General features: G+C 68.4%; 47 protein-coding genes and 1 pseudogene (1 of these 48 running past the window's edge). 32 read left to right on the top strand and 16 right to left on the bottom strand.

What is annotated here, in order from left to right; all coding sequences use genetic code 11:
* Positions 1-354, top strand: partial view of a c-type cytochrome gene (locus MMG85_RS05850; RefSeq protein ID WP_241045178.1) — the 3' portion only. Its footprint begins 165 nt before the window's first position; only the last 354 of its 519 coding nucleotides appear in the window; its start codon lies off the left edge, out of view; its stop codon occupies positions 352-354.
* 328 nt (positions 355-682) lie between these two features.
* The gene (locus tag MMG85_RS05845; RefSeq protein ID WP_241045177.1) at positions 683-2,407 is read left to right on the top strand and encodes an ExeM/NucH family extracellular endonuclease; all 1,725 of its coding nucleotides are present in this window, start codon (positions 683-685) and stop codon (positions 2,405-2,407) included.
* A 132-nt stretch (positions 2,408-2,539) separates the two neighbouring features.
* Here MMG85_RS05845 and MMG85_RS05840 read toward each other — a convergent pair whose 3' ends face one another.
* The 6 genes from MMG85_RS05840 to MMG85_RS05815 all read right to left on the bottom strand — a co-directional run bounded on the left by MMG85_RS05840 (position 2,540) and on the right by MMG85_RS05815 (position 6,752).
* On the bottom strand, positions 2,540-3,085 hold the full coding sequence (locus MMG85_RS05840; protein ID WP_241045176.1) for a DUF1697 domain-containing protein: 546 nt from the start codon (positions 3,083-3,085) through the stop codon (positions 2,540-2,542).
* A gap of 41 nt (positions 3,086-3,126) precedes the next feature.
* Complete coding sequence (locus MMG85_RS05835; RefSeq protein ID WP_241045175.1) at positions 3,127-3,372, bottom strand: hypothetical protein; 246 nt, start codon at positions 3,370-3,372, stop codon at positions 3,127-3,129.
* A gap of 5 nt (positions 3,373-3,377) precedes the next feature.
* Positions 3,378-3,620, bottom strand: coding sequence for a DUF1653 domain-containing protein (locus tag MMG85_RS05830; RefSeq protein WP_241045174.1), 243 nt, complete (start codon positions 3,618-3,620; stop codon positions 3,378-3,380).
* 188 nt (positions 3,621-3,808) lie between these two features.
* Positions 3,809-4,207 (bottom strand): hypothetical protein, encoded by a 399-nt coding sequence (locus tag MMG85_RS05825; protein WP_241045173.1) that lies wholly within the window; start codon positions 4,205-4,207, stop codon positions 3,809-3,811.
* 147 nt (positions 4,208-4,354) lie between these two features.
* The gene (ggt, locus tag MMG85_RS05820) at positions 4,355-6,085 is read right to left on the bottom strand and encodes a gamma-glutamyltransferase (RefSeq protein WP_241045172.1); all 1,731 of its coding nucleotides are present in this window, start codon (positions 6,083-6,085) and stop codon (positions 4,355-4,357) included.
* A gap of 52 nt (positions 6,086-6,137) precedes the next feature.
* Positions 6,138-6,752, bottom strand: a complete 615-nt coding sequence (locus MMG85_RS05815) for a tetratricopeptide repeat protein (protein ID WP_241045171.1) — start codon at positions 6,750-6,752, stop codon at positions 6,138-6,140.
* Between the two features lie 174 nt (positions 6,753-6,926).
* Between MMG85_RS05815 and MMG85_RS05810 the strand changes: the two genes are divergently transcribed.
* Positions 6,927-10,637: an indolepyruvate ferredoxin oxidoreductase family protein gene (locus tag MMG85_RS05810; protein WP_241045170.1), complete on the top strand. Its 3,711-nt coding sequence runs from the start codon at positions 6,927-6,929 to the stop codon at positions 10,635-10,637.
* A 605-nt stretch (positions 10,638-11,242) separates the two neighbouring features.
* Here MMG85_RS05810 and MMG85_RS05805 read toward each other — a convergent pair.
* Both MMG85_RS05805 and MMG85_RS05800 read right to left on the bottom strand, forming a co-directional pair.
* Positions 11,243-11,872, bottom strand: coding sequence for a DUF938 domain-containing protein (locus MMG85_RS05805; RefSeq protein ID WP_241045169.1), 630 nt, complete (start codon positions 11,870-11,872; stop codon positions 11,243-11,245).
* 72 nt (positions 11,873-11,944) lie between these two features.
* Positions 11,945-12,778, bottom strand: coding sequence for an NYN domain-containing protein (locus MMG85_RS05800; protein ID WP_241045168.1), 834 nt, complete (start codon positions 12,776-12,778; stop codon positions 11,945-11,947).
* 124 nt (positions 12,779-12,902) lie between these two features.
* On the opposite strand from MMG85_RS05800, the gene MMG85_RS05795 reads away from it, so the two are divergent.
* From MMG85_RS05795 to MMG85_RS05725, 15 genes are all read left to right on the top strand, one after another.
* A complete protein-coding gene (locus tag MMG85_RS05795; RefSeq protein ID WP_241045167.1) occupies positions 12,903-14,531 on the top strand; it encodes a TldD/PmbA family protein in 1,629 nt (542 codons plus the stop codon).
* Positions 14,532-14,834: 303 nt separating this feature from the next.
* Positions 14,835-16,469, top strand: coding sequence for a TldD/PmbA family protein (locus MMG85_RS05790; RefSeq protein ID WP_241045166.1), 1,635 nt, complete (start codon positions 14,835-14,837; stop codon positions 16,467-16,469).
* A 26-nt stretch (positions 16,470-16,495) separates the two neighbouring features.
* Positions 16,496-17,830, top strand: a complete 1,335-nt coding sequence (locus MMG85_RS05785; protein WP_241045165.1) for a TldD/PmbA family protein — start codon at positions 16,496-16,498, stop codon at positions 17,828-17,830.
* Positions 17,831-18,020: 190 nt separating this feature from the next.
* Positions 18,021-18,725, top strand: coding sequence for a DUF4159 domain-containing protein (locus MMG85_RS05780; protein WP_241045246.1), 705 nt, complete (start codon positions 18,021-18,023; stop codon positions 18,723-18,725).
* Between the two features lie 118 nt (positions 18,726-18,843).
* The gene (locus MMG85_RS05775) at positions 18,844-19,839 is read left to right on the top strand and encodes a MoxR family ATPase (RefSeq protein ID WP_241045164.1); all 996 of its coding nucleotides are present in this window, start codon (positions 18,844-18,846) and stop codon (positions 19,837-19,839) included.
* 10 nt (positions 19,840-19,849) lie between these two features.
* The gene (locus tag MMG85_RS05770) at positions 19,850-20,740 is read left to right on the top strand and encodes a DUF58 domain-containing protein (RefSeq protein WP_241045163.1); all 891 of its coding nucleotides are present in this window, start codon (positions 19,850-19,852) and stop codon (positions 20,738-20,740) included.
* Positions 20,737-21,900, top strand: coding sequence for a BatA domain-containing protein (locus MMG85_RS05765; RefSeq protein ID WP_241045162.1), 1,164 nt, complete (start codon positions 20,737-20,739; stop codon positions 21,898-21,900). Before MMG85_RS05770 ends, MMG85_RS05765 begins: the two co-directional genes overlap by 4 nt.
* Complete coding sequence (locus MMG85_RS05760; RefSeq protein WP_241045161.1) at positions 21,897-24,071, top strand: DUF4175 domain-containing protein; 2,175 nt, start codon at positions 21,897-21,899, stop codon at positions 24,069-24,071. The genes MMG85_RS05765 and MMG85_RS05760 overlap by 4 nt, the downstream gene beginning before the upstream one ends.
* Positions 24,068-25,894 (top strand): carboxypeptidase regulatory-like domain-containing protein, encoded by a 1,827-nt coding sequence (locus MMG85_RS05755; protein WP_241045160.1) that lies wholly within the window; start codon positions 24,068-24,070, stop codon positions 25,892-25,894. Before MMG85_RS05760 ends, MMG85_RS05755 begins: the two co-directional genes overlap by 4 nt.
* 233 nt (positions 25,895-26,127) lie before the next feature.
* Entirely contained in the window at positions 26,128-26,493 is a 366-nt protein-coding gene (locus MMG85_RS05750; protein WP_241045159.1) for an I78 family peptidase inhibitor, read from the top strand.
* Between the two features lie 240 nt (positions 26,494-26,733).
* Positions 26,734-31,206 carry a glutamate synthase large subunit gene (gene gltB / locus MMG85_RS05745; RefSeq protein WP_241045158.1) on the top strand — a complete coding sequence of 1,491 codons (4,473 nt, stop codon included), beginning with the start codon at positions 26,734-26,736 and terminating at the stop codon, positions 31,204-31,206.
* 136 nt (positions 31,207-31,342) lie between these two features.
* Positions 31,343-32,788 (top strand): FAD-dependent oxidoreductase, encoded by a 1,446-nt coding sequence (locus MMG85_RS05740; protein WP_241045157.1) that lies wholly within the window; start codon positions 31,343-31,345, stop codon positions 32,786-32,788.
* 122 nt (positions 32,789-32,910) lie between these two features.
* Complete coding sequence (locus tag MMG85_RS05735; protein WP_241045156.1) at positions 32,911-33,825, top strand: methylglyoxal synthase; 915 nt, start codon at positions 32,911-32,913, stop codon at positions 33,823-33,825.
* A gap of 80 nt (positions 33,826-33,905) precedes the next feature.
* Positions 33,906-35,081, top strand: a complete 1,176-nt coding sequence (locus MMG85_RS05730) for a benzoate/H(+) symporter BenE family transporter (protein WP_241045155.1) — start codon at positions 33,906-33,908, stop codon at positions 35,079-35,081.
* A 126-nt stretch (positions 35,082-35,207) separates the two neighbouring features.
* Positions 35,208-35,666 (top strand): PepSY domain-containing protein, encoded by a 459-nt coding sequence (locus MMG85_RS05725; protein WP_241045154.1) that lies wholly within the window; start codon positions 35,208-35,210, stop codon positions 35,664-35,666.
* A gap of 52 nt (positions 35,667-35,718) precedes the next feature.
* On the opposite strand, the gene MMG85_RS05720 is transcribed toward MMG85_RS05725, so the two are convergent.
* The 4 genes and pseudogenes from MMG85_RS05720 to MMG85_RS05705 all read right to left on the bottom strand — a co-directional run bounded on the left by MMG85_RS05720 (position 35,719) and on the right by MMG85_RS05705 (position 40,506).
* A complete protein-coding gene (locus MMG85_RS05720; RefSeq protein WP_241045153.1) occupies positions 35,719-36,972 on the bottom strand; it encodes a TCR/Tet family MFS transporter in 1,254 nt (417 codons plus the stop codon).
* A gap of 189 nt (positions 36,973-37,161) precedes the next feature.
* Positions 37,162-39,167: pseudogene (locus MMG85_RS05715) on the bottom strand (lytic murein transglycosylase).
* A 242-nt stretch (positions 39,168-39,409) separates the two neighbouring features.
* Positions 39,410-40,072: a DUF6624 domain-containing protein gene (locus MMG85_RS05710; protein ID WP_241045152.1), complete on the bottom strand. Its 663-nt coding sequence runs from the start codon at positions 40,070-40,072 to the stop codon at positions 39,410-39,412.
* 11 nt (positions 40,073-40,083) lie between these two features.
* On the bottom strand, positions 40,084-40,506 hold the full coding sequence (locus tag MMG85_RS05705; RefSeq protein WP_241045151.1) for a protease inhibitor I42 family protein: 423 nt from the start codon (positions 40,504-40,506) through the stop codon (positions 40,084-40,086).
* A 69-nt stretch (positions 40,507-40,575) separates the two neighbouring features.
* Between MMG85_RS05705 and queF the strand changes: the two genes are divergently transcribed.
* From queF to MMG85_RS05660, 9 genes are all read left to right on the top strand, one after another.
* Positions 40,576-41,394: an NADPH-dependent 7-cyano-7-deazaguanine reductase QueF gene (gene queF, locus MMG85_RS05700; RefSeq protein WP_241045150.1), complete on the top strand. Its 819-nt coding sequence runs from the start codon at positions 40,576-40,578 to the stop codon at positions 41,392-41,394.
* 107 nt (positions 41,395-41,501) lie between these two features.
* The gene (locus MMG85_RS05695) at positions 41,502-41,807 is read left to right on the top strand and encodes a LysM peptidoglycan-binding domain-containing protein (protein ID WP_241045149.1); all 306 of its coding nucleotides are present in this window, start codon (positions 41,502-41,504) and stop codon (positions 41,805-41,807) included.
* A gap of 34 nt (positions 41,808-41,841) precedes the next feature.
* Positions 41,842-42,324 carry a FimD/PapC N-terminal domain-containing protein gene (locus tag MMG85_RS05690; protein ID WP_241045148.1) on the top strand — a complete coding sequence of 161 codons (483 nt, stop codon included), beginning with the start codon at positions 41,842-41,844 and terminating at the stop codon, positions 42,322-42,324.
* Positions 42,325-42,578: 254 nt separating this feature from the next.
* Entirely contained in the window at positions 42,579-44,804 is a 2,226-nt protein-coding gene (locus tag MMG85_RS05685) for an NADP-dependent isocitrate dehydrogenase (protein ID WP_241045147.1), read from the top strand.
* A 235-nt stretch (positions 44,805-45,039) separates the two neighbouring features.
* Positions 45,040-45,756 (top strand): hypothetical protein, encoded by a 717-nt coding sequence (locus MMG85_RS05680; protein ID WP_241045146.1) that lies wholly within the window; start codon positions 45,040-45,042, stop codon positions 45,754-45,756.
* Entirely contained in the window at positions 45,753-46,304 is a 552-nt protein-coding gene (locus tag MMG85_RS05675; RefSeq protein WP_241045145.1) for an ATP/GTP-binding protein, read from the top strand. Before MMG85_RS05680 ends, MMG85_RS05675 begins: the two co-directional genes overlap by 4 nt.
* Positions 46,297-46,713 carry a roadblock/LC7 domain-containing protein gene (locus tag MMG85_RS05670; protein ID WP_241045144.1) on the top strand — a complete coding sequence of 139 codons (417 nt, stop codon included), beginning with the start codon at positions 46,297-46,299 and terminating at the stop codon, positions 46,711-46,713. Before MMG85_RS05675 ends, MMG85_RS05670 begins: the two co-directional genes overlap by 8 nt.
* Positions 46,714-46,767: 54 nt before the next feature.
* Positions 46,768-47,127: a hypothetical protein gene (locus MMG85_RS05665; RefSeq protein WP_241045143.1), complete on the top strand. Its 360-nt coding sequence runs from the start codon at positions 46,768-46,770 to the stop codon at positions 47,125-47,127.
* 95 nt (positions 47,128-47,222) lie between these two features.
* A complete protein-coding gene (locus MMG85_RS05660) occupies positions 47,223-47,567 on the top strand; it encodes a gamma-glutamylcyclotransferase family protein (RefSeq protein ID WP_241045142.1) in 345 nt (114 codons plus the stop codon).
* Between the two features lie 141 nt (positions 47,568-47,708).
* Here MMG85_RS05660 and MMG85_RS05655 read toward each other — a convergent pair whose 3' ends face one another.
* Positions 47,709-47,936 carry a hypothetical protein gene (locus MMG85_RS05655; RefSeq protein ID WP_241045141.1) on the bottom strand — a complete coding sequence of 76 codons (228 nt, stop codon included), beginning with the start codon at positions 47,934-47,936 and terminating at the stop codon, positions 47,709-47,711.
* A gap of 109 nt (positions 47,937-48,045) precedes the next feature.
* Between MMG85_RS05655 and MMG85_RS05650 the strand changes: the two genes are divergently transcribed.
* The 4 genes from MMG85_RS05650 (at position 48,046) to MMG85_RS05635 (ending at position 54,345) form a co-directional block, all read left to right on the top strand.
* Positions 48,046-48,924 carry a LysR substrate-binding domain-containing protein gene (locus MMG85_RS05650; RefSeq protein WP_241045140.1) on the top strand — a complete coding sequence of 293 codons (879 nt, stop codon included), beginning with the start codon at positions 48,046-48,048 and terminating at the stop codon, positions 48,922-48,924.
* A 30-nt stretch (positions 48,925-48,954) separates the two neighbouring features.
* The gene (gene aceK / locus MMG85_RS05645; RefSeq protein WP_241045139.1) at positions 48,955-50,664 is read left to right on the top strand and encodes a bifunctional isocitrate dehydrogenase kinase/phosphatase; all 1,710 of its coding nucleotides are present in this window, start codon (positions 48,955-48,957) and stop codon (positions 50,662-50,664) included.
* A gap of 67 nt (positions 50,665-50,731) precedes the next feature.
* Positions 50,732-53,431: a bifunctional acetate--CoA ligase family protein/GNAT family N-acetyltransferase gene (locus tag MMG85_RS05640; RefSeq protein WP_241045138.1), complete on the top strand. Its 2,700-nt coding sequence runs from the start codon at positions 50,732-50,734 to the stop codon at positions 53,429-53,431.
* Positions 53,428-54,345, top strand: coding sequence for a hypothetical protein (locus MMG85_RS05635; RefSeq protein ID WP_241045137.1), 918 nt, complete (start codon positions 53,428-53,430; stop codon positions 54,343-54,345). The genes MMG85_RS05640 and MMG85_RS05635 overlap by 4 nt, the downstream gene beginning before the upstream one ends.
* Before the next feature lie 11 nt (positions 54,346-54,356).
* Here the strand turns inward: MMG85_RS05635 and MMG85_RS05630 are convergent, their stop codons facing one another.
* A complete protein-coding gene (locus MMG85_RS05630; protein WP_241045136.1) occupies positions 54,357-55,385 on the bottom strand; it encodes an NADP-dependent oxidoreductase in 1,029 nt (342 codons plus the stop codon).
* 143 nt (positions 55,386-55,528) lie between these two features.
* Between MMG85_RS05630 and MMG85_RS05625 the strand changes: the two genes are divergently transcribed.
* A complete protein-coding gene (locus MMG85_RS05625; RefSeq protein WP_241045135.1) occupies positions 55,529-56,392 on the top strand; it encodes a methyltransferase in 864 nt (287 codons plus the stop codon).
* 39 nt (positions 56,393-56,431) lie between these two features.
* Here MMG85_RS05625 and MMG85_RS05620 read toward each other — a convergent pair whose 3' ends face one another.
* Both MMG85_RS05620 and MMG85_RS05615 read right to left on the bottom strand, forming a co-directional pair.
* Positions 56,432-57,175: an anti-sigma factor gene (locus tag MMG85_RS05620; protein ID WP_241045245.1), complete on the bottom strand. Its 744-nt coding sequence runs from the start codon at positions 57,173-57,175 to the stop codon at positions 56,432-56,434.
* A gap of 11 nt (positions 57,176-57,186) precedes the next feature.
* Positions 57,187-57,671: sigma-70 family RNA polymerase sigma factor (locus MMG85_RS05615; RefSeq protein WP_241045134.1), on the bottom strand; the 485-nt coding region annotated here is incomplete at its 5' end.

The raw sequence follows: 57,671 nt of genomic DNA, 5'->3' as shown, positions 1-57,671 counted from the left end.
GCCGGCGCCGTCTACGCCGGTGAAACCGGTGCCGCCGCCCAGGCGGCCGCGGCCGCCGCGGCCGCCGCCGCTGCTTCGTCCCAAGTCGCCTACGGCGGCACCCTGGACGGCGGCGAGATCTACCAGAACCTCTGCGGCGCCTGCCACACCAACGGCGTGGGCAAGGCCCCGATGCTGACGGCCGCCGGCATGGGCGCGCGCGCCAGCAAGGGTGTCGAGACGCTGTACAAACACGCCATCGAAGGCTTCACCGGTCCGGACGGCGGCATCATGCCTCCGAAGGGCGGCAACCCGGCGCTCACCGACGAACAGGTGCAGGTCACCGTCGACTGGATGCTGGCCAACAGCAAGTAAGGCTTCCGGCCTTCGACGAAACGCCGCCTCCGGGCGGCGTTTTTGTTTGTAGAGCGCCCAGCATCGACGCGAATGTCCTTCTCCCCGCCTGCGGGGAGAAGGTGCCGAAGGCGGATGAGGGGCGAACGAAGACCTATTCCCGTGGTCGAAGGCTGCTCCGCAACATTCGAGGCACCGCGGTCGCCGATGCCGCCGCGGCGCCGTCGCCCCTCACCCGCCCTTCGGGCACCCTCTCCCCGCACGCGGGGCGAGGGGGACGTGCTGGCATCGCATCTACCGTCACCCAATCCGTTTACCCTTGCCGCCTCGCTTTTCCGGTTGCCTCCCGATGACGTCTCCCCGTTCGCTGCTCACCCTCGCCCTGCTCGCCTCGTTGACCCTGCCCGCCTGCGCGGCGACGCCCAAGCAGCGCGTCATGCCCATCGGCCAGGTACAGGGCGAAGGCGCGCGCAGCGCCCTCGATGGCCAGACGGTCAGCGTCGAAGGCGTGGTCACCGGCGCCTTCCTTGAAGGCCTCGGCGGTTTCTTCATGCAGGACAGCGGTGATCGCAATCCGAAGACCTCCGACGCGCTGTTCATCGCCCTGGAAGAAGGTGCAACCCCGCCCACCCTCACCGCAGGCGACCGCGTCCGCGTGCGCGGCATCGTCGGCGAACGCAAGGCCGGCGGTGACGACACATTGACCGCGCTGCACGCCCCGGTCATCCAGCTGCGCGGCAAGGGCAGCGTCGCACCGACCGTGCTGACCGCACCGCCCGCCGACTGGGAAGCGCTTGAAGGCATGCACGTGCGCATCGACGCCCCGCTGACGCTCAGCGGCACGCACACACTGGAGCGCTTCGGCGAACTGATCGCCAGCTTCGATGGCCGCCTGTGGCAGCCGAGCGAACTCGCCGCGCCCGGCAGCACGGAAGCCAAACGCCTCGCCGCCGACAATGCGCGCCGCACCCTGCTGCTGGACGACGGCAGCGCGAAGCGCGACCCCGCCACCGTCTGGTACATGAAGAATGGCCAACCGCTGCGCACCGGCACCGTACTGAGCGGCGTGCAGGGCATCGTCGACCAGCGCCCCGGCGGCTGGCGGCTACAGCTCACCGCCGCCCCGACTATCACCGCGCCGCAACGCCCGGCCGCGCCACAGGTCGCCGGCAACGTGCGCGTGGCAGCGTTCAACCTGGAAAACCTGTTCAACGGCGACGGCAAGGGTGGCGGGTTTCCCACCGAGCGCGGCGCGAAGACACCCGAGCAGTTGAGAGCGCAGCTGGCGAAGCTCACCGCCACCATCCGCGGCCTCGATCCCGACATCGCCGCGCTGATGGAACTGGAGAACGACGGCTACGGCGCCGACTCCAGCCTGGCGCAGCTGGTCGCCGCCCTCAATGCTGGCGGCGGCACCTGGCGCTTCGTCGATGCGAAGCGGGGTCCGGGCCCGGACAGCATCCGCGTCGGCATCATCTACCGCAGCGACAAGGTGAAGCCGACCGGGAAGCCCGCCACGTTGGAGGAAGGTCCGTTCGGCGAACGCAGCCGCAGTCCGCTGGCGCAGGCGTTCGTGCGCGGCAATGGCAAGCCCTTTGTCGTGATCGCCAATCATCTGAAGTCGAAAGGCTGCTCGGAAGCCACGGGCCTGGATGCCGACCAGAAGGACGGCGCCGGCTGCTGGAATGCGCTGCGGCTGGATTCGGCCAGGCGCCTGGATGCATGGCTGAAGACCGACCCCACCCGCACGCGCAGCGACCGCGTGGTGATGCTGGGCGACTTCAACGCCTATGCGATGGAAGACCCGATGCGCTGGCTGCGCCTGGATGCCGGCTGGGTCGATGCGTTCAAGCAGGCCGGTGTCGAGCAACCCTACAGCTACGTCTACAATGGCCTGACCGGCCGCCTCGACCACGCCCTGCTCAGCACGTCGCTGGCGAAGCAGCTGCGCGGTGCGGCCGAGTGGCACATCAATGCCGACGAACAGGATGCGCAGGGCTACGCCGACGGCGATGCATCCGTGCCCTATCGCAGTTCCGACCATGATCCGCTGCTGCTGGGATTCGATCTGTAGGCGGGGCGGCAGCCGGCCCTCTTTCCTGTGGGAGCGACGTCAGTCGCGATGAACCACCGCGGAGGTGTCTTCGCGACTGACGTCGCTCCCTCAAGGCTGCAAAGGTGGGCCGAGGCCCACGCTGCGCATGCACTAGCGCTCGACCTTCTCCACCAGCGCCTGCAGCTTCTGCACGGTGGCCCAGTTGCGCGTGGTCGCCGCCTTCCCCGCCTTGCCCAGCAATGCCTCCGCCGCCTTGCTTTCCAGGATGCCGCTGGCGCAATGCAGGTAGGCGGCTCGTGTTCCGATATGGAACTGTTCCGGCGCCACGACGTGCGGCGCGATCGCCGACATCGCCGCAAGGACGTTAGCGTCCGCCACGAAGGCGACCAGCAGGCGCGAGGGATCATCCGCGGTGTTCGCGAACGGATTTTCCCCTGCAATCAACGCCAGCTCCCTGGCCGACACCACGATGACGGGCACTTCGATACCGAGTCGCGTCGCGATGGCGGCCGAGATGTCGGCGGCCAACTTCTTAGGTGTGCCCTTGCTTGCCTTGAAGACCACGTTGCCGCTGTTGAGCAGGGTGGCGACGTCGGTGTAGCCGAGATCGCCAAGCAGCGCGCGCAGGTCCGCCATCGCGATGCGCTTGGCCTTACCGACATTGATGCCGCGAAGCAGGGCGACGTAGGCGGACATGTCGATGCCGGGGTTAGGGAGGTGTGGAAACGCCGACGCGGTCAGGTCCCGTCGCGACGATCATCGGCGACGCCGCCGAGACACCACGACACAAGACCGACAATTCCCACGCCGATCGGCCAGCCCACATGCAGATCGACATGCCGGTGCAGCTGCGACAGGATCAACGAGGTGACGAAGGCGAGTCCGCCGATGATGCTCAAGGGACCGATCGCGGTATTCCCCGCCCGGTAGAACCGCCCGTCGTCGCGGTTGATCCAGGCGCGAAGTCTCGACAGCCTGCCCATGCCGCTCACTCCTCTGCAGGCTCGACCGGGGCGAACCGCCGTACGGTGCGCTCATCCACCACCACCTCCTCGCAGAACATGGCGTACGGCCGCACCCACAACCCGCCTTCGCCATACAGCGCGCGATACACCACCACCGGCTCCAGCGTCTCGCTGTGCCGCGCCACCGCGACCACTTCGTAGTCGTTGCCCTTGTAGTGGCGGTAGAGGCCTGGGCTGAGTTCGGGAAGTACAGGGAGTGTGGCCATGATGATCTCATCGATCCGTAGGGTAGGCCTTGGCCCACCGATGCGGGCATTGTCCACGAACTGATCCGTAGGATGGGTTGAGCGAAGCGGTTTCCAACGGCAGAGCCGGTCTACCCATCGCCGTATGCTTGTAGATCTGATCCGTAGGATGGGTATCGCTTCGCTCAACCCATCCTAGGCGCGCTTTATCAAGGTTGAGCGAGTGTGATCTCGAACCCTTCATGAAAAGGCGCGACCGGCGGTACAGGGTATTGCTTACCGACCATCTCCTCGACAAAGCAGTTCAGTGCCTTGTCTTTCGAAAAGACCACGAACTCGGATACGTTGCCTTTCGCATCGATCACGGCCACCGCCTTGAAAGCCTCAATCCCGGCCCTCCTCGCGACGCCGGCGCACTTGGCATACAGACCGCGCCAGAACCTGTTGTGGCTGGCGATCAGGCGCTGTTCGTAAGAAGCGCCCGACCAAGTGGCCGTTTCCGCCGCCTGCTTTTCCCAGAGGCTCTCCCATCGTTCGCTTTGGTCATTGCTTCCGGATGCCGGAAAAGCGAACGGCAAGAAAATGCCTGCGATCAACGTGGTGCGCATCGAATAGTCCCCTGTCTCTAAGGTTCAATGGATTCAGATGCCATAGGTTGGCGAGAGCTTGTTAACCCCGACACACGGACCTTTGGCCGCAGCGATGTTGGGGTTCACCCCGTTCACCCCACCCTATGACAGCCTCCGCGCGCCCCCTCAATACCCCGCCGCCTGCCCATCCTTGCGGCTCTCGCTGGCGCCGTAATACACGCCCGTCTTCGGGTCGCGCATGATCGCCTGGTAGCCGCCGTACGGACCGAGCGCCCATTCGACGTGGTGGCCCTTGTCCATCAGCGCGCGCACGGTTTCATAAGGGAACCCGGACTCCAGCTGCACCACGCCGCCGTCGGTCATCGCCTTCGCGCTGCCGACCGGTTCGGTGGAGCCGTCGTGCTGCACGCGCGGGGCGTCGCCGGCTTCCTGCAGTGTCATGCCGAAGTCGACCAGGTTCATCACGATCTGCACGTGGCCCTGCGGCTGCATGGCGCCGCCCATCACACCGAAGCTGACCCACGGCTTGCCGTCCTTGGTGATGAAGGCCGGGATGATGGTCTGGAACGGGCGCTTGCCCGGCGCGTAGCAGTTGGGATGCGGCGTGGCACCGTCGCAACCGTTGAGCACGAACATCTCGCCGCGGTCCTGCAGGATGAAGCCCAGGCCGGTTGGCGCCATGCCGCTGCCCATGCCACGGTAGTTCGACTGGATCAGCGAGACCATCATGCCGTCCTTGTCGGCGACGGTCATGTAGATGGTGTCGCCCTCGTCCAGTTCCTTCGGCGTGCCGGGCTGCACCTCGCGCAGCACCTTGTCCGGCGAGATCAGTTTCGCGCGGTCGCGTGCGTACGGCTTGGAGATCAGCCGCGCGACCGGCGCCGGCTGGAAGGCGGGATCGGCATACCAGCGTGCGCGGTCGGCGAAGGCGAGCTTCTTGGCTTCCACCAGCAGGTGTACATGCTCGGGGCTGCCGAAGGGAATCTTGCTGAAGTCGTAGCCTTCCAGCACGTTGAGCATCTGCAGCGCCGCGATGCCCTGTCCGTTCGGCGGCAGTTCCCACACGTCGACGCCGCGGTAGTTGGTGCTGACGGGCGTGACCCACTCGCCCTGGTGCGCGGCCATGTCCTCGTACGCCAGGAAGCCGCTGTTGGCCTTGAAGTACGCGTCGATCGTGCGCGCGATATCGCCCTTGTAGAACGCGTCGCGGCCGCCATCGGCGATCTTCTGCAATGTGTCGGCGAGGTACGGGTTCTTCCACATCTCGCCGGTGCGCGGCGCGCGGCCATCGATGGTGAACTGCTCGGTGAAGCCGGGGAACTTCGACAGCCTCGGCACCGAGCGCTCCCAGTAGTAGGCGATGGTCTGGTGGACCGGGTGGCCTTCGCGCGCGTAGCGGATGGTCGGCGCCAGCACCTCGCGCATCGGCAGCTTGCCGAAGCGACCGTGCAGCGCGAACCAGCCATCGACCGTGCCCGGCACGCTGACCGGCAGCGGGCCGTGCGCGGGAATGTCGGTGATGCCCTGCTGCCTGAAATGATCCAGCGTCAGCGATTTCGGCGATCGGCCGGAGCCGTTGTAGCCGTGCAGCTGCTTCGTCTTCGGGTCCCAGACGATCGCGAACAGGTCGCCGCCGATGCCGTTGCCGGTGGGTTCCATCAGCCCGAGCGCGGCATTGGCGGCGATGGCGGCGTCCATCGCGGTGCCGCCCTGCTTCATCACGTCCAGCGCGATCTGCGTGGCCAGCGGGTGCGAGGTGGCCGCCATCGCGTGCGGCGCAATGACATCCGAGCGGGTGGCGAAGGCGCGACCGGTGATGCGGTCGGCGGCGGAAGCGGGAATACCGGCGGCGGCGGTCAACGCCGTCGCCAGGCACAGCGAAGCAAGGGTGCGCATCGTGGACAGGGAATGGCGCGCGGTGCGCGCCTTCACCCGCCGATATTACGCGTTACGGCCAGACCGGCGGATTCGTCTGCCAGGCGCCGAGCACTTCGGCCAGCGTGTCGCGGTCTTCCTGGCGCCAGCCGGGCAGCAGGGTGGTGTAGTTGCGTGCGTCGGTCCACAGCAGCGGCTCGGTACGCACGGCCGCGCCGTACCACTGCACGGCCTCGTCCTTGCGCCCCATCTTCCACAACACCAGTGCCAGCGTCGGCGGCACCCACGAGGCCCCGCCCACCACCGCGATCAACGGCGTCCACTGCTGCAGCGCGGCCGGGTATTCGCCCAGGCGATACAGATCCCACCCATAGTTCCAGCTGACCGAACGCCATTGCGTGCCGCCGGTCTGGGCGCTGCCCAGCGCCTGCTGGTACAGCTGGCGGCCAAGATCGACGCGACCGTCGGTCAGCGCGATGTGCGCCAGCTGCGCGGTCGCTTCGATGGTCTTGCGGCCCCGTTCGCGCGCCTTCACCAACTGGTCGACCAGGGCATCGCCCTCGACCCCGCTCACGGCGACCACGGGCACGGCCGCGCGGTCCTCGTCGAAATAGAACTCCTTGGGCTTCGGCACAGTCTGCGCCTGCGCGGAAAACACCACGGATGCCAGCACAGCGGCCAGCAGCATGCACTTACCGGATTTCACGTACGTCCCCCAGACTACCGATAACCCCCGGCGCCCATCCTAACCGCTGCAACGCACAACGGCGGAGTGATGACGGTCACAGAAAAAGCCGCTGTTACAATGCGCGCCTTCACGCCCGAGGGGTTTTCGGGCCACGCCAGCCGCTTTGGGCCCGCCATGACCAGCACCGCCGAACTCACCTCACCCTCTTCCGCCAACATGCCGCAGATCGGGGTGATCGACAGCGACTACACGCTGGAACACAAGTACACCCGCACCGACGGCCGCATCTATCTGAGCGGCGTGCAGGCGCTGGTGCGACTGCCGCTGATGCAGCGCCTGCGCGACCAGGCCGCAGGCCTCAACACCGCCGGCTTCATCAGCGGCTACCGCGGCTCGCCGCTGGGCGGCTTCGACCTGGAGCTGTGGCGCGCGCGCAAGCACCTGGAAAGCGCAGGCGTGAAGTTCACTCCGGGCCTCAACGAGGACCTGGGCGCCACCATGGTGTGGGGCACGCAGCAGACCAACCTGTTCCCCGGCGCCAAGGTCGATGGCGTGTATTCCATGTGGTACGGCAAGGGTCCCGGCGTGGACCGTTGCGGCGACGTGTTCAAGCACGGCAATGCGGCCGGCACCTCGAAGTTCGGCGGCGTGCTGGCGCTGGCGGCGGACGACCACAACTGCCGCAGCTCGACGCTGCCGCACGGCTCGGAAGACGAATTCGTCAGCGCGATGATGCCGGTGCTGAACCCGGCCGGCGTGCAGGACATCCTCGACCTGGGCCTGGTGGGCTGGGCCATGAGTCGCTACACCGGCCGCTGGATCGGCTTCAAGACGATCGCCGAGACGGTGGAGTCGTCGGCCTCCGTGCAGGTGGATCCGTTCGCGCGGCAGATCGTGATGCCGGAAGATTTCGCCATGCCGGCCGGCGGCCTCAACATCCGCTGGCCGAATCCGCCGCTCGACCAGGAAATGCGCCTGCACAAGTACGCGGTGGCGGCGGCGCAGGCGTTTGCGCGCGCCAACGGCGTTGACCGGATCGTGCTGGATTCGCCGCGTGCACGGCTGGGTATCGTCACCACCGGCAAGAGCTATCTGGACGTGCTGCAGGCGCTGGAATACCTGGGCCTGGACGAACAGGCCTGCGCCGACATCGGCATCCGCGTCTACAAGGTGGGCATGACCTGGCCGCTGGAACCGGTGGGCATCACCGAGTTCGCCAAGGGCCTGGAAGACATCGTCGTGGTGGAGGAGAAACGCGCCTTCATCGAGCGGCAGATGAAGGAGTACTTCTACAACTGGCCGGCGAATGCGGGAACGCGCCCGTCCATCGTCGGCAAGTACGACGAGGCCGGCGAGTGGATCCTGCCATCCACCGGCGAGCTGACCCCGGCCACCATCGCCGGCGTGATCGGCCGCCGCATCCAGCGCTTCTTCACGACGGAATCCATCGAACAGCGCCTGCGCTGGATGGAGGAGAAGGAAGCCGAAATGGCGCTGCCGCGCGCCAACTTCCCGCGCGTGCCGCATTACTGCAGCGGCTGCCCGCACAACACCTCGACGGTGGTACCGGAAGGCTCGCGCGCGCTCGGCGGCATCGGTTGCCACTACATGGTCACCTGGATGGACCGCAACACCGACACCTTCACCCACATGGGCGGCGAAGGCGTCACGTGGTCCGGGCAGGCGCCGTTCACCGAGACCGAGCACGTCTTCCAGAACCTGGGCGACGGCACGTTCTTCCACTCCGGCTCGCTGGCGGTGCGCCAGTCGGTGGCCACCGGGGTGAACATCACCTATAAGATCCTCTACAACGACGCGGTGGCGATGACCGGCGGCCAGCCGGTGGACGGCACGCTGTCGGTGCCGCAGATCGCGCACATGATGCGCTCGGAGGGCGTCGACACCATCGTCGTGGTCAGCGACGACGTGCGCAAGTGGAGCAAGCGCGAGCTGTTCCCCAGCGGCGTGGAGTTCTTCGACCGCGCCGAACTGGACGACGTGCAGCGCCGCCTGCGCGAGGTGAAGGGCGTCTCCATCCTGATCTACGACCAGGTCTGCGCCACCGAGAAGCGCCGCCGCCGCAAGCGCGGCAAGCTGCCGGATCCGGCCAAGCGCACGATGGTCAACACGCTGGTCTGCGAAGGCTGTGGCGACTGCGGGGTGAAGAGCTTCTGTGTGTCGGTGCTGCCGAAGGAAACCGAGTTCGGCCGCAAGCGCGAGATCGACCAGTCGAACTGCAACAAGGACTTCCGCTGCGTCGACGGCTTCTGCCCCAGCTTCGTCACCGTGCACGGCGGCACGCCGCGCAAGGGCAAGAAGGCGAACGCCGCCGACCTGCTGGCCGCGCTGCCGGCGCCGACGTTCAAGTCCGACCTCGACCAGCCCTGGAACATCCTCATCACCGGCGTCGGCGGCACCGGCGTGGTGACCATCGGCGCGCTGCTCGGCATGGCCGGCCACCTGGAAGGCAAGGGCGCCAGCGTGCTCGACCAGACCGGCCTGGCGCAGAAGGGCGGCGCGGTGACCACGCACATCCGCATCGCGCGCACGCCGGAAGACATCCACGCCGTGCGCATCGCCGCCGGCGAGGCGGACCTGGTGCTGGGCTGCGACATGGTGGTGGTCAACGACTACTGGGTGCTGTCGAAGGTGCGCGGCGAGCGTTCGCAGGTGGTACTGAACACCTACGAGGCGATGCCGGGCACGTTCACTACCCACCCGGACATGCAGTTCCCGGCCAACGACATCGTCGCCGGCGTGAAGGTCGCCCTCGGCGGCCGCGAGCCCATGCTGGTCGACGCCACCCAGGTGGCGACCGCGCTGATGGGCGACGCGATCGCCAGCAACCTCTTCATGCTCGGCTACGCCTGGCAGCAGGGTCTGGTGCCGATCTCCTACGACGCCATCATGCGTGCGGTCGAGCTCAATGGCGCTGCCATCGAGATGAACAAGACCGCCTTCGCCTGGGGTCGTCTGGCGGTGGTCAATCCGCTCGCCGTGCAGGAAGCCGCCGGCCTGATCCACAACACCCAGACCGAGAGCGAACGCACGCCGGGCACGCTGCAGATCCTGCCGCCGGGCGAGTGGGAAAGCACCGAGTGGGGCGCCAATGCCGCACCGCGCAACCCGGGCAACGAGAGCGAGCTGCGCGGCCTGCCGGACAAGGGTGCGGGGAGCGGCGACAACGTCGCCTTCCTGCCGCTGGACGACCTGCGCCTGTCGCGATCGCTGGACGAACTGGTCGCGCGCCGCTCGGCCTTCCTCACCGAGTACCAGGACGCCGCCTACGCACGCCGCTACACCGACCTGGTGGCCAAGGTGCGCTCGGCCGAGAACATCAAGGCGCCCGGCTCAACGGCGCTGACCGAAGCGGTGGCCCGCTACTTCTTCAAGCTGATGGCGTACAAGGACGAGTACGAAGTGGCACGCCTGTACACCAGCGGCGATTTCCAGCGCCGCCTGCAGCAGCAGTTCGACGGCGACTATCAGGTGCACTTCCACCTGGCGCCGCCGCTGTTCGCCAAGAAGGACGCGCACGGCCGCCTGATGAAGAAGGAATACGGCCCGTGGATGTTCAAGGCCTTCGGCCTGCTGGCGAAGCTGCGCTTCCTGCGCGGCGGCACCTTCGACGTGTTCGGCTACACCGACGAGCGCAAGGGCGAGCGCCAGCTGATCGCCGACTACGCCAAGACCATCGATGAGCTGCTGGCTGCGCTGGACGCCGACAAGCTTGGCCTGGCGGTGGAGATCGCCAGCATCCCCGAGCACATCCGCGGCTACGGCCACGTCAAGGAAAAGCACCTGCACGCCGCCAAGGCGCGCGAGGCGGAACTGCTCGGCCTGTGGCGCAACCCCAGGTCGCTGCACATCGTGCAGGCGGCATAACAACAAAACCCCGCTTCCGCGGGGTTTTTGTTTGCGTAGCGTGCGCCATGCGCACGACCTCATGATCCTTCCGGCAACTCGTGGTCGTGCGCATGGCGCACGCTACGCACATGAATTCGCTCAATCGCTGTGGGAGCGACGTAAGTCGCGAACGCTGCCGTGGAGAAGCCTTTCGACACGGATCACGGCGGAAAAATGCGGATAAAGCACATCAGACATTCGTTTCTGATCCGCTGTTTCAGCCCTGATCCGTGTCGAAAAGTCTCGCGTCGCCCCTACAGATGCCTCCGGTTGCGCCGGATTCCCGTAGCGTGCGCATGGCGCACGACCTCATGATCCTTCCGGCAACTCGTGGTCGTGCGCATGGCGCACGCTACGCACATGAATTCGCTCAATAACTGTGGGAGCGACGTGAGTCGCGAACGCTGCCCTGGAGAAGGCTTTCGACACGGATCAGGGCGGAAAAATGCGGATACAGCACTTTGAAACGTTTGTTTTCGATCCGCTGTTTTAGCCCTGATCCGTGTCGAAAAATTCTTTCGCGTCGCCCCGGCAGGCGCCTCCGGTTGCGCCAGATTCCCGTAGCGTGCGCCGCGCGCACGACCTCATGACCCATCCGACAGCTCCGGGTCGTGCGCATGGCGCACGCTACGCTGCCAGACTACGCAGCGGTTGTTGGCCGGCATGGCGTTGTCCTCGACGAGCACCAGGCCGATCTCGCGTGCCAGCGCATCGACGGCTTCGAAGTCGCGGATGCCCGATGCGGGATCGCGATCCTTCAGCCACTGCTCGAAGGCGCGGTTGCTGTCGCTGGTGAACGCACCGCCGTAGTTGAAGGGGCCGTAGACGATCAGCAGACCGTCTTCTTCGAGCGCCTTGCCAACGCCGGCGAAGAACGCCTGGACCAGCGGCCAGCCCATGATGTGCAGGCTGTTGGCGGTGAAGACGGTATCGAAGGTCGCGTCTGGCCAAGGCCCGTCGACATCCAGTTCAAGCGCGGCGGGGGTATTCGCCAACGCGGCTTCGCCGAGCCACAGCGCGATGCCGGGCAGGTTGTCCGCACGGTCGCTGCACTGCCAGATCAGCCACGGTATCGCCGCGGCGAAGTGCACCGCATGCTGGCCGGTGCCGCTGCCGACTTCGAGCACGCGTCGGCTGTCGCCGACATGGCGCTGCAACACCTCCAGGATCGGCCCCTGGTTGCGCTCGCAGGACGGTGCGAACGGCTTGCTCATGCAACGTCGCGTGCGCCACGCGCACGACCTCCCGATTCTTCCGGCGCCCCGGTGTCGTGCGCGTGGCGCACGCTACGCGGCCCGTACATAGAAGCGCTTCGCGCCGCCCTCGCCTGCCCGTTCCTCGACGGTGAAGTGGCGCGGATGCGCCTTCATCAGGTCGCTGAGCTTCTTGTGGCCGTACAGGCGGGTGTCGAAGTCGGGGCGCACCTTGCTGAGATAGCTGCCGACGCTGCCCAGGAAGGCCCAGCCCTGGTCGTCGCTGGCCTCCTCGATGGCCTGGCGGATCAGCCGCAGCGGCAGCGATTCGTGCTTGCCCTGCTCCACCACCGGCGCGGCGGTCGGCTCAGCCTGCGCGGCCGGCTTCTTCGCTGCGGGCCTGGCCGCTTTCTTCGCCGGTTTCTGCGGCGACGGTGGTGCGGGCGGCGCCGGCACTTCGCTGCGCAGCACCTCCACGTAGATGAACTTGTCGCAGGCCTGCACGAAGGCGTCCGGCGTCTTGCGCTCGCCGAAGCCGTAGACGGTCAGTCCCTCCTCGCGCAGGCGCTGGGCCAGGCGGGTGAAATCGCTGTCGCTGGAGACCAGGCAGACGCCGTCGAACCGGCGCGTGTACATCAGGTCCATCGCGTCGATGATCAGCGAGCTGTCGGTGGCGTTCTTGCCGCTGGTGTAGGCGAACTGCTGCACCGGATTGATCGAATGCTTCAGCAGCGCCTGCTTCCACTGCGTCATGCGCGTGCTGGTGAAGTCGCCGTAGATGCGCTTGACGCTGGCCACGCCGTACTTGGCCACCTCCGCCAGCAGGCCTTCGATGACGGCCGGCTGGGCGTTGTCGGCGTCGATCAGCACCGCCAGCCGTGGCTGTTCTTCGTCGTTCTCGGGTCGTCCGAGCGGGCGGGATTTCATGCGGGGCGATTCCTGTGCGGGATGAGGCGCATTGTGCACCACGTCTCCGTGGCATGACCGGCGTCACTTGACCTTGCGGCGCGCGCCGACGACAGTCCGGGGGCTTCCGTTTCCGGACTTCGACATGCAGCGACGCGACTTCCTTGCCTTCGGCGGCCTGACTATCGCCGGACTGGCCCTGCCCGGCACGCGCGTCATCGCCGCCGAGGCCCTGCTGGAACCGGGCGACGTGGCGAAGAAGAAGCGCCTGGCCGACGCCGCGCTCGCCGCCGCCACGGCCGCGGGTGCGACCTATTGCGACGTGCGCATCGGCCGCTACCTGCGGCAGTCGCTGATTACCCGCGAGGACAAGGTGCAGAACGTGGTGAACACCGAATCCTCCGGCGTCGGCGTGCGCGTGATCGCGCAAGGCGCATGGGGTTTCGCGGCGACCCACGACCAGACGCCCGACGGCGTGGCCGCAGCGGCACGCCAGGCCGTGGCCATCGCCCGCGCCAACGCACGCATCCAGGGCAAGCCGGTACAGCTGGCACCGCTCACCGGTGTGGGCGAGGTGGCGTGGAAGACCCCCATCGTCAAGAACGCGATGGCGGTGCCGGTAGAGGAGAAAGTGGACCTGCTGCTCGGCGCCAACGCCACCGCATTGTCGGCCGGCGCCAGCTTCGCCGCCTCGCGCATGTTCGTCATCAACGAGCAGAAATATTTCGCCAGCACCGACGGCTCGTACATCGACCAGGACGTGCACCGCATCTGGGTGCCCTTCACGGTGACGGTGGTGGACAAGGCGACCGGCAAGTTCAAGACCCGCGATGGCCTGTCCGCGCCGATGGGCATGGGCTACGAGTACCTGGACGCGAAGCCCGCCGACAAGATCGCGCTGCCCGGCGGCGTGGTGGCCTACGGCGCCTCCTACGACCTGCGCGAGGACATCGTGGCGGCGGCCAAACAGGCGCGGGCCAAGCTGACCGCGCCGTCGGTCAAACCCGGCAAGTACGACCTGGTGCTGGATCCGTCCAACCTGTTCCTGACCATCCACGAGAACGTCGGCCATCCGCTGGAACTGGACCGCGTGCTCGGCTACGAGGCCAACTACGCCGGCACCAGCTTCGCCACGCTGGACAAGCGCGAGCAGCGCTTCCAGTGGGGCAGCCCGATCGTCACCTTCACCGCCGACAAGACCGAGCCGCGCAGCCTGGGTGCGGTGGGCTACGACGACGAAGGCGTGAAGACCCGCCGCTGGGACCTGGTGAAGGACGGCGTGCTGGTCAACTACCAGGCCACCCGCGACGAGGTGCATATCCTCGGAGAAGACGCCTCGCACGGCTGCAGCTACGCCGATTCGTGGAGCAGCGTGCAGTTCCAGCGCATGGCCAACGTGTCGCTGGCGCCGGGCAAGACGCCGCTCACCGTGGCGGAAATGGTCAAGGACGTCGAGAACGGCCTCTACATCCACGGCCGCGGCTCGTATTCCATCGACCAGCAGCGCTACAACGCCCAGTTCGGCGGCCAGCTGTACTTCGAGATCAAGAACGGCCAGGTGACGCGGCAGCTTGAAGACGCCGCCTACCAGATCCGCACGCCGGAGTTCTGGAACGCCTGCACCGCGATCTGCGACGCCCGCGACTTCCGCCTGGGCGGCTCGTTCTTCGACGGCAAGGGCCAGCCCAGCCAGGTCTCCGCCGTCTCGCACGGCTCGGCGACCACGCGGTTCAACGGCATCAACATCATCAATACGGCACGATCGCTCGGCTAGTGGGCTGCCGTCATCCCAGCGCACGCTGGGATCCATCTTGCTCTTTGCTCAGAATCAGACTGGAAGATCAAAATCCAAATGGATCCCAGCGTGCGCTGGGATGACGGTTCGAGGTGTGCCCGCGAACCCAGGAGGGTGCGTTCGATCACGTTGACGGGCTTCATCTATGCCTAAAGTCATTTGACGCTGTCTCCACCCCGGCGCAAGAATCGGGGCTGACCCGCGCGGTGGACATGGCGCGGGGCTCAACGCGTCCGTCGCAGTCCCCGCCTGCCTGCGCAGGCCCCATGGTGGAGAACAGCCTTGCAACGTCGTGACTTCCTGGCCCTGACCGGCCTGACCGTGGGCGGCCTGATGGTGCCGTCCTACTTCGGCAAGGCGATCGCCGCCGAGCAACTCCAGTCCACCCTCGATGTCGCGCTGAAGAAGCGGCTGGCCGACGCCGCGCTGGCCGCGGCCAAGCAGGCCGGCGCCACCTACTGCGACGTGCGCATCGGCCGCTACCTGCGCCAGTTCGTGATCACCCGCGAGGACAAGGTGCAGAACGTGGTGAACACCGAGTCCACCGGCGCCGGCATCCGCGTGATCGCCAATGGCGCCTGGGGCTTCGCCGCCACCAACACGCTGACCGCCGAAGGCGTGGCCAGTGCCGCGCGCCAGGCCGCCGCCATCGCCACCGCCAACAGCAAGACCCAGACCGCGCCGGTGCAGCTGGCCAAGGCGCCGGGCTTCGGCGAGGTGTCGTGGAAGACGCCGATCAAGAAGAACGCGATGGAGGTGCCGATCAAGGACAAGGTCGACCTGCTGCTGGGCGTCAACGCCGCCGCGATCAATGCCGGCGCCGACTTCGTCAACTCGATGATGTTCGTGGTCAACGAGCAGAAGTACTTCGCCAGCACCGACGGCTCCTTCATCGACCAGGACGTGCACCGCCTCTGGGTACCGATGACGGTCACCGCGATCGACAAGGCGACGGGCAAGTTCCGCACCCGCGACGGCCTGTCCTCGCCGGTCGGCATGGGTTACGAGTACCTGGACGGCGATGCCTCGCAGAAGTACACCACGCCGAATGGGGTCATCAATTACGGCCTGTCCTACGACATGAAGGAGGACGCCATCGCGTCCGCCAAGCAGGCGCGCGCCAAGCTGACCGCGCCGTCGGTCAAGCCGGGCAAGTACGACCTGGTACTGGATCCGTCGCACACCTGGCTGACCATCCACGAGAACGTCGGCCATCCGCTGGAACTGGACCGCGTGCTCGGCTACGAAGCCAACTACGCCGGCACCAGCTTCGCCACGCTGGACAAGCGCAACGAGGCGTTCCAGTACGGCAGCGGCATCGTCAACCTGTTTGCCGACAAGGTGCAGACCGGCAGCCTGGGCGCGGTGGGCTACGACGACGAAGGCGTCAAGACCAAGCGCTGGGACCTGGTGAAGGAAGGCAAGCTGGTCGACTACCAGACCATCCGCGACCAGGCCCACATCCTGGGCAAGGACGCCTCCGACGGCTGCTGCTACGCCGATTCGTGGAGCAGCGTGCAGTTCCAGCGCATGGCCAACGTGTCGCTGGCGCCCGGCAAGGACAAGCTGTCGGTGGCCGACATGATCAAGGACGTCGAGAACGGCATCTACATCATCGGCGACGGTTCGTTCTCGATCGACCAGCAGCGCTACAACGCCCAGTTCGGCGGCCAGCTGTTCTACGAGATCAAGAACGGCAAGATCACCCAGCAGCTCGAAGACGTGGCCTACCAGATCCGCACGCCGGAATTCTGGAACGCCTGCACCGCGATCTGCGACGAGAGCGACTACCGCCTGGGCGGCTCGTTCTTCGACGGCAAGGGCCAGCCCGGCCAGGTGTCCGCGGTCTCGCACGGGTCGTCCACCGCGCGCTTCAACGGCATGAACGTCATCAATACCGCCCGCTCGCTCGGCTGACCGGCGCTTAAGGAGATCACCAGAACATGAGCATCCTCACCGAAGCGCAGGCCAAGGCCATCCTCGACAAGGTCCTGGCGCTGTCCAAGGCCGACGAGTGCACCGCGTCCCTCACCGGCTCCGTCGACGGCAACATCCGTTTCGCGCTGAACAACGTTTCCACCAGCGGCATCGTCAGCAACACCGACCTGGCCGTGCAGGTGGCCTTCGGCAAGCGCACCGGCGTAGCGACGATCAACGAGTTCGACGACGCCGCGCTGGAGCGCGTGGTCCGCCGCGCCGAAGACCTCGCCCGCCTGGCGCCGGAGAACCCCGAGTTCATGCCGGCCGTCGAGAAGCAGACCTACAAGCCCTCGCCCACCTTCAGCGAATCCACCGCCGCCATCACGCCGGAATTCCGTGCCCAGGTCGCGGCCGATTCCATCGCGCCCTGCAAGGCCGAGAAGCTGATCGCCGCCGGCTTCCTGGAAGACGGCCAGAGCTTCGTCGCCTTCGCCAACAGCAAGGGCAACTTCGGCTACCAGAAGGCCACCGCGTTCAACTACACCTGCACCGTGCGCACCGAGGACGGCCGCGGTTCCGGCTGGGTCGGCCGCAACCTGAAGGATGCCAACGCATTCAAGGCCGACAGCGATATCCGCACCGCGATGCGCAAGGCCAGCGAATCGGCCGAAGCCAAGGCGCTGGAGCCGGGCAAGTACACGGTCATCCTGGAGCCGGCCGCGGCCGCCGGCCTGATCTCCTTCATGATGAACTTCTTCGACGCGCGCCAGGCCGACGAAGGCCGCAGCTTCCTGTCCAAGAAGGGCGGCGGCAACAAGCTGGGCGAGCAGGTCTACGACCCGCGCGTCAACATCAGCGCCGACCCCTGGCACCCCGGCGCCGAAGTGATGCCGTGGGACAGCGAGGGCCTGCCGCGCGAGAAGATGGCCATCGTCGAGAACGGCAAGGTGGTCAACCTGGAGTACTCGCGCTTCTGGGCGCAGAAGCAGGGCAAGCGCGCGGTCGGTTCGCCGGGCAACCTGCTGGTCGCCGGCGGCACCAAGTCCACCGCCGAGCTGGTCGCCAGCACGCAGAAGGGCATCCTGGTCACCCGCACCTGGTACATCCGCATGGTCGATCCGCAGACCGTGCTGCTGACCGGCCTGACCCGCGACGGCACCTTCTACATCGAGAACGGCCAGATCAAGTACCCGGTGAAGAACTTCCGCTTCAACGAGTCGCCGGTGATCATGCTCAACAACATCGAGGAACTGGGCAAGCCTGTCCGGGTGGCCGGCGACGAGTCCAGCTTCGTGATGATGATCCCGCCGATGAAGCTGCGCGACTTCACCTTCACCTCGTTGTCGGACGCGGTGTAAGTGTTCTGCCCCCTCCCCCGCAAGCGGGGGAGGGCTGGGGTGGGGGCCCGACGAAGCCGCATGCGTTCCGCAGCACGACGCGCACCGAAGCCCGCCCCCATTTTCCACGCCCTTCGATGAAACCCCTTCTGCCCTTGCCCCCATCCCAGCCTTCCCCCGCATGCGGGGGAAGGGGCCGTTTCCTATGGCGATGACGCGCGGCGAGTTCCTGCGCCTCATGGCAGGCGGTCTGACCGGCGCGCTGCTGGCCGGCGCATCGCGCAGCACACGTGCGGCGGGCAACTACGACTTCCGTTTCACCCGCCTGAAATACGACTCCGGCGACTGGGACGTGGACGCGCGCATGCCGTCCAACCTGATCACCTCGCTGATCGACTACACCAGCCTGCGCGTGGACCCGAAGGAGCACGTGCTGGCGCTGTCCGACCCGCGCATGCTGGCCGCGCCGTTCTGCTACCTGGCCGGGCACAAGCTGGTGGACTTCAATCCGCAGGAGAAGCGCAACTTCGAGCGTTACGTGCGCAACGGCGGCTTCGTCTTCGTCGACGATTGCAACCACGACATCGATGGCCTGTTCGCCAAGTCGTTCGAGGCGCAGATGGCGGCGATCTTCGGCGCCAAGGCGATGAAGAAACTGCCGAACACCCACGCGATCTATTCCTCCTTCTTCAAGTTCGACGGCCCGCCCGCGACGAGCTTCGAGCTCAACGGCTGGGGCGACGACTTGGTGCACGAGTACCTGCAGGGCATCGAGATCAACGGCCGCCTCGGCGTGCTCTACAGCAACAAGGACTATGGCTGCGAGTGGGACTACGACTGGCGCAACAAGCGCTTCTTGGCCGAGGACAACACGAAGTTCGGCGTCAACCTCGTGATCTATGCGCTGACGACATGAGCGCGACCTTCCTTCCTGCCGTAGGAGCGCCCCATGGGCGCGATGCCCTTGCTTCGGATGCTGCGCGGCAGAAGCATCGCGCCCATGGGGCGCTCCTACACATTTCTCTGGAAACACGATGACCGACTCCCTCACCGAATCCGACCTCCAGCAGCAGCTCGCGAAACTGGGCGAACTCCGCGCCGCCATCGGCCAGGCCATCGTCGGCCAGCAGGACGTGGTCGAGCAGCTGCTGATCGGCCTGCTCGCCGGCGGCCACTGCCTGCTCGAAGGCGTGCCCGGCCTGGGCAAGACGCTGCTGGTGCGCTCGCTGGGCGAGGCGCTGCACCTGCAGTTCCGCCGCGTGCAGTTCACGCCCGACCTGATGCCCAGCGACATCCTCGGCACCGAGCTGCTGGAGGAAGACCACGGCACCGGCCACCGCCATTTCCGTTTCCAGCCGGGTCCGATCTTCACCCACCTGCTGCTCGCCGACGAACTGAACCGCACGCCGCCGAAGACGCAGGCCGCGCTGCTCGAGGCGATGCAGGAACGCACCGTCAGCTATGCGGGCACCACGCACGCCCTGCCCTCGCCGTTCTTCGTGCTGGCCACGCAGAACCCGCTGGAACAGGCGGGCACCTATCCGCTGCCGGAAGCCCAGCTCGACCGCTTCCTGCTGCACATCCGCGTGGACTATCCGACCGAACAGGAAGAGCACGACATCCTGGCGCAGACCACCGGCCGCGCCGGCGGCGCGGTGCCGCGGGTGATGGAGGGCGAAGCAGTGCTGGCGCTGCAGAAGCATGTGCGCGACGTGCACGTCAGCGAGGACCTGCTGCGCTGGATCACCAAACTGGTACGCGCCAGCCGGCCCGGCGACGGCGTGCCGGACGAGATCCGCAAGTACGTGCGCTGGGGCGCCGGTCCGCGCGCCGGCCAGTCGCTGGTGCTGGCGGCGAAGGCGCGCGCGCTGCTGCACGGCCGCCTGGCGGCGACGCGCGAGGACATCGTCGCGCTGGCCAAACCGGTGATGCGCCACCGCCTGCTGCTGTCGTTCGCCGCCGAGGCCGAGCAGGTCAGCGCCGACGACGTGATCGCCGCGCTGCTGCGCGGCGTGCCGCTCGCCGCCTGATCGGGATTCCATGGCGCACGACCTGATCCCCGCCGACGTCCGCAGCCGGTTGAAGGACCTGCGGCTGACCGCGCGCCGCGCGATCGGCGCGCAGGGGATCGGCGTGCACCACAGCCGCAGCCGCGGTGCCGGGCTGGAGTTCGCGCAATACCGCGCCTACGAGCCCGGCGACGAACTGCGGCAGATCGACTGGAAGCTGTACGCGCGCTCGGACCGCTTCTTCGTGCGCGAAGCGGAACGCGAGAGTCCGCTGACGGTGTGGATCGTGCTCGACGCCACCGCCTCGATGACCCAGCGCGATGGCGAGCGTGGCACCCGCTTCGATGCGGCGCGCCGGCTGGCCGCCTGCATCGCCGAACTGGCGCTGCGCCAGGGCGACCGCTTCGGCCTGCTGGTGCTGCACGGCGATGGCGTGCGGCGGGTGTCGCCCGGCCACGGCGCGCGCCAGCGCGACCAGCTGCTGCTGGCGCTGCACGGCCTGGCGGCCGGCGGGACGTTTCCTGCGGCTGACAGGCTTGCGCCGGTATGGGAACGCATCGGTGCCGGCGACCTGGTGATGACGCTGAGCGACGGCTTCGATGAGGCGATGGTCGCATTGATCGAACGCCTGGCCGCCGCCCGCCGCGAGGTACTGGCGATCCAGTTGCTGACCGCGGACGAGCGCGACTTCCCGTTCACCGGCGGCCACCGCTTCCGTGACCCGGAGACAGGGGAAGAGCTGCTTGGCGATGCCGCCGCGCTGCGTGCGGATTACCTGCAACGTTTCGCCGAGGCGCAGCGCCTTCTGGATGCGCGACTGGATGCCAGCGGCATCCGCCATGCGCGTTACTACACCGATCAACCGCTGGACCTGCCGCTGCGGCGGCTATTCGGCGCGCGCGACGCGGCGGAGTACGCATGAACCTGGCGCTGCTGCTGCCCGCAGGACTGGCCGCGCTCGCGGCGTTGCTGGTGCCGCTGCTGCTGCACCTGGCGCGCCGCCACGAACAGACGCCAACCGACTTCGCCGCGCTGCGCTGGCTGCGGCAGAAGCCCAAGCCACGCCACCGCATCCGCTTCGACGAATGGCCGCTGCTGCTGCTTCGGCTGCTGCTGCTCGCGCTGCTGGCGCTGTGGCTGGCCAGACCCGTGCTGTCGGGCATGGATGAGACGCGTCCGTGGGTCGTTGCCGTGCCTGGCGTGGATGCCGCCGCGGTACGCGCGCAGGCAACGGATGCGGACTCGCGCCTGCACTGGCTGGCCTCCGGGTTTCCGTCGTTCGACGAGGCCGCGCCTGCAGCAACTCCGGCCATCGGCAGCCTGCTGCGTCAACTGGATGCCGAACTCCCGCCGGGCACGCCGCTGACCGTCGTCGTGCCGGCGACGCTGCAGGGCGCGGATGCGGAGCGTCCGGTGCTGTCGCGCGCAGTGACCTGGACCGTCGTCGATGGCGCGATGGCGGCACCGGCCGCGCCCGCGTCGCCGCCGCCCACACTGGCCGTGCGCCATGCGGCAGGCAACGACACGGGGCTGCGCTATCTGCGTGCTGCTGCGCTGGCGTGGCAACCCGCGACCTCGACGTCGTCGACGCTGCAGGTCGGCACGGCTGACGAAGCACTGCCTGCCACCACGATGCCGCTGGCCTGGCTGGTGCCCGGCCCGGTGCCCGCAGCCGTCGTGCAGTGGATCGCGGCCGGCGGCACGGCGCTGCTGGCGAACGACAGCACGCTCGACGGCTTCACCGCCGGCACGACGCCGTGGCGCGATGCCGATGGCGCCGCGCTGGTCGAAGCGGCCACACGCGGCAAGGGCCGCGTGCTGCGCTTCACCCGTCCGCTGCGGGCGGATGCGATGCCTGAACTGGTCGAGGCCGATTTTCCGCAACGCCTGCGTGCGCTGTTCGATACGCCCGTTGCGTCTCCCCGCCGCGTGCTGGCGACCGACTACGCGCCGGCGACCGGGGGCGCGACGTATCCGGTCGCACCGCGCGACCTGCAGCCATGGCTGGCGCTGCTGATCGTCCTGCTGGTGCTGGTGGAGCGCTGGATGGCGACGCGCCGCATACGAGGCGTGGCGCCATGACGCCGTCCGCAAGCGACCGTCTGGGGCAGGCGCGCCGGCATGCGCTGCTAGGCCAGCTGCTGCTGGGCGCGGCGATCCCGGTGGCGGTCGGCAGTGTGCTGTGGCGGGTGACATCGCCCGGCATTGCGACCACGATCGCCGTCATCGGCATCGCGCTGCTCGCGATCCTCGCGTGGCGACGGACGCGTGCGTTCGACACGCCCTGGCTGGTGCGGCAACTGGATGCGCGGCGCGCCGATCTCGACGACAGCACCGACCTGCTGCTGACGCCACCCGCGTCGTTGACGCCCCTGCAGCAGTTGCAGCAGGCGCGCGTGCGCGAACGCCTGCGCGCGCAGCCGGCGCCGGACCTTCGCACGCCGTGGCCGTGGGCGCGCATCGTCGCACTGTGGATCGCGGCCGCCGTCGTGATGGCGACGGCGCTGTTATGGCCCGGTCGCGCAACCGGACCCGGCGCGCTCCAGCCTTCCGACGAGCCGGTCCCCACTGCGCCCGGCATCCCGCACCTCGTCGCGCAACGCCTGCACGTGGTGCCGCCCGCCTACACCGGCCTCGCCGGGCGTGACGAGGTCTCGCTTGACGCCAAGGCGCCCGCCGGCTCGCGGCTGGCGTGGACGCTGCGCTTCGAGCCGCAACCGTCCACGGCGGCGCTGGTCTTCCACGATGGCCAGCGCATCGCGCTGACACGCGACGGCGACACGTGGCAGGCGACGCATGTGCTGGCGAAGTCGACGCTGTACCGCGTGGTCGCGGCCGGCACCGAAGGCCAGCCGCCGACCAGGCTGCGCCGGCTGGATGCGATGCCCGACCGTGCGCCGGAGGTGAAAGTCCTCGCGCCGGACCGCGGCCTCAGTCTGGTGACGGTCGGGCAGACGCGGTGGCCGCTGGCCTTCGAGGCGCGCGACGACTACGGCATCGCGCCGACCGCCACGCTGAAGCTGACGCTCGCGCAAGGCAGCGGCGAGAACATCGCCTTCAAGGAACAGGTGATGACGCTGCGTGGCACCGGTCCGGCGACGGCACGCCGCTTCACCGCCTCGCTGGACCTGAAGGCGCTGGGCATCGCGGTGGGCGACGACCTGATCGCGCAGCTCACCGTGCAGGACACACGTTCGCCCGCGCCGCAGCGCGCGCAGAGTCCCGGCCTGATCCTGCGCTGGCCGGCCGACCTGGGCCAGGAGAGCGCCGGACTGGAAGGGCTGGTGAAGAAGGTGATGCCGGCCTACTTTCGCAGCCAGCGCCAGATCATCATCGACGCCGAAGCGCTGCAGAAGCAGAAGCGCAGCCTGCCGGCGGAGCGCTTCGTCGAACGCGCCGACGCGATCGGCGTGGACCAGCGCATCCTGAGGTTGCGTTATGGCCAGTTCCTCGGCGAAGAAGCCGAAGGCGAGCCGCAACCGCCGCCGACCAATGATGCGGAAGAAGTACACACGGACGACGACGGCCACGACCACGCCGGCGAAGCTGCGCAGGCCGACGACGGCCACGGGCATGGCGAGGCCACCAGCGCGACCGGCACCAGCTTCGGCCGCGAAGCCGACGTGCTGGAGGCGTACGGCCACACCCACGACCATGCCGAAGCCGCGACCCTGCTCGACCCGGAAACGCGTGCGACGTTGAAGAAGGCGCTGGACCAGATGTGGCAATCGGAACTGCACCTGCGCCAGGGTCATCCGGACCAGGCTTTGCCGTTCGCCTACAAGGCGCTGGAGTACATCAAGCAGGTGCAGCAGGCCACGCGCATCTACCTGGCGCGGGTGGGGCCGGAACTGCCGCCGATCGACGAGACGCGCAGGATGGGCGGCGACCGCACCGGCATCGCCCCGCGCGCGCTCGGGCCGCTCGCGCGTCCGCAGGACGACGAAGCGCCGGCGCCCGCGCGTGCCTGGGCTGCGCTGGCGAACGACCGCGTGCCCGCGGATGCCGCCGACCTGGAGGCGTTGCAGGCCTGGCTGCGCCGCAACGAAGCGCGCGTGCCGGATGCGCTGGACCTGTTCGCGGCCATCGACGAGGTGCGCGGCGACCCGGATTGCGCGCCCTGCCGGCAGCGGCTGCGTTCGCTGCTGTGGTCCGCCTCGGCACAGCCCGCCGCGCAGGTGCCGCGACGCGGCGCGACCGACGCCGCCGGGCGTCGTTACCTGGATGCCCTGCGGCAGGAGGCGGCGCGATGAACGTGGCCACGTCGCTGCCGCTGCTGCTGGCCGGTCTGCTGACGCTGGCCGTCGCGATGGCGTGGCTGCGCCTCGCATTGTGGCGCCGCCGCGCGCCACACGACCGTCGCGGTTCACCGATCCGTTTCGCGTTGCTGTGCCTGCTGCAACCCGTGGTCGCGCTGCTGCTCTACTTCACCCTGCTGCCGCCACGACAGACCACGACCACCGGCACGCTGGTGGTGATGACCGCGCAGGCGGATCGCGTCGCCCTGCCCGCATCGCTGGACGGCCAGCCGCACGTCGCGCTGCCGGAAGCGCCGGCCGGTCTCGACGCCGACCGCGTTCCCGACCTCGGCACCGCGCTGCGCCGCCATCCGGAGGTGCGTGCGCTGCACATCGTCGGCGCCGGGCTGGAGGCACGCGACCGCGACGCGGTCGATGAACGCGCACTGGCCTTCTCCTCCGCGCCGTTGCCGCACGGCATCGTGCAGCTCTCATCGATCGCTCCGGTCGCGACGGGCGCAGGCTTCACCGCCAGTGGCCGCGTGCACGGCGTGCCGCAGGCGACGGTGGTCCTGCGCGATCCGGCCGGCCAGCGGATCGACGCGACCACGGTCGATGCGCAGGGCGGCTTCCACCTCGACGGGCTGAGCCGTTTGCCGGGGCCGGCGCAGTTCCGCATCGAAGTGCTGGATGCGAAGCGTGCCGTCATCGACACCGCCACCGCGCCGGTGTGGACGCAGCCCGCACCGGCGCCGCGCGTCTGGGCCTTGGCCGGCGCACCGAATGCGGAATGGAAATACCTGCGCCGCTGGGCCGCCGATGCCGGCATCCCGCTGCATCTGCAGATCAGCCTGGGCGGCGGGCTGCAGCTGGGCGATGCGCCGCTGCCGATGACGGCCGACACGTTGCGCCGCTTCGACCTGGTGTTGCTGGACGCGCGCAGCGCCGCCGCGCTCGGCGACGGACAGCGCGCAGCCCTCGTGGCGGCGGTCCGGGACGGCCTGGGCGTGCTGGTGCGTGCCGATGGCGTGCTGGCGCCGGGCGTGCAGCGCATGCTCGGCCTGGCGCTGACCGGCGGCGATGACGCGGAATTCAAGCTGCCGCGTCCTGCGCCCGACGACGACGCCTGGCGCGCGCGCCGCGGCGCCGGCACGGCGGACGCACCTGTGGATACCGACGCAGTACCGGCCGGCCTGCCGACACTGACGCGGCGGGCGTTGCGCACGACATCGGCGGACGCGATCCCGCTACTGCGCGCGGCCGACGGCACGGTGGTCGCGTGGTGGCGTGCGGAAGGGCGCGGCCGCATCGGCGCCTGGACGCCGACCGACACCTACACGCTGGCCCTGACCGGCCATGCCGATACGCATGCCGTGCTGTGGTCGCAGGCGCTCGGCACGCTCGCGCGTGCCGGCACGGAGCTGTCGCTGGCGGCGCCGGACGACGCCCGCGTCCCGCAGCGCGTGGCGCTGTGCGGCCTCGCCGACGGCGCGCAGGTGAGCGCACCGGATGGCACCGTCACCCGCCTGCTGCGCGATCCGGCGACCGGCGCCGCCGGCTGCGGCGGCTTCTGGCCACGCATGGCCGGCTGGCACCAGCTGACCATCGGCGAGGCGACCGCACCGTTCAACGTGCGCGCAGCGGACGATGCACCCCAGCTGCGCGCGATGGCGGTGCGCGAACAGACACGGCAGCTGGCATCGCGCTCCCCGTCCAGCGTCGCCGCCTCGTCGACGACGGAAGGCGCCCGCGGGCCGGCATGGCCCTGGTTCCTCGGCTGGCTGTTTGCCGCCGGCCTGCTCTGGTGGCTGGAACGGCGGCGTACCGCGGCGGGTTGAGAAGGTCCGGGGTTCCGGCCCGTTCGTGGTGAGCCTGTCGAACCACATGCCTTGCGATGGTGCGGCAGATAGAGGCAGCCGTGCCGTGCCGCGAAGAGCGTGGTTCGACAGGCTCACCACGAACGGCGTCGGGGCGGCCGCACCTGATCGACGGAACCGCTCGGACCCTGCTTAACGACTAGCGAATGTCCGATGCGTAATCTCTCCTTCAGACCCATCCTCCGGAGTTCCGCATGATCCGAACGGCGATCCCCGCCCTGCTGCTGACCCTCTCGCTGGCCGCGTGCAGCGCGCCCGAATCCGACGAGCAGACCGCCGCCGCCGAACAGTCGCAGGCCGCCGCCAGCGAAGCCGCGGCACCGGCGCCCGCGGCACCGGCCCCGACCGAACTTGCCGGCAGCTGCGACGACACCCAGGCGCAATGGATCATCGGCAAGACGCCGACCGACACGGACATCGAACAGGCGAAGACCGACAGCAAGTCCCAGGCCGTGCGCGCGCTCAAGCCCGGCGATGCCGCCACGATGGACTTCAATCCGAACCGCCTGAACATCATCCTCGACGACAAGGGCGCCGCGACCTCGGTCAACTGCGGCTGAGATACTCCGCGACACGTTTCGACGACCCGCCGCCTGTGTCCGCACAGGCGGCTTTTTCATGCGCGACGAACGGGTTTGGACGCCGCGTGAAAAGTTGCCGTTGCAACCAACAACTGGTGCGTCATAGGTGTTGTTGCGGCATCGCAACAACTGTGATTTAGTCGGGTTTCCGGTGACATTTCGAAGTGCCGCTGCGCGGGCAGGGCACGGTGTCGCCGTCACTCCGGTTTGAGGCAACACATGGCCCCTCGCAATCGCCAAGGCGGCTTTGACCACGGTCTGTACGATCCGAACGACGAGCGCGATGCCTGCGGCTTCGGCATGATCGCGCAACTCGACGATCAGCCCTCGCGTGCGCTGGTGGATACCGCCATCGCCGCGCTGTCGCGCATGACCCATCGTGGCGGCGTGGCCGCTGACGGGCTGACCGGCGACGGCTGCGGCTTGCTGATCCGTAAACCGGAGGCTTTCCTGCGCGCGCTGGCGAGCGAAGCCGGCATCGCGCTGGGCGCGCGCTTCGCGTCCGGCCTGGTGTTCCTGCCGCATGACGACGCCCAGGCCGCGCAGTGCCGCGCCACGCTGGAAGCCGAACTGTTCCGTGCCGGCGTGGCGGTGAAGGGCTGGCGCGTGCCGCCCACCCACGACGCCGTCTGCGGCCAACTGGCGAAGGACACGCTGCCGCGCATCGAACAGCTCTACGTCGAGGCCGACGACGGCCAGAAGGACGAAGCGTTCTCGCTGGCGCTGTTCCTCGCGCGCCGCCGCGCCGAACAGCAGCTGCGTACGTCCGTGTCCGACTTCTACGTGGTCACGCTGTCGCCGCATGCCATCGGCTACAAGGGCATGGTGCTGCCGGACAAGCTGGCCGCGTTCTACCCGGACCTGCAGCGCGCGGAACTGGCCAGCAGCGCGGTGGTGTTCCACCAGCGCTTCTCCACCAACACGCTGCCGCGCTGGCCGCTGGCGCATCCGTTCCGCCTGCTGGCGCACAACGGCGAGATCAACACCATCGAGGGCAACCGCCGCTGGGCGCAGGCGCGCAGCAAGGTGTGGAAGACGCCGTGGTTCGACATCGGCGAGTTCGACCCGGTCATCTCGATGCACGGCTCCGACTCGCAGAGCCTGGACAACATGCTGGAGCTGCTGGTCGCCGGCGGCATGGAGCTGATCCAGGCGCTGCGCATCCTGGTGCCGCCGGCCACGCAGTCGCTGGAGTTCAAGGACGCCGACCTCGCCGCGTTCTACGAGTTCTACGGCCTGAACACCGAACCGTGGGACGGTCCGGCCGGCATCGTCTCGATGGACGCGCGCTACGCCGCCTGCACGCTGGACCGCAACGGCCTGCGCCCGGCGCGCTGGATGCTGACCAGCGACCGCCACTTCATCGTCGCCAGCGAAGCCGGCGTGTGGGAAGTGCCGGCGGAACGCGTTACCCGCAAGGGCAAGCTGGGCCCGGGCGAGATGATGGCCATCGACCTGCGCCGCGGCGACCTGCTCGACAGCGAGGCGGTGGACCGCATCAACCGCGGCCGCGCGCCGTACAAGCAGTGGCTGCAGCAGGGCGTCACCTACCTGCAGACCGAACTGATCGATCCGTCGCTGGTCGAGGAGCCGTTCGACGAGAAGACGCTGCGCGGCTACCACAAGCTGTTCCAGCTGACCTCGGAGGAAGTCGAAGGCGTGCTGCGCCCGCTCGCCGAAACCGAGCAGGAAGCCACCGGCTCGATGGGCGACGACACGCCCATGGCGGTGCTGAGCCGGCAGACGCGGCCGCTGTACGACTACTTCCGCCAGGCGTTCGCGCAGGTCACCAATCCGCCGATCGATCCGCTGCGCGAAGACTGCGTGATGTCGCTGACCACCCAGCTGGGCCGGGAGACCAACATCTTCCACGCCGGCGCGGAGACGGTGAACCACGTCATCCTCAACTCGCCGGTGCTGAGCCAGCGCAAGCTGCGGCAGTTGCTGAAGATGCCGCAGTACGTCGAAAAGAATCGCCTGATCGATCTGTCGTACTCGCCCGAGGAAGGCCTGAAGGCCGGACTGGAGCGGATCTGCCGGCAGGCCGAACAGGCCGCGCGCGATGGCGAGGTCATGCTGCTGCTGTCGGACCGCTACCCGCAGCCCGGCCGGCCGATGGCGCATGCGCTGCTGGCCACCGGCGCGGTTCACCATCACCTCTGCCGCGTGGGCCTGCGCTGCGATGCCAACCTGATCGTCGAAACCGGCACCGCGCGCGATCCGCACCACATGGCCTGCCTGATCGGCGTGGGTGCCACCGCGGTGTATCCGTACCTGGCCTACCAGACGCTGTTCGACCTGGGCCGGCGCGGCATCCTGCAGATCAAGAAGGGCGGCGAGCAGGCGCAGATCGGCCGCAGCTACCGCAAGGGCGTCTACAAGGGCCTGTCGAAGATCATCTCGAAGATGGGCATCTGCACCATCAGCAGCTATCGCGGCGCGCAGCTGTTCGAGATCGTCGGCCTGGATCCGGACGTGGTGGACCTGTGCTTCGCCGAAACGCCTTCGCGCATCGGCGGCGTCGGCTTCGAACGGCTCGACCTGGAAGCGCGCCAGCTGGATGCGCGCGCCTGGAACGACCGCGAGTCGCCGGAGGTCGGCGGCCTGCTGAAGTACGTGCACGGCGGCGAGTACCACATGTACAACCCGGACGTGGTGATGACCCTTCAGCGCGCCACGCGCACTGGCGACGCCCGCGACTGGCAGGCGTATGCGGATGCGGTGAACACGCGTCCGCCGTCCGCCCTGCGTGACCTGCTGCAGCTGAAGAAGGCCGACACGCCGACGCCGATGGACGAGGTGGCCGGTGCGGCCGACCTGCTGCGCCGTTTCGACAGCGCCGCGATCAGCCTGGGCGCGTTGTCGCCGGAAGCGCATGAAGCGCTGGCCATCGCGATGAACCGCCTGGGCGGCCGCAGCAACTCCGGTGAAGGCGGCGAAGACCCGGCGCGCTACGGCACCGAGAAGCGCAGCAAGATCAAGCAGGTCGCGTCCGGCCGTTTCGGCGTGACGCCGGAGTACCTGGTCAATGCCGAAGTGCTGCAGATCAAGGTCGCGCAGGGCGCCAAGCCCGGCGAAGGCGGCCAGCTGCCCGGCCACAAGGTCAACGAACTGATCGCGCGGCTGCGCTACGCCCGGCCCGGCATCGGCTTGATCTCGCCGCCGCCGCACCACGACATCTATTCCATCGAAGACCTCGCGCAGCTGATCTACGACCTCAAGCAGGTCAATCCGACCGCGCTGGTGTCGGTGAAGCTGGTCAGCCATGCCGGCGTAGGCACCATCGCCGCCGGGGTGGTGAAGGCCGGCGCGGACCTGATCACCATCTCCGGCCACGACGGCGGCACCGGCGCCAGCCCGGTCAGTTCGATCCGCTACGCCGGCGTGCCGTGGGAACTCGGCGTGGCCGAAGCGCACCACGCGCTGGTGGTGAACCAGCTGCGCGACCGCACCGTCCTGCAGACCGACGGCGGCCTGAAGACCGGCCTGGACGTGGTGAAGGCCGCGCTGCTCGGCGCCGACAGCTTCGGCTTCGGCACCGGCCCGATGATCGTGCTGGGCTGCAAGTACCTGCGCATCTGCCACCTCAACAACTGCGCCACCGGTGTGGCCACGCAGGACGAGCGCCTGCGCACGCAGTACTTCACCGGCCTGCCCGAGCGCGTGGAGAACTTCTTCCGCCTGCTCAGCGAAGAAGTGCGGCAGTGGCTGTCGTACCTTGGCGCGCGCTCGCTGGACGAGATCGTCGGCCGCACCGACCTGCTGCAGCAGATCGACGCCTCGCCACGCGAAGGCGTCCACATCGACCTGTCGCGCCTGCTGAAGGGCGCGCAGTTCGACAACAACAGCTGCGCGGCGCAACGGCTGTACGAATCGCCCGACAGCCTGGCCACGCAGCTTGATGGTCTGCTGGCCGAACCGATCCGCAGGAAGCGCGGCGGCGACCATCGCTTCCTGATCCACAACACCGACCGCAGCATCGGCACGCGCCTGTCCGGCACCATTGCCCGCGTGCACGGCAACCACGGCATGGCCGACGCGCCAATCACGCTCCGCTTCCGCGGCACCGCCGGGCAGAGCTTCGGCGCGTTCAATGCCGGTGGCCTGCAGATGGAGCTGGAAGGCGAAGCCAACGACTACGTGGGCAAGGGCATGGCCGGCGGCCGGCTGGTGGTGCGTCCGCCGCGCGGCGCGCGTTTCGAGGCGCGCAACACGCCGATCATCGGCAACACCTGCCTGTACGGCGCGACCGGTGGCGAGCTGTTCGCGGCGGGACGCGCGGGCGAGCGCTTCGGCGTGCGCAACTCCGGCGCACTGGCCGTCATCGAAGGCGCCGGCGACCACTGCTGCGAGTACATGACCGACGGCATCGTGCTGGTGCTGGGCAAGGTGGGCCTGAACTTCGGCGCCGGCTTCACCGGCGGCCTGGCCTACGTGCTCGACCTAGACCGCGACTTCGTCGACCGCTACAACCACGAACTGATCGACATCCACCGCATCAGCCCGGAAGGCTTCGAGAGCCATCGCCAGCACCTGCACACCCTGGTCAGCCGCCACCGCGAACTGACCGGCAGCATCTGGGCGCAGCAGATCCTCGACGAGTTCCGCGACTACGTGGGCAAGTTCTGGCTGGTGAAGCCGAAGGCGGCGAGCATCGATTCGTTGACCGAGACCCTGCGGAGGGCTGCGTGATGGGCCCCGGGCCGTCATTCCGGCGAAAGCCGGAATCCATGTGGCTGTTGCATGCGGCGGCGGCAGATGGAAGCAAGATGGATCCCAGCGTGCGCTGGGATGACGACGGGTATATCGCGATGAAGAGCAGCACCCCATGAGCAAGAAGCAGGTATTCCAGTTCCTCGACCTGCCGCGCACGATGCCGCAGCGCATCCCGCTGGAGCTGCGCACGTCCGGCGACTGGGGCGAGCTGTACGGCAGGTTCGGCAAGGAGGAAGCGCAGTACCAGGCCGGTCGTTGCCTGGACTGCGGCAATCCCTACTGCAGCTGGAAGTGCCCGGTGCACAACGCCATCCCGCAGTGGCTGCAGCTGCTGCAGGAGAACCGCATCGAGGAAGCGGCCGAGCTCTGCCACTCCACCAATCCGCTGCCGGAAGTCTGCGGTCGCGTGTGTCCGCAGGACCGTCTGTGCGAGGGCAGCTGCACGCTGGAGGAATTCGGCGCGGTGACCATCGGTGCGGCGGAGAAGTACATCGTCGACACCGCGCTGGCCAACGGCTGGCGTCCCGACCTGAGCGACGTGCAGCCGACCGGCAAGCGGGTGGCGGTGATCGGCGCCGGGCCCGCGGGCCTCGGCTGCGCGGATCGTCTGGCGCGTGCCGGCATCCAGGCGGTCGTCTACGACCGCTACGAACAGATCGGCGGCCTGCTGCAGTTCGGCATTCCCAGCTTCAAGCTCGACAAGAGCGTCATCGCCACCCGCCGCGAGGTGCTGGAGGGCATGGGCGTGGAGTTCCGCCTGGGCGTGGACGTCGGTCGCGACGTCGCCCTGGCGCAGTTGCTGGACGACTACGACGCCGTCTTCCTCGGCACCGGCGCCTATCGCTACACCGATGGCGGGCTGCCGGGCCAGGACCTGGACGGCGTGCTGCCTGCCCTGCCCTTCCTGGTACAGAACGGCCGCATCGTCGGCGGCAGCGATCCGTGGGGCCGCCCGATCGCCGGCTGGGAAGACAAGCTGGCCTTGCCCGACCTGCACGGCAAGCGCGTGGTCGTGCTGGGCGGCGGCGACACCGGCATGGACTGCGTGCGCAGTGCGATCCGCCTGGGCGCGGCCAAGGTCACCTGCGCCTATCGGCGCGACGAAGCCAACATGCCCGGGTCCGCGCGCGAAGTCGCCAATGCGCGCGAGGAAGGCGTGCGCTTCCTGTTCAACCGCCAGCCGCTCGCCATCGTGGCGGGCGACGATGGCCGCGTGGCCGGCGTGCAGGTGGTGGAAACGACGCTCGGCGAACCGGATGAGCGCGGCCGCCAGAGCGCGGTGCCGATCGAAGGCAGCGAGTCGTTGCTGGACGCGGACGTGGTGATCATCGCGTTCGGCTTCTCGCCCAGCGTGCCCGCGTGGCTGGCCGAGCTCGGCGTGGAAGGCACGCCGAACGGCCGCATCGTGGTCGGTGGCGGCGACCGCCTCGCCTTCCAGACGACGCATCCCAAGCTGTTCGCCGGCGGCGACGCCGTACGTGGTGCGGATCTCGTCGTCACCGCGGTGGCGGAAGGCCGCGACGCCGCGGGCAGCATCGCGACGCTGTTGCTGGCATAGGGGGGGCTCCAGCCCACCGTGTCGCGGCATCGCGGACAGTGCCAACACACTTCGTGGCAACGACGGCGGGCCAAGGCCCGCCCTACGCTAGACTCGCGACTCCCTCATTCTCCTGATCGCCCATGCGCCTGGGTCTCGCCGCCAACCGCCTGCATCACCACACCGAGGACGCCGCGCTGTTCCGCTGGCTGCGCGCCAGCGAACCCGGTATCCGCGAACTGGGCCTGGGCCTGCACGTGGTGGGTCGCACACACGACGCCATTGCCGCGGCCGGCATGCTGCGCGGCTACGCGGCGCTGAAGCGCTATCCCTACGGCCGCGATGGCGGACTGATGAAGCTGGTGGCGGAAGTCGTCGGCCTGGAAGGCGCCGAGCGCCACCTGGACGGCGCGATCTATTTCATCGATCCCGTCGATCCATCGTCGATCTTTCCCGAAGCCATCGCGCTGAAGCGGCAGTGCGTGATCCATGGCAAGCCGTTCCTGTCCACGGTGGCCTCGGCGCGCGACTGGATCGAGATGGAACGCATCCATGCCGGTTTCGCACCGGACCGCGGCGCGGACCGCTTCCATGACCTGGCATCGCAGACGCTGGCGCTGATCGCGCACGATGCGATGAAGCCGCAGATGCTGGCGTTCGCCGATACGCATTTCGACGTGCTGTCGCGCTTCGGCCACCGCATGGCCACCGGCACCACCGGCCAGCATCTCAACGAACTGGCATGTAGCCGCGGCTGGCCGCAGGACACGCCGTGGGTGGAGCGCTTCCAGAGCGGCCCGCTCGGCGGCGACGCGCAGATCGCCGACCGCGTGCTGGAGCGCCGCTGCCAGCGGGTGATCTTCTTCGAGGACCCGCACGTCGCACGCCAGCACGAGGCCGACATCCAGCTGCTGGAGCGCGCGGTGACCACGGTCACCGACGAGGCGGTGTGCACCACTTCGCTGGCGGTAGCCAAGCGGTGGTGCGAGGCGGTGACGAAGCGCGTGCTTCTTGTAGGAGCGACGTCAGTCGCGACCGTACGCCGTAATCTCCTGTAGCGTCATCCAGCAGACGGCAGCAAGGTAGTTCCATTCTCGCGGTCGCGACTGACGTCGCTCCTACAGGAACGGCAGAACGCATGAATACCCCACCCCGCCACCTGCTGAAGGACCTCTCCCTCTCCGCCATCGCCGCCGGCTTCGTCACCGTGCTGGTCGGCTTCGCGAGTTCGGCGGTGATCGTGTTCCAGGCGGCGCAGTCACTGGGTGCGTCGCCGGCGGAAATCAGTTCGTGGATGTGGGCACTCGGCCTGGGCATGGGCCTGACCTGCATCGGGCTGTCGCTGCGCTACCGCATGCCGGTGGTGACGGCGTGGTCCACGCCCGGCGCCGCCATGCTGATCAGCAGCGCCGCCGGGTTGCCGCTGTCCGATGCGATCGGTGCGTTCCTGCTGTCGGCGCTGCTGATCGCGGTGTGCGGCTTTTCCGGTTTCTTCGAGCGGATGATCAGCCGCATCCCGGTGTCGCTGGCGTCGGGCATGCTGGCGGGCGTCCTGCTGCGTTTCGGCATCGATGCGTTCGCGGCGATGAAGACGCAGCTCGGCATGGTGCTGACGATGTTCGCCGTCTACCTGCTCGCGCGTCGCCTGCTGCCGCGCTACGCGGTGATCCTCACGCTGCTGGTCGGCATCGCCTTCGCCGCGGGACTTGGCCTGCTGCGCGTGGACGGGCTGTCGCTGCAGCTGGCGAAGCCGATCTTCATCGCGCCGACGTTCTCGTTCGCGGCCATCGTCGGCATCGCACTGCCGCTGTTCATCGTGACCATGGCCTCGCAGAACGTGCCCGGCGTGGCGGTGATCCGTGCCTCGGGCTATCCGATCCCGATCTCGCCGGTGGTGGGATGGACCGGCGTCGCCAACCTGCTGCTCGCACCGTTCGGTGCATTCGCGTTGAACTTGGCTGCGATCACCGCGGCGATCTGCATGGGGCGGGAAGCGCATGAGGATGCGTCGCGCCGCTACGTCGCCGCCATCGCCGCCGGCGTGTTCTATGTGGTGGTCGGCCTGTTCGGGGCGACGGTGGCGGCGCTGTTCGCGGCATTCCCGAAGGAGCTGATCCTGGCCATCGCGGGCATCGCCCTGCTCGGCACGATCGGCAACAGTCTTGCCGCGGCGCTGCGCGAAGAAGGCGATCGCGAGCCTGCACTGGTGACGTTCCTGGTGACGGCCTCGGGCTTGTCGCTGGCCGGCATCGGCGCGGCGTTCTGGGGCCTGGTGGCAGGCGTGGTCACGCTGCTGGTACTGCGCCGTCGCTGAGCCGCGTTCGCGTACGGCTCATGCAAGTGAACGTGGCGTGGAGTGTTCAGTTCCGCGGTGTCGAATTCACCTGCGGCTGATGCGGGCGTGGGCAGGATCTCCGCTCCATCCTTGCAGGAGATTCCCATGCAGACCCTTCGACTTCACCACCGTCTGTTGACCCTCGCCACGGTGGCCGCCCTGTCGGGCGCCGCGTTCGCCCAGGCGCCCGCGCCGACCGCCGGCAAGGACGCGATGAAGGAACCGCAGGTGCGCTCGCTGCTCACCGAGAAGGGCTACACCAACATCGACGACCTCGACTTCGAGGACGGCCAGTGGGAAACCGACGCCACCAGCGCCAACGGCGACCGCGTCGATGTGCGCATCAATCCGGCATCCGGTGACGTGGTCGCCGAGAAGCTGGTGTCCAACCTCAGCGAGAACGACGTCAAGGCCAAGCTGGCCGCCGCCGGGTACTCCAAGATCCATGACGTAGACTTCGACGACGGCGTCTGGAAGGCCGAGGCCGAACGCGCCGACGGCAACGATGTCGAGATCCACCTGGCCGCCAACACCGGCGAGATCATCCACGTCGAGAACGATTGACCGGCACCCGCCATCGACATGAAGAAGGCCGCCCTCGGGCGGCCTTCTGTTGTCAGGGTGTCGCCGACCGCGCAGGCCGCGCGAAGCGCCAGCCCACCAGCATGGCGCAGGCCAGCAGCGCGGCGGCCAGATACCAGGGCGCGCCCGGAATATGCGCCGGCGCGTCCGCACCGATGAAGAGCGCGAAGGTGCCGGCGAACAGCAGCGGTCCGATCACGCCCGCCAGGCTGGCCAGACTCATCAGCGCGCCCTGCATGCGTCCCTGTTCGCGCTCGTCCACTTCACGGGTGATCAGCGCCTGCGTAGCCGGCGTTGCCAGCGCCCACAGCGCGCTGATCGGCAATCCGATCAGGAACGCCGCACCCACCGGTGCCCACCCATAGACGACGAAGCCAAGGGCGCCGCACGCCAACCCGAGCAGCAGGGTGCGGCGTTCGCCGAGCCTCCTGACCACGCGCCCGACCAGCAGGGCATTGACGATCACGCTCAGCACACCCACCGCCGCCAGCACCCAGCCCACTTCCTTCGGTCCCCACTGGAAGCGGTAGCCGGCGAACAGCACGAACACGCTGGGATAGACGAAGTGCGCGAGGTTGGCGATGAACACCACCGCGACCAGGCCCAGCACCTGCGGGTAGCGCTTCAGCAGCACCAGCGAACCGAACGGGTTGGCATGCCGCCAGTCGATGCGGGCGGTCCGCTTCTCCGGTGCCAGCGATTCCGGCAGCACGAACCAGCCGTAGAGGAAGTTCAGAAGCGCCAGTGCCGCCGAGAACCAGAAGGGTAGCCGCAGATCGATTTCGCCCAGCGCGCCGCCGATCAGCGGCCCGATCACGAAGCCCACGCCGAACGCGGCACCGATCATGCCGAACGCCTGCGCGCGCTTTTCCGGTGGCGTGACGTCGGCGATGTAGGCATTGGCGGTGGTGAAGCTGGCCGAGAACATGCCCGAGAACACCCGCGCGAGCAGCAGCAGCGGCAGCGTGCCGGCGACCGCCATCAGCACGAAATCCGCACCCAAGCCCAGGCAGGAGAACAGGATCACCGGTCTGCGGCCGTAGCGGTCGGACAGCGCGCCCTGGATCGGCGAACTGATGAACTGGATGGCGTAGAAGACGGTGCCGAACACGCCCACCCACAGCGCCGCACGGGCCGCATCGCCACCGGTGAACTGCTTCACCAGGTCCGGCAACACCGGAATGATCACCCCGAACGACAGGATGTCGATCAGCACCGTGATGAAGATGAAGATCAGGGCCGCGCGGCGGCCAGCATGGGCAGGAGCTTCGGCGTTCACGGACGGCACCGGCGAAAGGTGGGCAAGTGTAGGGCATCACCCGCGCGCCTGGTGGCCTGTCGGCTCTTGTAGGAGCGACGTGAGTCGCGACCGCGGACCACGGCCGTCCATGATGTCCGGTGATCGATGACGGCTTCCGCTTCCGAACCGTCGGGAACGCGAATGTCGGTGAGCATGCGGTCGCGACTGACGTCGCTCCTACAGCGTGCTTGCCGAAATCATCTGGCTCAGCCGGTGGCGCTGGCCGGGCTCCAGTTCGATGGCATCGTCGCTCGCATTCGCGGCCTCCAGGCAGACGAAGGTCCGCCAGCCCTCGTCGGGCATGTCGGCGATGGCGCGTGCGCCGGCTTCGCCCGGATTCCAGACCACCAGCGAGCGGCTGCCGAAGGTGTCCAGCCGGATGCGACGGCCACCGGCGCGGTCAAGCAGATCGAAGCGGTGGCCGGTGCCGGCATAGATGCGGTCGCTGCGGCCCGGATCGCGCAGGTCGTGCAATGACCAGTCGCCCGCCTGCACATGCGTGCCGCCATCGTACTTGTCGTCGTAGCGCAGGCCATCGAGTCCGGTGACGGTCGCCTGCGACACATCGGCAACCCGGAAGTAGGTATGCAGCGCCTGCGTCAGCCGATACGGCGCATCGCCGCGATGCAGGGTGTCGATGCTCTGCCGCAGCTCCCTTCCGACATGGACCGACATCTGCAGTTCCAGCGGCACGCCATCGCGCAGCGGCAGTGCGAGCTTCAGCACCACGACGCCGTCGGTCTCGCGCTTCACCTCGGTCAACGGCCAGCGCGAAATGCGTGCGTGTCCGTGCTGGATCGCGTCATCGGATTGCCCCTGCCTGCCGAAGTACGGCCAGCAGACCGGCACGCCGCCGCGGATCGCCTTCGGCGGCAACGCGGTGGTGGGAGACAGCCACAACAGGTCGTCGAAGCCGGTCGGCACGAACGACAGCAGCTGCCCGCCATGCAGACTGATGCGCGCAACGGAGAACGGCGTGTCCACGCGCAGTACATCGAGGTCGCACCAGGTCTCGCGGGTCACGCCTTCTGGCAGGGCGTTCATGGCGGCGACGTCTCCGGCAACGCGACCGGCGGGCCATCGGCCTTCAGCGCCGCCAGGATCTTCGTGCCGGCGCGACCGTCCGCCGGCTGCAGGCCCAGGCGCTGCTGTTCGATCACGATGGCGCGCCGCGTCTGCGTGCCGATCATGCCATCCACCGCGCCGATGGCATGGCCGCGCGCGAGCAGCAGCGTCTGCAGCTCACGCCGTTGTGGTCGACCGACCCCCGGATCGTCGGTCGGCCAGGCGGCCACCAGTCCACTGCCGCCACGCAGCCGGTCGGCCAGCAGCGCAATGGCCAGCGCGTAGCTCTCCGCGGCATTGTAGGAATAGATCGCGTCGTAGTTCTTGAACACGACGAACGCCGGACCTGCGGCCCCGGTCGGCACCAGCACGGCGGCGTTGCGGTCGTCGGCAGGCAACGGCAGGCCATCGATGCGGGCAATGCTCAGCGTCACCCAGTGGGTCAGCGGCTTGCGGTTGGTGCGGCCGGCCTCGGCAAGCTTGAAGCCGGCCGGCAACGTCACTTCGTAGCCCCATGGCTCGCCGGTGCGCCAGCCGGACTTCACCAGATAGTTCGCGGTGGACGCCAGCGCGTCCGGGATGCTGTCGATCAGGTTGCGCCGGCCGTCGCCATCGAAGTCGACCGCAATGCGTTGGTAGGTGCTGGGCATGAACTGCGTATGCCCGAACGCGCCGGCCCACGAGCCGTTCAAACCCTCCACTCGCACGTCGCCGGCCTGCAGCAGTTTCAGTGTGGTCAGGAATTCGCCACGGAAGAACGCCTGCCGCCGGCCGAAGCAGGACAGCGTGGACAGCGACACCAGCAGCGGGCGCTTGCCGAAGACGCGGCCGTAGTCGCTTTCCACGCCCCAGACGGCGACGACGGTCGCGGGGTCCACGCCGTAGGCCTGCGACACGCGCCCCAGCAGTTCGGCATGCGTCGTCAGCATCGCCTGTCCGTCGGCCACGCGCTGATCGTCGACCAGCGCGGCGAGGTAGTCCCACAACGGCGTGGTGAATTCCGGCTGCGCATCCAGCAGGTCCAGCACGCTCATGTCGGCGGCCAGGTCTTTGGTGTAGGTGTCGAAGCTGGCCGTCGTGATGCCCTGCTTCTCGGCGACGCCGCGCAAGGAAGTCATGCAGGCGGTGAAGACAGGGGCGGCGGCGACCGGTGGAGCGACAACGGGCGGCGCGGTCGATGGATCCTGTGCTGCCGCAGGAATTGCAGCCATCAGGGTCAGCCAGAGAACGGATGCGCGCAGGATCATGGTGGCCTCCCTGGCCTTCGGGGGAGGGCTCACTTTGCCTCGTAGGACGGATGAAGCCAAGCCGGAGCAGGTGGCGTCCCGCGGACGCGAACCGCGTACAGCAACGAAGTCCCTCAGTCGGTCCCGCATGAGGAGGGAGCGAACAGCACACCGGTGGGCCACGCCAACTTGACCTCGTTCCCGCCTGAGGAAAGCTGTTGCACCCAGCAGTAGAAAGGTTGCAGCCCGATCTCCTGCCTGCGCTCATCCAGTTTCGCGGGCGTCACGATGTCGTAGAACTCGATGACACCCTGCGGACTCCGGAAGTACTGCATGCCATACACCTGTGGCTGATCACTGAGGCGCCTGTTCCTGTCCACCAGTGAGGCCAGCTGCCTGGCGTCGGCCTCGCCTGCAAGCACGGCCTGCTTCATGTGCTGGCCCGCCAGCACCTGGTACTGCGGATCCATGTCGGCATGCTGGCTCAGCAGCCATGCGGCCTTCGCTGCGTCTTCGCCCACCATCGAGCGCTTGGGCCATCCGCACGCGGCGAGGATGCCCCGCATGAATTTCGTATTGTCGGCGTCGACCTCCAGCACCTTGTCCAACGCCTCCCCGGACCCGGGCGACGCCGTCAGTTCGTTGCGCGCGGACTGATCCGCATCGCGGCGCTGGAGCAGCTCACTTCGTAATGTCGCCTCTGCGCATTCGCCCGGAGGCTTGTCGCCTGCGGATGCGACTACGGGAAGTACCAGCAGCAGACAACCCGTTGCCAGAAGTCCTTTTCCTGCCTTCATTGTCGTCTCCGTCATTCGACCTGGATTCGATACTCCACCACCTCCACCGGCGGCACCGTCTCCCACGGCCGCCGATAGACCATCCGCACGGTGGCCTCGCCCGGTTTCTCCGCGCGCAGCCACCAGCGCGCGAGCGCGGGCGCGCCGGGCATCGGCGGTTGCGTGTCCATCGGCGGCGGTGTGGCCGGGCCGGTGGTCCGGGCCAGTACCGGGGCGCCGTCGCCGGTGAATTCCCACTGGTAGCCGGTGCTGGCATTGGCCATCAGGGCGATCTCGAACACCTGGCCCACCCGCATCGACACCGGCGCGTCCCCTTTTGGCCGGACCAGCCCGTCGTCCGGCAGCGCGCCCGGCGGCGGACCGCTGCCGATGGCGGGCCCGCTGGCGCAGGCGCACAGCAGCACGCACAGGCCGGTCAGCAACAGTGATCGCATGGTCGCGTCCTCCCTGGAAACGCCGCCGTTATACACCCCCGCTTTAGGGCACGTCCGTAAAATGGCCGCATGAACAACACCCCCCAGGATTCCTCGCTGGGTCGCGAGGTCGCGTATCCCGCGCACTACGACCCCACCCTGCTGTTCCCGATCCCGCGCCAGGCCGCGCGCGACGAGATCGGCATCGCCGCCGACGCCTTGCCGTTCGTCGGCCACGACCGCTGGCATGGCTACGAACTCAGCTGGCTCGATGCCCGCGGCAAGCCGCGCGTGGCCACCGCCACCTTGACCGTGCCCTGCACGTCGCCGTGCCTGATCGAATCGAAGTCGCTCAAGCTCTACCTCAACTCGCTCAACAGTACCCGCTTCAACAGCGATGCCGCCGTGCTGGAACGCATCGCCACCGACCTGTCCGCGCGCGCGGGTGCGGACGTGCAGGTGGTGTCCGGTCTTCCCCCGATGGCGGACGCACCCGAGGGCGAATCGATCGACGGACTGGATGTCGAGATCGACCATTACGGGCCACCGCGTGCCGAGTTCCTGGCCGCGGATCCGGAAGTGCAGGTCGAGGAAACGCTGTCGTCCGAACTGCTGAAATCGAACTGCCCGGTCACCGGCCAGCCGGACTGGGCCACGGTGGTGATCCGTTACCGCGGCCCGCGGATCGACCGCGTCGAACTGCTGCGTTACCTGGTGAGCTTCCGCGACCACGCCGAGTTCCACGAGCAGTGCGTCGAACGGATTTTTCACGACGTGCTGGCGCACTGCCGTCCCGCCTCGCTGTCGGTCGAGGCGCGTTACACGCGCCGCGGCGGCCTGGATATCAATCCCTGGCGCGCGACGGCGGACCTGGAAGCGCCGCCGATGCAGCGCGACCTACGACAGTAAAGTTACTCACGTAACAATAGAGCCGCTTTCACATCCGCGCTATGGATTCTTAACAGGGCGCGTGCAAGGCTTGCGCATCCTACAGCCCGCCAGGAAGGGTGGTTGCAATGAGCACAGAAAAGAAGGCCGACTTCTCTGGCGTCACCGCCAGTGTGGACAGCACGGCTCCACAAGTTGAGAAAGCTGATTTCTCCGGCGTAACGGCTAGCGTGGACAGCACCGCCGAGATCGTGGGAGAGCAGACCTACACCATCGAGAAGGGCGACACGCTCTCCAAGATCGCGAAGGAACATCTCGGCAACGCGAATGCGTGGAAGCAGATCTTCGAAGCCAACCGCGACACCATCGACGATCCGGACCGCATTTTCCCCGGGCAGGTCATCAAGCTGCCGCCCAAGCCCGCCGACGCCTGATCGCCACTCCCCTTCATCCACAAGGATCGAACCCATGAAGCAGAACCGTATTTCCTACGCCCTGGCCATCGCGCTGGTCGGCACCATTGCCGTTGCCGGCTGCAAGAAGAAGGAAGAGCCCGTCGTCGCGCCGCCGGCCGCCGTCGAACCCGCACCGGCACCGGCCGAGCCCGCTCCCGCCCCGATGCCGGTCAGCGCCACCAGCGTCACCGTCGGCAACATGGCAGCCGCGGACAAGTCGGTCGCCGCCGTCGGCATGTTCGGCGTGAAGGACAAGATCATCGTGTCGGTGAAGACCGATGCGGCCACGCCGGCCAACGCCGCGATCGACGCCAAGCTGACGTTCCAGGACGGTCAGGTAGCCGGCCAGCAGACGGCCACTGTCGTGGCGGGCGGCGTGGACACCACCAACATCGAATTCTCCAACACCAATGCCTGGCCCGCCGGCAAGTACAAGGTCGACGTGACCTTGAACGGCCAGCCGGTCGGCATGACCCAGGAAATCGAAGTCAAGTAATCGCGGTATCCGTCTCTCTCCCACGTGTGTGTGGGGCAAGCTCGGGCGTGGAGAAATCCACGCCCGCTTTTTTTGCGCGTCATCCGCGGGCGGGCCGCTCCGTCCACACGCGCCGCAGGCCCACCGCGGCTGTCCCGGGACACGCATGGCGCGAGCGCCGGCATCCATACCCCCTCGTTTTGCCCTGCGTGCGATGGCGCGCGACAATGGCGCGCTGAATTCCCCGTCGCCCCTTGTCGAGAGTCCTGATCCCCATGTCGGATACGCCCCGCATCATCTACACCCTCACCGATGAAGCCCCGTTCCTCGCCACCCAGTCGCTGCTGCCGATCGTCGAGGCGTTCACCGCCCCCGCCGGCATCGCCGTGGAGACCCGCGACATCTCGCTGGCCGGCCGCCTGCTGTCGCAGTTCCCCGAATACCTGAGCGACGCGCAGAAGATCAGCGACGACCTGGCCGAGCTGGGCCAGCTGGCCACGCAGCCGGAAGCCAACATCATCAAGCTGCCCAACATCAGCGCCTCGGTGCCGCAGCTGAAGGGGGCGATCAAGGAACTGCAGTCGCAGGGCTATCCGCTGCCGGACTATCCGGATGAGCCGAAGGACGACAAGGAAAAGGACGCCAAGGCGCGCTACGACAAGGTCAAGGGCAGCGCGGTGAACCCGGTGCTGCGCGAGGGCAATTCGGACCGCCGTGCGCCGCTGTCGGTGAAGAACTTCGCCCGCAAGCACCCGCACCGCATGGGCGCGTGGAGCGCGGATTCGAAGTCGCACGTCGCGCACATGACAGCCGGTGACTTCTTCGGCAGCGAGCAGTCCGCCACGCTGGCCGCCGATGGCGCGCTGAAGATCGAACTCGTCGCCGCCGACGGCACGGTCACCGTGCTGAAGGACAAGGTGAAGGTGAAGGCCGGCGAAATCGTCGATGCCGCCTCGATGAGCCGCAAGGCGCTGGCCGCGTTCGTCGCCGCCGAGATCGCCGATGCCAAGGCCAAGGGCGTGCTGTTCTCGCTGCACCTCAAGGCCACGATGATGAAGGTCTCCGACCCCATCATGTTCGGCGTGGTGGTCAACGAGTTCTACAAGGCCGCGCTGGCCAAGCATGCCGCGGTGCTGGATCAGATCGGCTTCGACGCCAACAACGGCATCGGCGACCTGTACGCGCGCCTGGGCACGCTGCCCGCCGACCAGCAGGAGGCGATCAAGGCCGACCTGCAGGCCGTCTATGCCGACAGCGCCGCGCTGGCGATGGTGAACTCCGACAAGGGCATCACCAACCTGCACGTGCCCAGCGACGTGATCGTCGATGCCTCGATGCCGGCGATGATCCGCGACTCCGGCAAGATGTGGAACGCCGATGGCAAGCTGCAGGACACCAAGGCCGTCATCCCCGACCGCTGCTACGCCGGCATCTACCAGGCCGTCATCGACGACTGCCGTGCCCACGGCGCGTTCGACCCGGCCACGATGGGCAGCGTGCCCAACGTCGGCCTGATGGCGCAGAAGGCCGAGGAATACGGCAGCCACGACAAGACCTTCCAGATCCCGACCGACGGCCGCGTGCGCGTCAGCGACGACGCCGGCAAGGTGGTGTTCGACATGCAGGTGGAAGCCGGCGACATCTGGCGCATGTGCCAGACCAAGGACGCGCCGATCCAGGACTGGGTGAAGCTGGCCATCGGCCGCGCACGCCTGAGCAAGACCCCGGCGATCTTCTGGCTGGACAAGGACCGCGCGCACGATGCGCAGGTGATCGCCAAGGTCGAGCAGTACCTGAAGGACTACACCATCGACACGCTGGACATCCGCATCCTGCCGCCGATGGACGCGATGAAGGTGTCGCTGCAGCGCATCCGCAAGGGCGAGGACACCATCTCGGTGACCGGCAACGTGCTGCGCGATTACCTGACCGATCTCTTCCCGATCATGGAACTGGGCACCAGCGCCAAGATGCTGTCGATCGTGCCGCTGATGGCCGGTGGCGGCCTGTTCGAGACCGGCGCCGGCGGCTCCGCGCCCAAGCACGTGCAGCAGTTCGTGGAAGAGGACTACCTGCGCTGGGATTCGCTGGGCGAGTTCCTGGCGCTGGCGGCGTCGCTGGAACACCTGGGCCAGCGCTACCTCAACACCCCGGCCAAGGTGCTGGCCAACGCGCTGGACGTGGCCAACGGCCGCATCCTGGACGAGAACCGCTCGCCCGCACGCAAGGTCGGCGAACTCGACAACCGCGGCAGCCACTTCTACCTGGCCCTGTACTGGGCGCAGGCGCTGGCCGCGCAGGACGAGAACGCCGAACTGAAGGCGACGTTCGCCCCGCTCGCGCAGGCACTGGCCGACAACGAGGCGACCATCGTCGCCGAGTTGAACGGCGCGCAGGGCAAGGCGATCGACATCGGCGGCTACTACCACCCGGACCTGGCGAAGACCGCCGCCGCGATGCGTCCCAGCAAGACGTTCAACGACGCACTCGCCGCGCTGTAAGCCGGACGCGCGCCGCGGTCGCGGCGCTGCTGTCCGGTTTTCCCTGTCAGGAAAAACCCGCGCCCAGGCGCGGGTTTTTCTTTTGCGTGCGTGCCGCGCGTCAGGTTCATGCAGATACGTGGCGTGCCGCGCGCGGTTCTGTGGTTCTCCGCACGAATCCTCCGCGGCCATTTGCATACCGTACGTCGCACACCACCTCCGCGCAGCGGCAGTGCTTTCTTTCAGGGGGAAGAGCATGGCCATGATCCTTGCGACCGATCCGGAGCATCGGGAACGGTCCCTATCCTCACCACTGCCCGCCACGTCCGGCGACGCGATACTGCCGGTCGTGACCGGCAGCAAGCCGCTGACACGACGTCTGCGCCACCACCTGTGGCAGAAGAGCGGCTGCGCAGTGTGGTCGCTGGATGGACAGCCCCGACTGCTGCTCGACTTCGCGCACGACCACGGCGTGCCCTTGTCGTCGCCCAACGCCACCGCCTCGCTGGTGCGCGTGCTCGGCGAAGGCTTTGGCCGCATCGTCATGCAGGAGCTGGCGCCCGAGCGGTTCGAGTCGCTCGCCAGGCATCAATTCCACCAACCCCTGCGACCGATCCTGTGGCAGGTCGCGCAGCACGGCGGCGACTGGGACGATCTGGACCGCCGGCTGCTCCGGCATGCCCGCATCCGCCTGTTGCGATGGCCGGACTTCCGCCTGCTGGCGCATCAGCATGATGGCTTCCGCCTGTGTTCGCTGCTGCTCAAGCGCGCGTGCTCGGTCGACGAATGCCGGCAGCTGCTCGATCTCGATGCCGCCACCGTCCAGGCCTTCGTGCGCTCGGCCTACCTGTGCGGCTACGCGATGGTGGAAACCCCCGACACGGGCGCGGCCGACGCGCCATCGGCACGTCCGGCCACCACCGGTTCGCTGCTGGCGCGGATGTGGCGGGGCTTGCGGAGCAAGGCTCCGTGAGCCCGCGCGAACACAAGATCGTCGTCCTCGGCGCGATGGGCGCCGGCAAATCCACGCTGGTTCGCGCGCTGGCGGGCGACCGGGTCGTCGACACCGACGTCGCCAGCACCGACCGCACCTCCGACAAGCTGTCGACCACCGTGGCGATGGACTACGCCGACATCGACCTGCCCAACGGCGACCGCCTGCGCCTGTATGGAACGCCGGGCCAGGCGCGCTTCGACTTCATCTGGCCGGTGCTGCTGCAGGGCGCCAGCGGCGTGCTGGTGCTGGCCGATGCCAGCGCATCCTCGACGGTGGACGAGCTGGACCGCTACCTGCTGGCGCTGCGCGATCACGCGCCCGCCGTGCCGGCCACCATCGGGCTGTCGAAGCTGGACCTCGCCCCGCAGGTCGACATCGACGCCCTGGCGACGCGCGCCGCCGAGCTGCTGCGCGCGCTGCCGGTGGTGCCGTTCGATCCGCGCTCCGACGTTGCGGTGATGCTGCTGATGGACGTGTTGATGTCGGAGATCGAAGCCACCGAGCTGGTGGGCACGCATGGCTGACGGACACGGCCATCGCGGGCTCGGCGAACGGGAGCGCGCCAACGTGGAGCGGCGGCTGCGCGAGTTCTCCGAAGCGGTCGATGGCGTTCGTACCGCCGTGGTCGCCAGCGTCGACGGCTTCGCGCTGGCGCAGTCCAATCCCGCCTCGGCGAACGGCGAGCGCCTGGCCGCGATGACCAGCGCGATGCTGGCGTTGGCCGCCGCGATCGGCCGCGAACTGTCGCTGGGCCAGCTCGGCGTACTGATGCTCGAATCGGAGCAGGGCAAGGTACTGATGCTGTCGTTGCGCACGGAACGCGAGCCGTTCCTGCTGATGGCGGCCTGCGACCACCGCAGCGTGATCGGCAACGTGCTGTGGAGCGCGAAGGAATGCGGCCGGAACGTCCTGGCCGAACTCGACGGGTCCTGAGCCGGCCCGCGGCGAGGCATGCATGGCTCTTACCACCAACCACAGGGGTGCGACATGGCGGGACTTGGCGATTCGTTGAACGAACTGATGACCATCGACGGCGCGCAGGCGGTCGCCCTGGTGGACTACGAGAGCGGCATGCTGCTCGGTGAGGCCGGCAGCGGCATGGACATGGAAGTGGCGGCGGCGGGCAACACCGAGGTGATCCGCGCCAAGATGAAGACCGCTGCCGCCCTGAAGCTCAACGACACCATCGAGGACATCCTGATCTCGCTGGGCAAGGCGTACCACATCATGCGTCCGGTGGCGTCCAAGCCGGGGCTGTTCTTCTACGTGGTGCTCGACCGCAACAAGTCGAACCTGGCGCTCGCGCGCCGCAAGGTGCTCGACGTGGAAAGCCAGCTGTCGATCTGACCGCGCCCGCCGGGCGACACGCGTCGCCCGGCCGTCCTGCGTTGCGGCATCGCCGCGGGGGCTGCATGCTGGGCTGCCCTGCCAAGCGCCCGACCATGACGGACCGCGACATCCTGCTGTTCTCATACGGCACGCTGCAGCTGGAAAGCGTGCAGCGCTCGTCGTTCGGCCGTCGGCTGGATGGAGAACCCGATGCGATGACCGGCTACATACGGACGATGGTGGAGATCACCGATGCCGAAGTGGTGGCCGCCAGCGGCGAGCGTTTCCATCCCATCGTCAGCCCCTGCGACGATCCGTCGGACGAGGTGGCGGGCATGGTTTTCCGCATCAGCGCCGAAGAACTCGCCGCCGCCGACCGGTACGAGGTCGCGGATTACCGACGCGTGCAGATGCGCCTGAAGTCCGGCCGCGATGCGTGGGTCTACGTGAGGGCGTGAGTCGGACGCGGGTGCGGCAGGTTGCTGTAGGAGCGACGTGAGTCGCGACCGCACGGCAAGCACCTGCGTCGAGACTGATGTGCTGGGGCGCGGAGCACATGGTCGCGACTTACGTCGCTCCTACAGAAGCTCCTGCGGCCCTCAGCGGAACAGCGACAGCGAGGTCATCGCGCGCACCCGACGCGCGCCCAGCCGCTGCATCGCGCGCCGGTGCCTGACCTGGCCGGCTTCGTCGTGCACATGGTGTGGCCGTTCGGCATGGCGCGACGCCGGCACGCTGTCATGGGCGACATGCCCTTGCAGGAACAGCAAGCCCTGGCTCATGCCTGTCAGCTGCTGCCACCACTGTTTCTTCGTTTCCGATTGCATGCGACTGCTCCGTTGCGCCGGTCTACGGCTTGAAGGGTTACCAAGCTAGGCGCATCATCGACCTAGAAAAAGCGAAAGATCCGCAACCCAGCCTTGAGGGAGATTCAAGATGAGCCGGTTGCCCCTGGACCAGGTGGAGGCCTTCGTCACCGCCGCCCGCCTGCGCAACCTGACCCGCGCGGCCGAAGCCATGCACCTGACCGTCAGCGCGCTGAGCCATCGCATGCGGCTGCTGGAACAGCGGCTGGGCCACAAGCTGCTGGCACGTGGGCCACGCGGCGTGGAGCTGACGCCGGACGGTCAACGGCTGTTCGATGCGATCTCCGGTCCGCTCGACACCATCGACCATGCGCTGCGTCGCGCCACGCTGCGCAACGACCACACCGTCACGCTCAGTCTGATCCCGTCGATGGCCACGGCGTGGCTGGTACCGCGCCTGCCCGCCTTCCTCGCCGCGCATCCGGAGCTCGGGCTCAACCTGCAGTCGAGCACGCACGTGGTCGATTTCGAGCGCGAACCCGTCGACCTCGCGCTGCGCCTTGGCAACGGCCGCTGGCCGAACGTGCACGCCGAGTTCCTGTTCCACGAATGGATCACGCCGGTGGCCAGCCCCGCGCTGGCCAGGAAGCACGGCAAACCCGCGCCGGACCAGATGGCGAAGCTGCCGCTGCTCGGCGATCCGGCCAATCGCTGGAAGGACTGGTTCGAGCATTTCGGCGGGCAAGCGCCGGCGCGCTACGTGGCGCAGTTCGACGACACCGAGACGCTGCACCAAGCGGCGGCGCAGGGTGTCGGCGTGGCGCTGGCGCGCTGGACATTGGCCGAGCCGCTGGTGAAGGCGGGCCGGCTGGTGACGCTGACGAAGAAGCGGCTGCAGGCGGACTTCGCGCATTACCTGGTCTATCCGGAGCGCAGCCTGGCGCATCCGGGCTTCCGCAAGGTGCGCGGCTGGCTGCTGGAGCAGGCCGGCATCGCGGTGGAGCGATGACTCCAGCGGGCGCCGGCTAACATCGCACGCATGGTCCACGACGATGCCATCGCCCGCCTGATTCACGACGCGTTCGCGGACTACCACGCGCGGTTCGCGGCGATCACCCGGCGCGCGAAGATCCGGTTCGAGACGATGGACTGGGCCGGCGCGCGCGCCGATGCGGTCGAGCGCATCGAGCTGTACGACCAGTGCATCGCCGAGTGCGCGCTGCGGCTGCAGTCCACGCTGCTAGGACGCGCGCACGACCGCACGCCCTGGATCGCAGCGCGCGCGGCGTTCGAGCGGATGGTCGCCGGCCAGATCGACCGCGAGCTGTACAAGACCTTCTACAACACCCTGAGCCGGCGGTTCTTCCGCACCCGTGGCGTGGATCCGTCGCTGGAGTTCGTGGCGCTGGACGTGGAGCCGACCGACGCCATCACCCATCCGGTCGCGCGCCACAGTTATGCCGTGTCCGAACAGCGGCCGACCGACACGTTCGCACGCGTGCTGGCCGACTACGGGTTCGACGTGCCCTACGCCCACCGCACCCGCTGCGCCGCCGCCATCGCGGTGCGCCTGCAGGACGACCTGGCGCACTGGGGCGCGAATCCCGTGCGCGGCATCGAACTGCTGGACACCGTGTTCTACCGCGAACGGCGCGCCTACCTGGTCGGCCGCGTCTACGGCGAACACCGCTTCTCGCCCTGCGTGATCGCGCTGGTCAACGACGGCGGGCAGCTGAAGGCCGAAGCCGTGCTGACCCATCGCGGCGACGTGGCGCACCTGTTCGGCACCTCGCGCAGCTACTTCCATGCCGACCTGGCGACGGTCGGCGATGCGGTGGTGTTCCTGCGTTCGCTGCTGCCGGGCAAGCCGATCGACGAGATCTACACCGTGCTCGGCCGCGCCAAGCAGGGCAAGACCGAGCGTTACCGCACCTTCTTCCACCATTTCGCCGCGCACCCGGACGAGCGGCTGGTGCATGCCGAAGGCACGCCCGGCATGGTGATGGCGGTGTTCACCCTGCCCAGCTATCCGCTGGTCTTCAAGGTCATCCGCGACCGCTTCGCCTATCCGAAGGCGATGAGCCGGCAGGACGTGGAGGACAAGTACGACCTGGTGTTCCACCTCGACCGCGTCGGCCGGCTGCTGGACACGCAGGCGTTCCGCTTCCTGCGTTTCCCGCGCGCGCGCTTCGCGCCGGAACTCCTGCACGAGCTGCGCGAAAGCTGCGGCCAGAGCCTCAGCGAGGACGGCGACGACCTGGTCATCCACCTGTGCTACGTGCAGCGCCGGCTGCGTCCGTTGAACCTGTACCTGCGCGAGCAGAAGGCCGATGCCGCCCGTACCGCCGCGCTCGACTACGGCCAGGCCATCAAGGACATGGCGCGCAACAACATTTTCCCCGGCGACATGCTGCTGAAGAACTTCGGCGTGTCGCGGCACGGGCGCGTGGTGTTCTACGACTACGACGAACTGCGGCTGGTGACCGACTGCCGCTTCCGCGACTGGCCGCAGGCAACGACGTACGAGGAACAGATGGCGGATGGCCCGTGGTTCCACGTCGATGCCGGCGATGTCTTTCCCGAGCGCTTCCCGCAGTTCCTCGGCCTGCCGGAGGCGCAGGCGAAGGCGTTGAAGGCCGCGCATGGCGAACTGTTCCGTCCGGCGTGGTGGCGTGACCTCCAGTCGCATCTCGCCGCAGGCGATTATCCGGATACTGCGCCGTACCCGGATGCCTTGAAGCTGGCGTGACCCCGCGCACGCGCGCGCAACACGCTCCGCGTTACCCTTGCCGGCACCCGGAGAACGCCGTCCCGCCATGAGCACCTACCGCCTCGATTCGATCTTCCGGCCGCGCGCCGTGGCGGTGGTGGGCAGCCAGTCGCGGCCGCGCTCGGTGGGCCGTGCGGTGATCGAGAACCTGCGCGCCGGCGGCTTCGAGGGCCAGATCGGGCTGGTGAACAAGCATCCGACGCCGATGGACGGCGTGGCGATCGCGCGCCACCTGCGCGACCTGCCGTGGACGCCGGATCTGGTGGTGATCGCCACGCCGGCGGCGACCGTGCCGCAGCTCGCCGCCGAGGCGGCGGAGAAAGGCGCCGGCGCGGTGGTGGTGCTGACCGCCGCGATGGGCAGCGGGCCCGGTTCGCCTGCCGCGCAGCTCGACGCGCTCACGCGCGAGAAAGGCCTGCGCGTGCTTGGCCCGAACTGCCTGGGCGTGATCGCCCCGCACGCGCGCCTCAACGCCAGCCTGGCCAGCCGCTTTCCGAAGGCCGGCGACTTGGCGCTGATTTCGCAATCGGGTGCCATCTCCGGTGGCCTGGTCGAATGGAGCATGAGCCAGCCGGTCGGCTTCTCCGCCGTGGTGTCGCTGGGTGACGCGCTGGACGTGGACTTCGCCGACCTGCTGGACTACTTCGCCACCGACCACCGCACCCGCGCGATCCTGCTGTACGTGGAAGCGATCCGCGACGCGCGCAAGTTCATGTCGGCTGCACGCGCCGCCGCACGCACCAAGCCGGTGGTGGTGGTGAAGTCCGGACACAGCGGGCGCGCCCAGGTCACGCCCGCGGGCAGCACGCATACGCAGAACCTGGCGCGCCCGAATGCGGTGTACGGCGCGGCGTTCCGCCGTGCCGGCCTGCTGCGCGTGCGCTCGCTGCACGAACTGTTCGCCGCCGCACGCACGCTGGGGCAGGTGCGTCCGTTCCCCGGCCGCCGGCTGGCGATCCTGACCAACGGCGGCGGCGTGGGCGCGCTGTCGGTCGATCACCTGTACGAACAGGGCGGCACGCTGGCCACGCTGTCCGATGCCACGCGCGATGCGCTGGACCGCATCCTGCCCGTCGGCTGGTCGCGCACCAATCCGGTCGACCTGCTGACCGACATCGACGCCGACCGCTACGCCGCCACGATCGAGGCGCTGCTCGCCGACCCGGAAAACGATGCCCTGCTCGCGGTCAACGTGCCGACCGTGCTGTCGTCGTCATCGGAAGCCGCGCACGCGGTCACCCGCGTGTTGGCGCAGCGCCCGGCGCAGGGCCCGCGCAAACCGGTGTTCACCGTCTGGCTGGGCAACGACCCGCAGGCCGAAGCGCTGCTCGACGCCGCACAGATCCCGCGCTACCCGAACGAGTCCGACGCGGTCGCCGGCTTCATGCACCTGGTGCGCCACCGCGAGGTGCAGGCCGCGCTGATGGAAACGCCGCCCAGCCTGCCGGAGGATTTCAGCCCCGATATCGGCACTGCCCGCGCGCTCGTCGATGCCGCCCTGGATGCCGGCCAGGCCTGGCTGGATCCGCTCGCAACCACGCAGTTGCTCGCCGCGTACGGCATCCCGATGGCACCGGTCTGGCGCGCGGCCGATGCGGACGACGCGGCCCGCATCGCCGCGCCGTTGCTGGCGGAGGGCGTGACCGTGGCGGTGAAGATCCTGTCGCCCGACATTCCGCACAAGTCGGACGTGGACGGCGTGCGCCTCAATCTTCCCCATGCGAATGCCGTGCGCGAAGCGGCGGCCGGCATCCTGCAGCGCGCGCGCGAACGCCGACCGGACGCGCGGATCGAGGGTGTGCTGGTGCAGCCCACGGTGCTGCGGCCGAAAGCGCGCGAACTGATCGCCGGCATCGCCGACGATCCGGTGTTCGGACCCGTCATCGCCTTCGGCCGCGGCGGCACGGCGGTGGAAGTGATCAACGACCAGGCGGTCGCCTTACCGCCGCTGGACCTGCGCCTTGCGCACGAACTGATCGCGCGCACCCGCGTGTCGCGCGTGCTGAAGGCCTACCGCGACGTGCCGGCCGCCGATGAGGGCGCCGTCGCGCTGGTGCTGGTGAAACTGGCGCAGCTGGCCGCCGACATCCCCGAGATCCTGCAGCTCGACATCAACCCGCTGCTGGCCGACCGCGACGGCGTGGTCGCCGTGGACGGACGCATCGCGGTGGCACGCGGCCGTGCGCTGCACAAGGGTCGCGGCCATCCGCGCTTCGCGATCTTCCCGTATCCGACCGAATGGGAACGCACGATCCCGCTCGCCGATGGCCAGGCCGCGCTGGTACGGCCGGTGCGGCCGGAAGACGATGCGATGTTCCGCGAGTTCTTCACCCACGTCACCGATGAAGACCTTCGCCTGCGCTTCTTCCAGTCGGTGCGCCACTTCAGCCATGAATTCATCGCCCGCCTGACCCAGCTGGACTACGCCCGCTCGATCGCGCTGGTGGCGATCCATCCCGACACGCACGAGATGCTTGGCGCGGTGCGCCTGCACGCCGACGCCAACTACGAGAAGGGCGAGTACGGCATCCTGGTGCGCTCCGACCTCAAGGGCCACGGCATCGGCTGGAAGCTGATGCAGATCATGATCGAGTACGCACAGTGGCAGGGCCTGAAGCTCATCGAAGGCCAGGTGCTGCGCGAGAACCGCACCATGCTGGCGATGTGTGAGAGCCTCGGCTTCACCGTGAAGCTGGACCCCGAGGATCCCACGCTGATGCATGTCAGGTTGCCGGTGACGGCATGACGCGCCGCGCCGCGCTCGTTGCGGTATCGGTGGCGCTGCTGGCGCTGGTTGTCGGGATCATCGTCTGGCAGCGCGCGCGTCCCGCGCCCCTTGCCTCACCTGCTCCCGCGCCGGCTGCGCGTATTCCGCCAGCGGCAACGCTGCTGCAGACGCCGCACTACCGTATCCATAGCACCGCTACACCAACGCAGACACAGCAGGTGGCGGAAGCGGTCGAGAGTCTGCATGCGGCATACATGGCACTGTTCGGCGACCAGGTCAGCCCCTCGACTCGACCACTCACGCTCGTGCTGTATGCCGATCGCGAGGAGTTCCAGCGCAACAATCGCAGCCGGCCCTGGGCCGAGGCCTACTATCTGCGGCCGGCCTGCTACGCCTACTACGGTGGCGGCAGGGAGAACCCGCATCACTGGATGCTGCACGAGGCGGTGCACCAGTTGAATACCGAGGTCGCCGGCTGGCGGCTACCCGCGTGGGCCAACGAAGGGGTCGCCGGCTACCTGGGCGCGAGCTGGCTGGAGGACGGCGTGCTGACGCCGGGTCGCAGCGATCCGGCGACCTATCCGATCTGGTGGCTGTCGCGCATGGGACTGACGGGAAGCCTGCAGGAGGATGCGGCCGCCGCCCGCTTCATCCCGTTGCGCGACCTGCTGGAGGGTCGGGGCCCGGGTATCGACCGGCACGTCAATCTGTACTACCTCCACTACTGGGGCCTGACGCACTTCCTGTTCCACTACGAGAACGGCAGGTATGCAGCCGCCTACAAGCAACTGCTCGCTCGCGGCGCGTCGACACCCGACTTCGAGCGCCTGATCGGACCGATCGGAGAGATCGAAGAAGCCTGGTACGCGTACATGCTGGATGCCATCGCGACGATGCAGAAGTACGAGGCCGATAACGGCATCGAGCGCTGAGTCGCGGCGCGCTACAGCTTCACCACCACCTTGCCGAAGTTCTCGCCGCGCAGCAGGCCGATCAGCGCGCGCGGTGCGTTTTGCAGGTCCTCCACGATGTCCTCGCGGTAGCGGATCTTTGCTTCGCTGAGCCAGCCGCCCATCTCGCGCAGGAACTGCGGGTACAGCGCGATGAAGTCGTGCTGGATGAAGCCGCGCACGGTCAGGTGGCGGGTGAGGATGTGGCTCATCAGCATCGGCGTGCGGTCGGGTCCGGCCGGCAGCGCGGTGTCGTTGTAGTGCGCCACCAGTCCGCAGACCGGGATGCGGGCGAAATCGTTGAGCAGGGGCAGCACGGCGTCGAACACCGCACCCCCGACGTTCTCGAAGTACACATCGATGCCGTCCGGACACGCGGCGCGCAGCTGGTCGGCGAAGTCGGGCGCGCGATGGTCGAGCGCGACGTCGAAGCCGAGTTCGTCGCGCAGGTAGGCACGCTTGGCCTCGCCCCCGGCGATGCCGACCGCACGCGCGCCCTGCAGCTTCGCGATCTGGCCGACGGTGGCGCCGACCGGGCCGCTGGCAGCGGCGACCACGACGGTTTCGCCGGGCTGCTGCTTGCCGATCTCGTGCAGGCCGACGTAGGCGGTGAAGCCCGGCATGCCGTAGACGCCCAGCGCGGTGGTCAGCGGCGCGATGTTCGCGTCCAGCTTGCGCTTCAATGCCCTGCCCTCGGCGACGGCATGGGTCTGCCAGCCGCCATGCGCCAACACCATGTCGCCGACATGCAGGTCGGGGTGACGCGAAGCGATGACCTCCGACACCGTGCCGCCGTCCATCACCTCGCCGATCCCGATCGGCTTGGCATACGAGCGGCCGGCATTCATGCGCCCGCGCATGTACGGGTCCAGCGACAGGTAGCGGTTGCGCAGCAGCACCTGACCTTCTGCGGGCTCGGGCAGGGGCGCGTGTTCGAGACGGAAGTCGTCCGCGGTCGGCTCGCCCTGCGGGCGCGCGGCCAGCACGATGCGGGTGTTGCGGTCAGCCTGGTGGTCGGCCATGTCGCGGCTCCGGTATCGATGATGCGGGCAGTCTAGCGACCGCGCGTGCGGATGCGATGAAGCGTGCGCGGCACGCGGTGACCGCCATGCCCCCTGAACATGCTGCGTGCTAGGCTCCGCCCACCTTTCTGGAGGGCTGACGCATGACCACCCGCATTCCCCTGTCCCTGGCACTCTTCGCGGCGCTTGCCGCTTCGCAACCGGCCCTCGCCGTGTCGCCGGTCACCCAGGCCGCGCCCGCGCATGCACTGCCCGCGGCGGATGCAGCGGCGCTCGATGCCGCCCTGAAGGGCGACTGGCGCGATCCGAAGAACGCCGCGCGCGACGCCTACCGCCATCCGAAGGAAACGCTGTCGTTCTTCGGCGTGACGCCGACGCAGACCGTCGTGGAGATCACGCCTGGCGGCGGCTGGTATTCCGAAGTGCTCGCGCCCTATCTGAAGAACGGTGGCCAGTACGTGGCGGCGGTGGTGGACCCGGCGTCCGCGTCGGAGAAGAGCCGTGGCTACTACCAGCGCAGCGTCGACGGCCTGCAGAAGAAGTTCGCCGACGCTCCCGCACAGTTCGACAAGGCCTCCGTGGTGAAGTACGACCCGACGAAGCCGGAGTTCGGTGCAGCCAACTCCGCCGACGTCGTGCTGACCTTCCGCAATGTGCACAACTGGCGCAGCGCCGGCCAGGCCGAGGGCATGTTCAAGGGCTTCTTCGCCGCCCTCAAGCCGGGCGGCGTACTGGGCGTGGTGGAGCACCGCGCGAACCAGGATGTGCCGGCCGACGACAAGAGCGGCTACGTCAGCGAAGCGCAGGTGATCGCGCTGGCGGAAGCAGCGGGCTTCCGCCTCGACGCGAAGAGCGAGGTCAACGCCAATCCGAAGGACACCAAGGACCATCCGAACGGCGTGTGGACGCTGCCGCCGTCCAACAACCATCCCGAAGCCGACCGCGCGAAGTACCAGGCCATCGGCGAAAGCGACCGCATGACGCTGCGGTTCGTGAAGCCGCGTTGAGTCCCGGCAGGTGCGGCCCGACCGGGGCCGCACCTGCGATCACCCGTTTTCCAGCAGGCGCGGCAGCGCGCGCGCCGCGGCGTCGGCGGCGTCGCTGACCAGGGCGAAGCTGGTGTCGCGATGCGACCAGTACTGCGCCAGCAGATCGCCATCGCGGCGTTGCCCGTCGCCGGCCAGCCGGCCACGCGGCCGCAGGTAGAACCCCACCCGAGCACCCGACCCGTCCTGGTAGACCAGCATGGCGGCGGCGCCCTGTTCGGTGGACAGCAGGCGGCCACCCATCAACCGGTAACCGGCCTGGCTGAGATCGGGCACCCGTCCGGCCTCGCCGAAGTGGCGCAGCAGCCAGCGTTGCAGGTCGTCGGCGCGGGCCGTGTCGAATTCCATCGGCGGCGCATCGGCCTCGGCAAACTGACGGTAGGCGGCCACCGCATCCGCCATCGGCAGCGCCGACGGCGCGGGGCGCAGCTCGCGCATCTGCCAGCCGGCACCGCCGCCGATCACAAAGGCGAACACCCAGGAGGCGGCGATGCCCAGACGCCGGCGGCGCCGCGCCTGCAGGCCGCGCCGGACCTGTGCCGGCGCCAGCGTCGCGTTCGCCGGCCAGCGCTCGGGATTCGCGGCCAGCGCACGCAGGCGTTCGGCATCGCGCTTCCAGCCTTCCACCTGGGCCGCCTGTTCTGGATGCGCCTCCAGCCACGCGGCAACCGCGGTGCGGCGCGCGGGATCGAGCCGGCCGTCGACGTAGGCGTGCAGTTCCTCGTCCGCTGGCGCTTCGCGCAGGGTCTTGATGTTCATCGCAAGGCCTTCAGGGCGGACGTGGGCGGTGTGTCCTCCTGCCTCGCGCGCAACGCCTGGCGCGCGCGCGACAGGCGCGACATCACCGTGCCCACCGGGATGCCCAGCGCGTCGGCGGCCTCGCGATAGGCCAGTCCTTCCACGCTCACCAGCATCAGCAGCGCGCGCTGCTCGGGCGTCAGGCAGGCGAAGCCGGCCAACGAGGTGCGCGCGTCGAACACCTGGTCGGGCGTGGGCGGCGAGGCGTCGTCCTCGGCCGAGAACAGCCGCGCGATGCGCTTCCAGCGTGCCGCGCGCCGATGTTCGTCCACGAAAGCGCGGTACAGCACCGAGAACAGCCAGGCCTGCAGCGCCGCGGGGTCGCGCACCTCGGTGCCTCGCGTCAGCGCGCGCTCCAGCGTGGCCTGGACCAGGTCGTCGGCGGCGGCCGAGTCGGACGCCAGCGAGCGCGCAAACCGTCGCAGGCGCGGGATCAGCGCGT

This window comes from Pseudoxanthomonas sp. LH2527 (assembly GCF_022539275.1).
In the GTDB taxonomy this organism is placed as follows: Bacteria; Pseudomonadota; Gammaproteobacteria; order Xanthomonadales; family Xanthomonadaceae; genus Pseudoxanthomonas_A.
This window is presented reverse-complemented; position numbering and strand designations above follow the sequence as displayed.

Bases quoted from the DNA above. Each gene is read 5' to 3' on its own strand.
- MMG85_RS05845 (WP_241045177.1), top strand. From the start codon at position 683: ATGACGTCTCCCCGTTCGCTGCTCACCCTCGCCCTGCTCGCCTCGTTG.
- MMG85_RS05840 (WP_241045176.1), bottom strand. From the start codon at position 3,085: ATGTCCGCCTACGTCGCCCTGCTTCGCGGCATCAATGTCGGTAAGGCC.
- MMG85_RS05835 (WP_241045175.1), bottom strand. From the start codon at position 3,372: ATGGGCAGGCTGTCGAGACTTCGCGCCTGGATCAACCGCGACGACGGG.
- MMG85_RS05830 (WP_241045174.1), bottom strand. From the start codon at position 3,620: ATGGCCACACTCCCTGTACTTCCCGAACTCAGCCCAGGCCTCTACCGC.
- MMG85_RS05825 (WP_241045173.1), bottom strand. From the start codon at position 4,207: ATGCGCACCACGTTGATCGCAGGCATTTTCTTGCCGTTCGCTTTTCCG.
- ggt (WP_241045172.1), bottom strand. From the start codon at position 6,085: ATGCGCACCCTTGCTTCGCTGTGCCTGGCGACGGCGTTGACCGCCGCC.
- MMG85_RS05815 (WP_241045171.1), bottom strand. From the start codon at position 6,752: ATGCTGCTGGCCGCTGTGCTGGCATCCGTGGTGTTTTCCGCGCAGGCG.
- MMG85_RS05810 (WP_241045170.1), top strand. From the start codon at position 6,927: ATGACCAGCACCGCCGAACTCACCTCACCCTCTTCCGCCAACATGCCG.
- MMG85_RS05805 (WP_241045169.1), bottom strand. From the start codon at position 11,872: ATGAGCAAGCCGTTCGCACCGTCCTGCGAGCGCAACCAGGGGCCGATC.
- MMG85_RS05800 (WP_241045168.1), bottom strand. From the start codon at position 12,778: ATGAAATCCCGCCCGCTCGGACGACCCGAGAACGACGAAGAACAGCCA.
- MMG85_RS05795 (WP_241045167.1), top strand. From the start codon at position 12,903: ATGCAGCGACGCGACTTCCTTGCCTTCGGCGGCCTGACTATCGCCGGA.
- MMG85_RS05785 (WP_241045165.1), top strand. From the start codon at position 16,496: ATGAGCATCCTCACCGAAGCGCAGGCCAAGGCCATCCTCGACAAGGTC.
- MMG85_RS05780 (WP_241045246.1), top strand. From the start codon at position 18,021: ATGACGCGCGGCGAGTTCCTGCGCCTCATGGCAGGCGGTCTGACCGGC.
- MMG85_RS05775 (WP_241045164.1), top strand. From the start codon at position 18,844: ATGACCGACTCCCTCACCGAATCCGACCTCCAGCAGCAGCTCGCGAAA.
- MMG85_RS05770 (WP_241045163.1), top strand. From the start codon at position 19,850: ATGGCGCACGACCTGATCCCCGCCGACGTCCGCAGCCGGTTGAAGGAC.
- MMG85_RS05765 (WP_241045162.1), top strand. From the start codon at position 20,737: ATGAACCTGGCGCTGCTGCTGCCCGCAGGACTGGCCGCGCTCGCGGCG.
- MMG85_RS05760 (WP_241045161.1), top strand. From the start codon at position 21,897: ATGACGCCGTCCGCAAGCGACCGTCTGGGGCAGGCGCGCCGGCATGCG.
- MMG85_RS05755 (WP_241045160.1), top strand. From the start codon at position 24,068: ATGAACGTGGCCACGTCGCTGCCGCTGCTGCTGGCCGGTCTGCTGACG.
- MMG85_RS05750 (WP_241045159.1), top strand. From the start codon at position 26,128: ATGATCCGAACGGCGATCCCCGCCCTGCTGCTGACCCTCTCGCTGGCC.
- gltB (WP_241045158.1), top strand. From the start codon at position 26,734: ATGGCCCCTCGCAATCGCCAAGGCGGCTTTGACCACGGTCTGTACGAT.
- MMG85_RS05740 (WP_241045157.1), top strand. From the start codon at position 31,343: ATGAGCAAGAAGCAGGTATTCCAGTTCCTCGACCTGCCGCGCACGATG.
- MMG85_RS05735 (WP_241045156.1), top strand. From the start codon at position 32,911: ATGCGCCTGGGTCTCGCCGCCAACCGCCTGCATCACCACACCGAGGAC.
- MMG85_RS05730 (WP_241045155.1), top strand. From the start codon at position 33,906: ATGAATACCCCACCCCGCCACCTGCTGAAGGACCTCTCCCTCTCCGCC.
- MMG85_RS05725 (WP_241045154.1), top strand. From the start codon at position 35,208: ATGCAGACCCTTCGACTTCACCACCGTCTGTTGACCCTCGCCACGGTG.
- MMG85_RS05710 (WP_241045152.1), bottom strand. From the start codon at position 40,072: ATGAAGGCAGGAAAAGGACTTCTGGCAACGGGTTGTCTGCTGCTGGTA.
- MMG85_RS05705 (WP_241045151.1), bottom strand. From the start codon at position 40,506: ATGCGATCACTGTTGCTGACCGGCCTGTGCGTGCTGCTGTGCGCCTGC.
- queF (WP_241045150.1), top strand. From the start codon at position 40,576: ATGAACAACACCCCCCAGGATTCCTCGCTGGGTCGCGAGGTCGCGTAT.
- MMG85_RS05695 (WP_241045149.1), top strand. From the start codon at position 41,502: ATGAGCACAGAAAAGAAGGCCGACTTCTCTGGCGTCACCGCCAGTGTG.
- MMG85_RS05690 (WP_241045148.1), top strand. From the start codon at position 41,842: ATGAAGCAGAACCGTATTTCCTACGCCCTGGCCATCGCGCTGGTCGGC.
- MMG85_RS05685 (WP_241045147.1), top strand. From the start codon at position 42,579: ATGTCGGATACGCCCCGCATCATCTACACCCTCACCGATGAAGCCCCG.
- MMG85_RS05680 (WP_241045146.1), top strand. From the start codon at position 45,040: ATGGCCATGATCCTTGCGACCGATCCGGAGCATCGGGAACGGTCCCTA.
- MMG85_RS05670 (WP_241045144.1), top strand. From the start codon at position 46,297: ATGGCTGACGGACACGGCCATCGCGGGCTCGGCGAACGGGAGCGCGCC.
- MMG85_RS05665 (WP_241045143.1), top strand. From the start codon at position 46,768: ATGGCGGGACTTGGCGATTCGTTGAACGAACTGATGACCATCGACGGC.
- MMG85_RS05660 (WP_241045142.1), top strand. From the start codon at position 47,223: ATGACGGACCGCGACATCCTGCTGTTCTCATACGGCACGCTGCAGCTG.
- MMG85_RS05655 (WP_241045141.1), bottom strand. From the start codon at position 47,936: ATGCAATCGGAAACGAAGAAACAGTGGTGGCAGCAGCTGACAGGCATG.
- MMG85_RS05650 (WP_241045140.1), top strand. From the start codon at position 48,046: ATGAGCCGGTTGCCCCTGGACCAGGTGGAGGCCTTCGTCACCGCCGCC.
- aceK (WP_241045139.1), top strand. From the start codon at position 48,955: ATGGTCCACGACGATGCCATCGCCCGCCTGATTCACGACGCGTTCGCG.
- MMG85_RS05640 (WP_241045138.1), top strand. From the start codon at position 50,732: ATGAGCACCTACCGCCTCGATTCGATCTTCCGGCCGCGCGCCGTGGCG.
- MMG85_RS05635 (WP_241045137.1), top strand. From the start codon at position 53,428: ATGACGCGCCGCGCCGCGCTCGTTGCGGTATCGGTGGCGCTGCTGGCG.
- MMG85_RS05630 (WP_241045136.1), bottom strand. From the start codon at position 55,385: ATGGCCGACCACCAGGCTGACCGCAACACCCGCATCGTGCTGGCCGCG.
- MMG85_RS05625 (WP_241045135.1), top strand. From the start codon at position 55,529: ATGACCACCCGCATTCCCCTGTCCCTGGCACTCTTCGCGGCGCTTGCC.